53 protein-coding genes and 1 tRNA gene (2 of these 54 cut by a window edge) are annotated in these 57,671 nt (G+C 40.4%); 21 read left to right on the top strand and 33 right to left on the bottom strand.

Annotation, left to right across the window (positions count from 1 at the left end; all coding sequences use genetic code 11):
- Positions 1 to 1,610, bottom strand: partial view of an extracellular solute-binding protein gene (locus EHQ62_RS01420; protein WP_208720596.1) — the 5' portion only. It extends 238 nt beyond the left edge of the window; 1,610 of the gene's 1,848 nt are visible here — the first part of the coding sequence; the start codon lies at positions 1,608 to 1,610; its stop codon lies off the left edge, out of view.
- Here EHQ62_RS01420 and EHQ62_RS01425 point away from each other — a divergent pair.
- Positions 1,602 to 2,993: an alpha-amylase family protein gene (locus EHQ62_RS01425; protein WP_135640476.1), complete on the top strand. Its 1,392-nt coding sequence runs from the start codon at positions 1,602 to 1,604 to the stop codon at positions 2,991 to 2,993. The genes EHQ62_RS01420 and EHQ62_RS01425 overlap by 9 nt on opposite strands.
- Here EHQ62_RS01425 and EHQ62_RS01430 read toward each other — a convergent pair.
- The 7 genes from EHQ62_RS01430 to EHQ62_RS01460 form a co-directional block, all read right to left on the bottom strand.
- On the bottom strand, positions 2,983 to 5,037 hold the full coding sequence (locus EHQ62_RS01430) for a RelA/SpoT family protein (RefSeq protein ID WP_135640477.1): 2,055 nt from the start codon (positions 5,035 to 5,037) through the stop codon (positions 2,983 to 2,985). The genes EHQ62_RS01425 and EHQ62_RS01430 overlap by 11 nt on opposite strands.
- Entirely contained in the window at positions 5,037 to 5,900 is an 864-nt protein-coding gene (gene nadC / locus EHQ62_RS01435; protein WP_135640478.1) for a carboxylating nicotinate-nucleotide diphosphorylase, read from the bottom strand. The genes EHQ62_RS01430 and nadC overlap by 1 nt, the downstream gene beginning before the upstream one ends.
- Before the next feature lie 71 nt (positions 5,901 to 5,971).
- On the bottom strand, positions 5,972 to 7,375 hold the full coding sequence (locus EHQ62_RS01440) for a lipoprotein LipL71 (protein WP_135640479.1): 1,404 nt from the start codon (positions 7,373 to 7,375) through the stop codon (positions 5,972 to 5,974).
- 63 nt (positions 7,376 to 7,438) lie between these two features.
- The gene (locus EHQ62_RS01445) at positions 7,439 to 7,774 is read right to left on the bottom strand and encodes an STAS domain-containing protein (protein ID WP_002975418.1); all 336 of its coding nucleotides are present in this window, start codon (positions 7,772 to 7,774) and stop codon (positions 7,439 to 7,441) included.
- Positions 7,775 to 7,867: 93 nt separating this feature from the next.
- Positions 7,868 to 8,983 (bottom strand): tRNA guanosine(34) transglycosylase Tgt, encoded by a 1,116-nt coding sequence (tgt, locus tag EHQ62_RS01450; protein WP_135640480.1) that lies wholly within the window; start codon positions 8,981 to 8,983, stop codon positions 7,868 to 7,870.
- A complete protein-coding gene (locus EHQ62_RS01455) occupies positions 8,983 to 9,420 on the bottom strand; it encodes a Fur family transcriptional regulator (RefSeq protein ID WP_244241600.1) in 438 nt (145 codons plus the stop codon). The genes tgt and EHQ62_RS01455 overlap by 1 nt, the downstream gene beginning before the upstream one ends.
- Before the next feature lie 64 nt (positions 9,421 to 9,484).
- A complete protein-coding gene (locus tag EHQ62_RS01460; protein ID WP_135640482.1) occupies positions 9,485 to 10,036 on the bottom strand; it encodes an LPS assembly lipoprotein LptE in 552 nt (183 codons plus the stop codon).
- Between the two features lie 124 nt (positions 10,037 to 10,160).
- Here EHQ62_RS01460 and EHQ62_RS01465 point away from each other — a divergent pair, with 124 nt between their 5' ends.
- Entirely contained in the window at positions 10,161 to 11,975 is a 1,815-nt protein-coding gene (locus EHQ62_RS01465) for a M23 family metallopeptidase (RefSeq protein ID WP_135640483.1), read from the top strand.
- Here the strand turns inward: EHQ62_RS01465 and greA are convergent.
- The 5 genes from greA to EHQ62_RS01490 all read right to left on the bottom strand — a co-directional run bounded on the left by greA (position 11,948) and on the right by EHQ62_RS01490 (position 17,510).
- Positions 11,948 to 14,713, bottom strand: coding sequence for a transcription elongation factor GreA (greA, locus tag EHQ62_RS01470; protein ID WP_135640484.1), 2,766 nt, complete (start codon positions 14,711 to 14,713; stop codon positions 11,948 to 11,950). The two genes, EHQ62_RS01465 and greA, sit on opposite strands and share 28 nt — an antisense overlap.
- Before the next feature lie 204 nt (positions 14,714 to 14,917).
- The gene (gene flaA1 / locus EHQ62_RS01475; protein WP_135640485.1) at positions 14,918 to 15,904 is read right to left on the bottom strand and encodes a flagellar filament outer layer protein FlaA1; all 987 of its coding nucleotides are present in this window, start codon (positions 15,902 to 15,904) and stop codon (positions 14,918 to 14,920) included.
- Positions 15,905 to 15,920: 16 nt separating this feature from the next.
- Positions 15,921 to 16,637, bottom strand: coding sequence for a flagellar filament outer layer protein FlaA2 (gene flaA2 / locus EHQ62_RS01480; protein ID WP_015678734.1), 717 nt, complete (start codon positions 16,635 to 16,637; stop codon positions 15,921 to 15,923).
- Between the two features lie 11 nt (positions 16,638 to 16,648).
- A complete protein-coding gene (locus tag EHQ62_RS01485) occupies positions 16,649 to 16,885 on the bottom strand; it encodes a PurA ssDNA and RNA-binding domain protein (protein ID WP_015678642.1) in 237 nt (78 codons plus the stop codon).
- Between the two features lie 154 nt (positions 16,886 to 17,039).
- Complete coding sequence (locus EHQ62_RS01490; RefSeq protein ID WP_135640486.1) at positions 17,040 to 17,510, bottom strand: cyclic nucleotide-binding domain-containing protein; 471 nt, start codon at positions 17,508 to 17,510, stop codon at positions 17,040 to 17,042.
- A 190-nt stretch (positions 17,511 to 17,700) separates the two neighbouring features.
- Here EHQ62_RS01490 and EHQ62_RS01495 point away from each other — a divergent pair, with 190 nt between their 5' ends.
- Entirely contained in the window at positions 17,701 to 18,321 is a 621-nt protein-coding gene (locus tag EHQ62_RS01495) for a response regulator transcription factor (RefSeq protein ID WP_135640487.1), read from the top strand.
- Between the two features lie 3 nt (positions 18,322 to 18,324).
- On the opposite strand, the gene EHQ62_RS01500 is transcribed toward EHQ62_RS01495, so the two are convergent.
- A complete protein-coding gene (locus EHQ62_RS01500; RefSeq protein ID WP_135640488.1) occupies positions 18,325 to 20,730 on the bottom strand; it encodes a hybrid sensor histidine kinase/response regulator in 2,406 nt (801 codons plus the stop codon).
- Between the two features lie 180 nt (positions 20,731 to 20,910).
- Here EHQ62_RS01500 and EHQ62_RS01505 point away from each other — a divergent pair, with 180 nt between their 5' ends.
- From EHQ62_RS01505 to groL, 3 genes are all read left to right on the top strand, one after another.
- Positions 20,911 to 22,494 carry a helicase HerA-like domain-containing protein gene (locus EHQ62_RS01505; protein ID WP_135640489.1) on the top strand — a complete coding sequence of 528 codons (1,584 nt, stop codon included), beginning with the start codon at positions 20,911 to 20,913 and terminating at the stop codon, positions 22,492 to 22,494.
- Between the two features lie 137 nt (positions 22,495 to 22,631).
- Positions 22,632 to 22,922 (top strand): co-chaperone GroES, encoded by a 291-nt coding sequence (groES, locus tag EHQ62_RS01510; protein WP_015678658.1) that lies wholly within the window; start codon positions 22,632 to 22,634, stop codon positions 22,920 to 22,922.
- 18 nt (positions 22,923 to 22,940) lie between these two features.
- Positions 22,941 to 24,590: a chaperonin GroEL gene (groL, locus tag EHQ62_RS01515; protein ID WP_135640490.1), complete on the top strand. Its 1,650-nt coding sequence runs from the start codon at positions 22,941 to 22,943 to the stop codon at positions 24,588 to 24,590.
- A gap of 90 nt (positions 24,591 to 24,680) precedes the next feature.
- Here the strand turns inward: groL and EHQ62_RS01520 are convergent, their stop codons facing one another.
- From EHQ62_RS01520 to EHQ62_RS01540, 5 genes are all read right to left on the bottom strand, one after another.
- Positions 24,681 to 25,043 (bottom strand): peptide chain release factor family protein, encoded by a 363-nt coding sequence (locus tag EHQ62_RS01520; RefSeq protein WP_135640491.1) that lies wholly within the window; start codon positions 25,041 to 25,043, stop codon positions 24,681 to 24,683.
- A gap of 135 nt (positions 25,044 to 25,178) precedes the next feature.
- Entirely contained in the window at positions 25,179 to 25,874 is a 696-nt protein-coding gene (locus EHQ62_RS01525) for a hypothetical protein (RefSeq protein WP_135640492.1), read from the bottom strand.
- A gap of 47 nt (positions 25,875 to 25,921) precedes the next feature.
- Positions 25,922 to 26,974: an Mrp/NBP35 family ATP-binding protein gene (locus EHQ62_RS01530; protein WP_135640493.1), complete on the bottom strand. Its 1,053-nt coding sequence runs from the start codon at positions 26,972 to 26,974 to the stop codon at positions 25,922 to 25,924.
- A gap of 10 nt (positions 26,975 to 26,984) precedes the next feature.
- Positions 26,985 to 27,848 (bottom strand): metallophosphoesterase family protein, encoded by an 864-nt coding sequence (locus EHQ62_RS01535; RefSeq protein WP_135640494.1) that lies wholly within the window; start codon positions 27,846 to 27,848, stop codon positions 26,985 to 26,987.
- Positions 27,845 to 28,087 carry a biotin/lipoyl-containing protein gene (locus EHQ62_RS01540; protein ID WP_135640495.1) on the bottom strand — a complete coding sequence of 81 codons (243 nt, stop codon included), beginning with the start codon at positions 28,085 to 28,087 and terminating at the stop codon, positions 27,845 to 27,847. Before EHQ62_RS01540 ends, EHQ62_RS01535 begins: the two co-directional genes overlap by 4 nt.
- A gap of 89 nt (positions 28,088 to 28,176) precedes the next feature.
- Between EHQ62_RS01540 and EHQ62_RS01545 the strand changes: the two genes are divergently transcribed.
- On the top strand, positions 28,177 to 29,013 hold the full coding sequence (locus tag EHQ62_RS01545; protein WP_135640496.1) for a hypothetical protein: 837 nt from the start codon (positions 28,177 to 28,179) through the stop codon (positions 29,011 to 29,013).
- The gene (locus EHQ62_RS01550) at positions 29,010 to 30,875 is read left to right on the top strand and encodes a bifunctional chorismate-binding protein/class IV aminotransferase (RefSeq protein ID WP_135640497.1); all 1,866 of its coding nucleotides are present in this window, start codon (positions 29,010 to 29,012) and stop codon (positions 30,873 to 30,875) included. The genes EHQ62_RS01545 and EHQ62_RS01550 overlap by 4 nt, the downstream gene beginning before the upstream one ends.
- Here the strand turns inward: EHQ62_RS01550 and hslU are convergent.
- From hslU to xerD, 4 genes are read right to left on the bottom strand one after another with little or no spacing between them, the layout of a single operon-like run.
- On the bottom strand, positions 30,865 to 32,277 hold the full coding sequence (hslU, locus tag EHQ62_RS01555; RefSeq protein WP_425269513.1) for an ATP-dependent protease ATPase subunit HslU: 1,413 nt from the start codon (positions 32,275 to 32,277) through the stop codon (positions 30,865 to 30,867). The two genes, EHQ62_RS01550 and hslU, sit on opposite strands and share 11 nt — an antisense overlap.
- Positions 32,278 to 32,284: 7 nt before the next feature.
- On the bottom strand, positions 32,285 to 32,818 hold the full coding sequence (hslV, locus tag EHQ62_RS01560) for an ATP-dependent protease subunit HslV (RefSeq protein WP_015678681.1): 534 nt from the start codon (positions 32,816 to 32,818) through the stop codon (positions 32,285 to 32,287).
- Between the two features lie 46 nt (positions 32,819 to 32,864).
- Positions 32,865 to 33,296 (bottom strand): ATP-binding protein, encoded by a 432-nt coding sequence (locus tag EHQ62_RS01565; RefSeq protein WP_135640499.1) that lies wholly within the window; start codon positions 33,294 to 33,296, stop codon positions 32,865 to 32,867.
- The gene (gene xerD / locus EHQ62_RS01570; protein WP_135634934.1) at positions 33,296 to 34,204 is read right to left on the bottom strand and encodes a site-specific tyrosine recombinase XerD; all 909 of its coding nucleotides are present in this window, start codon (positions 34,202 to 34,204) and stop codon (positions 33,296 to 33,298) included. The genes EHQ62_RS01565 and xerD overlap by 1 nt, the downstream gene beginning before the upstream one ends.
- A 97-nt stretch (positions 34,205 to 34,301) precedes the next feature.
- On the opposite strand from xerD, the gene EHQ62_RS01575 reads away from it, so the two are divergent.
- Both EHQ62_RS01575 and trxB read left to right on the top strand, forming a co-directional pair.
- The gene (locus EHQ62_RS01575) at positions 34,302 to 34,823 is read left to right on the top strand and encodes a tetratricopeptide repeat protein (RefSeq protein ID WP_135640500.1); all 522 of its coding nucleotides are present in this window, start codon (positions 34,302 to 34,304) and stop codon (positions 34,821 to 34,823) included.
- Between the two features lie 60 nt (positions 34,824 to 34,883).
- Positions 34,884 to 35,825 (top strand): thioredoxin-disulfide reductase, encoded by a 942-nt coding sequence (gene trxB / locus EHQ62_RS01580; RefSeq protein WP_135640501.1) that lies wholly within the window; start codon positions 34,884 to 34,886, stop codon positions 35,823 to 35,825.
- 71 nt (positions 35,826 to 35,896) lie between these two features.
- Here the strand turns inward: trxB and EHQ62_RS01585 are convergent, their stop codons facing one another.
- From EHQ62_RS01585 to ilvB, 3 genes are all read right to left on the bottom strand, one after another.
- The gene (locus tag EHQ62_RS01585) at positions 35,897 to 37,633 is read right to left on the bottom strand and encodes a peptidase MA family protein (RefSeq protein ID WP_208720597.1); all 1,737 of its coding nucleotides are present in this window, start codon (positions 37,631 to 37,633) and stop codon (positions 35,897 to 35,899) included.
- A 62-nt stretch (positions 37,634 to 37,695) separates the two neighbouring features.
- Positions 37,696 to 38,184: an acetolactate synthase small subunit gene (ilvN, locus tag EHQ62_RS01590; protein WP_135640503.1), complete on the bottom strand. Its 489-nt coding sequence runs from the start codon at positions 38,182 to 38,184 to the stop codon at positions 37,696 to 37,698.
- Entirely contained in the window at positions 38,181 to 39,887 is a 1,707-nt protein-coding gene (gene ilvB, locus EHQ62_RS01595) for a biosynthetic-type acetolactate synthase large subunit (RefSeq protein ID WP_135640504.1), read from the bottom strand. The genes ilvN and ilvB overlap by 4 nt, the downstream gene beginning before the upstream one ends.
- Positions 39,888 to 39,999: 112 nt before the next feature.
- Here ilvB and EHQ62_RS01600 point away from each other — a divergent pair, with 112 nt between their 5' ends.
- Positions 40,000 to 41,106 carry a tetratricopeptide repeat protein gene (locus EHQ62_RS01600; protein ID WP_135640644.1) on the top strand — a complete coding sequence of 369 codons (1,107 nt, stop codon included), beginning with the start codon at positions 40,000 to 40,002 and terminating at the stop codon, positions 41,104 to 41,106.
- A gap of 154 nt (positions 41,107 to 41,260) precedes the next feature.
- Here the strand turns inward: EHQ62_RS01600 and EHQ62_RS01605 are convergent, their stop codons facing one another.
- Positions 41,261 to 42,940, bottom strand: a complete 1,680-nt coding sequence (locus EHQ62_RS01605; protein ID WP_135640505.1) for a P83/100 family protein — start codon at positions 42,938 to 42,940, stop codon at positions 41,261 to 41,263.
- Between the two features lie 123 nt (positions 42,941 to 43,063).
- Here EHQ62_RS01605 and serC point away from each other — a divergent pair, with 123 nt between their 5' ends.
- The 4 genes from serC to EHQ62_RS01625 are packed head-to-tail and all read left to right on the top strand — an operon-like array spanning position 43,064 to position 46,896.
- The gene (gene serC / locus EHQ62_RS01610) at positions 43,064 to 44,161 is read left to right on the top strand and encodes a 3-phosphoserine/phosphohydroxythreonine transaminase (protein WP_135640506.1); all 1,098 of its coding nucleotides are present in this window, start codon (positions 43,064 to 43,066) and stop codon (positions 44,159 to 44,161) included.
- A complete protein-coding gene (locus EHQ62_RS01615; protein ID WP_135640507.1) occupies positions 44,154 to 44,792 on the top strand; it encodes a hypothetical protein in 639 nt (212 codons plus the stop codon). Before serC ends, EHQ62_RS01615 begins: the two co-directional genes overlap by 8 nt.
- A complete protein-coding gene (gene rpiB / locus EHQ62_RS01620; protein WP_135640508.1) occupies positions 44,789 to 45,226 on the top strand; it encodes a ribose 5-phosphate isomerase B in 438 nt (145 codons plus the stop codon). Before EHQ62_RS01615 ends, rpiB begins: the two co-directional genes overlap by 4 nt.
- On the top strand, positions 45,157 to 46,896 hold the full coding sequence (locus EHQ62_RS01625; protein ID WP_244241585.1) for a concanavalin A-like lectin/glucanase: 1,740 nt from the start codon (positions 45,157 to 45,159) through the stop codon (positions 46,894 to 46,896). Before rpiB ends, EHQ62_RS01625 begins: the two co-directional genes overlap by 70 nt.
- Here the strand turns inward: EHQ62_RS01625 and EHQ62_RS01630 are convergent.
- Genes EHQ62_RS01630 through EHQ62_RS01645 form a run of 4 tightly spaced genes read right to left on the bottom strand, consistent with a single transcriptional unit; the run spans position 46,858 to position 50,786 of the window.
- The gene (locus EHQ62_RS01630) at positions 46,858 to 47,247 is read right to left on the bottom strand and encodes a hypothetical protein (RefSeq protein WP_135640509.1); all 390 of its coding nucleotides are present in this window, start codon (positions 47,245 to 47,247) and stop codon (positions 46,858 to 46,860) included. The genes EHQ62_RS01625 and EHQ62_RS01630 overlap by 39 nt on opposite strands.
- Positions 47,244 to 47,435, bottom strand: a complete 192-nt coding sequence (locus tag EHQ62_RS01635) for a CopG family transcriptional regulator (RefSeq protein WP_135640510.1) — start codon at positions 47,433 to 47,435, stop codon at positions 47,244 to 47,246. Before EHQ62_RS01635 ends, EHQ62_RS01630 begins: the two co-directional genes overlap by 4 nt.
- Complete coding sequence (locus tag EHQ62_RS01640) at positions 47,435 to 48,043, bottom strand: tetratricopeptide repeat protein (RefSeq protein WP_244241586.1); 609 nt, start codon at positions 48,041 to 48,043, stop codon at positions 47,435 to 47,437. The genes EHQ62_RS01635 and EHQ62_RS01640 overlap by 1 nt, the downstream gene beginning before the upstream one ends.
- On the bottom strand, positions 48,015 to 50,786 hold the full coding sequence (locus EHQ62_RS01645; RefSeq protein ID WP_135640511.1) for a hypothetical protein: 2,772 nt from the start codon (positions 50,784 to 50,786) through the stop codon (positions 48,015 to 48,017). Before EHQ62_RS01645 ends, EHQ62_RS01640 begins: the two co-directional genes overlap by 29 nt.
- Positions 50,787 to 50,837: 51 nt before the next feature.
- Here EHQ62_RS01645 and EHQ62_RS01650 point away from each other — a divergent pair, with 51 nt between their 5' ends.
- Positions 50,838 to 51,812: an alkaline phosphatase family protein gene (locus tag EHQ62_RS01650; protein WP_135640512.1), complete on the top strand. Its 975-nt coding sequence runs from the start codon at positions 50,838 to 50,840 to the stop codon at positions 51,810 to 51,812.
- On the opposite strand, the gene EHQ62_RS01655 is transcribed toward EHQ62_RS01650, so the two are convergent.
- Together EHQ62_RS01655 and EHQ62_RS01660 are read right to left on the bottom strand one after the other, a co-directional pair.
- Positions 51,809 to 52,978 (bottom strand): tetratricopeptide repeat protein, encoded by a 1,170-nt coding sequence (locus tag EHQ62_RS01655; protein ID WP_135640513.1) that lies wholly within the window; start codon positions 52,976 to 52,978, stop codon positions 51,809 to 51,811. The genes EHQ62_RS01650 and EHQ62_RS01655 overlap by 4 nt on opposite strands.
- Entirely contained in the window at positions 52,975 to 54,660 is a 1,686-nt protein-coding gene (locus EHQ62_RS01660) for a tetratricopeptide repeat protein (protein WP_135640514.1), read from the bottom strand. Before EHQ62_RS01660 ends, EHQ62_RS01655 begins: the two co-directional genes overlap by 4 nt.
- Before the next feature lie 80 nt (positions 54,661 to 54,740).
- Here EHQ62_RS01660 and EHQ62_RS01665 point away from each other — a divergent pair, with 80 nt between their 5' ends.
- The 5 genes from EHQ62_RS01665 to EHQ62_RS01685 form a co-directional block, all read left to right on the top strand.
- On the top strand, positions 54,741 to 55,400 hold the full coding sequence (locus EHQ62_RS01665) for a class I SAM-dependent methyltransferase (RefSeq protein WP_135640515.1): 660 nt from the start codon (positions 54,741 to 54,743) through the stop codon (positions 55,398 to 55,400).
- A 79-nt stretch (positions 55,401 to 55,479) separates the two neighbouring features.
- Entirely contained in the window at positions 55,480 to 56,763 is a 1,284-nt protein-coding gene (locus EHQ62_RS01670; protein WP_135640516.1) for a UvrD-helicase domain-containing protein, read from the top strand.
- Between the two features lie 14 nt (positions 56,764 to 56,777).
- Positions 56,778 to 56,851 (top strand) — tRNA-Val (locus EHQ62_RS01675).
- A gap of 118 nt (positions 56,852 to 56,969) precedes the next feature.
- The gene (locus EHQ62_RS01680) at positions 56,970 to 57,650 is read left to right on the top strand and encodes a DUF6989 domain-containing protein (RefSeq protein WP_135640517.1); all 681 of its coding nucleotides are present in this window, start codon (positions 56,970 to 56,972) and stop codon (positions 57,648 to 57,650) included.
- On the top strand, positions 57,634 to 57,671 hold the start of the coding sequence (locus EHQ62_RS01685) for an LA_2486 family SGNH/GDSL-type esterase (protein ID WP_208720598.1). 910 nt of this gene lie beyond the right edge of the window; 38 of the gene's 948 nt are visible here — the first part of the coding sequence; its start codon is at positions 57,634 to 57,636; the stop codon falls past the right edge of the window. The genes EHQ62_RS01680 and EHQ62_RS01685 overlap by 17 nt, the downstream gene beginning before the upstream one ends.

Consider the following 57,671-nt stretch of genomic DNA (forward strand, 5'->3'; position numbering starts at 1 on the left):
TGTTTTAAAATCTCGTTTCGTTTGCTGACTGAGAATTCTGTTTTTTGTTTTTCAATCAGTTTGTCAACTTCTGGAATTTTGAGTCCAGGTAAATTGGGTTGGCCGGCTTCGTCCGCATACTTTGATAACCACTGTGACTCGGGATCTTTAAAGATCCCAGAACCCCAAGCAGCCCATGTCATATCAAAGTCATATTTATCAACACGTTCACTCCATGCTGCCAAATCAAGAGTATCAATTGATGCGCGAATCCCAACTTCTTTTGCTTTTTCGAGAAAAACGGTAAAATATTTTTCCGTTTTTTTATCACGGTCTAAAATTGAAAATTGGAACGGCTTTCCATCTTTTTCTAAAATTCCTTCTGCATTTGGTTTCCAACCAGCTTCAGCCAATAATTTTCTAGCTCTTTCAATATCAAATTTGGTAGGAACATTTGGATTTGTTTCTCCTCCCAAATAAAAATCCGGATAATAACTGTTTGTTGGATCATATTCACCATATGCGAGTTTGTCGATCATAAGCTTCCGATCTACAAGTAAGTTCATCGCTTCTCTCACTCTTTTGTCGGAAAAAATAGGTCTTCTTGAGTTCATTGCCCAACCTTGGAATCCGATTGGTTTTAAATTGAATATCCTTTGTTTGGCGATCCAATTTTTATCAAAAGCTTCTCCTTTTGCTTCTTCCACCCAAACAAACGCGGAATACACTGGGTAAATATCGATATCACCTTTTTTGAATGCTTGTAAGGCTACTGCTTCTTCATTATAAACTTTATAAACGATTTGATCAAAATTGTTCCTTCCTTCATTGAAAGGATAAGCCCTTTGCCACCAATCACCACGGCGCTCTAATTTGATGTAACGATTCTTTTTGACTTCTGTGATTTTATACGGCCCAGATACAATTGGGAACTCCATATTCTCTTTGTTAAAGTCTTTGCCCTCAAAATGGTGTTTGGGCAAAATAAAAATGGAAGATGCAATGTCATTGAAGTTATTCCAATGCACTTCTTTTGCTTCGAATACCACTGTAAGGTCATCCACCTTGACTGGTTTTAAAAAACGAGATAACGAAATCCGAAAAACTGCTGTCGCATTTTTAGGATTCATAATGGTATCATATGTAAAAATCACATCGTCTGCTGTGACTTGTTTCCCATCCGACCAGCGGGCATTCGGATCCAAATAAAAAGTGAACTTTTTTTTGTCCGAAGAAATTTGCCATGCCTTGGCCAAGTGAGGGATGGTTTCCAATGTGAGTGGGTGGTAAGCCGTGAGAGGCTCATATAAACTTGTGAATATCCTTGCGGTTGTTGTGAACTGGTCCAGGTAATAATTAAGAGACTTGGGAAATTGGTGGGAATAGATACGTATCCTCCCACCTTTTTTGGCCTTAGGGTCAGCCACTGGGTTTTTCATCTGTAAAGCCTTGGGAATGGAATTCACGTCACCTTCCCAGTTTACATCGACCACTCGATTTAGGGTATCCTTCGTATCTTCTTCAGAACAATTTTGGAAAAGGAAAATCGGTAAAAGACAGGTGATTCCTACCAAAACAAACTTGATTCCTTGAAAACGAACCATATCGTACTTAACAAATTTATGAAACATCCCTTCCATCAAATCCATTTGTACGAGATTGGCTCAAGGCTTTTTTGTGGAAAAAAAGGGAAACCGCTACCTCTGCTCTTAAATGAAATACAAGAAAAAATTCCCTTTGGTTGGGCCGATGAAATTTGGCTTATGGGAATTTGGAAAAATAGTCCTAGTTCTAGAAAAATTGCAGAAACCATGCCTGCCTTACGACCAGGTTATGAAGCAGTAAAGTCAAAAATTGAACCCGGGGATGTGTATGGCTCACCCTATGCCATTTACGAATACAAACCAGATCCCATCATCACAGACAAAGATGACCTAACAGAAATATACGAGTGGTTCCAATCCAAAAACAAAAAACTCATACTAGACTTCGTACCAAATCATATGGCAATTGATTCTCCTTTGGTTTCGAATCACCCAAAATCATTTCTTTTGGCAAACGAATCTAAAGATTTCAAAGATACCTTCTTTCATCCCAATGGAAATCGTTATTTTTATGGAAAAGATCCTTATTTCGATGGATGGACTGATACCGTCCAATGGGATTTTTCCAATCCAGAAGTGGAAGGATTACACATTCAAATTTTACGAGAAATCGCCAAACAATGTGATGGTGTGCGTTGCGATATGGCAATGTTGCCTTTACACGATGTTTTTGAAAAAACCCATGGAAAACGATCGGTGTACCGTTGGGAAACTGTCATTCGAACCATCAAACAAGAATTCCCTCATTTCAAATTTTACGCTGAAGTGTATTGGGGATTGGAGTCCAAACTTCTATCCCTTGGATTTGATGCCACTTACGAGAAACGGTTATATGATCTTTTCCTGAATCAAAATCTACAAGCGGCCAAAGAAAAATTATGTAGTGAGTCAAATTTAAACCAAATCCGATTTTTAGAAAACCACGATGAAGAGAGAGCCAAACATTGTTTTGGTGAAAATGGAAAAACATATTTCAGTTTACTTTCGGCAAACCAAGGTACGATTTTATTCTACGACGGACAAGAACTGGGACTTTCCAAAAAAATTCCCGTACAAATGATCCGAACGGACGAAGAATCCACTGATTTGGAGGCATTTGCATTTTATGAACGAGCACTTGCTGCCATCCAAAAGAGAGAGAAAAGTATTTTTTATCGGGACCCATCGTACTCAGAATTCAATGGTTTATCCATTTTTTGTCGATTGATCCTTTCCGAAAACCAAAGAGAACTCATCATTTGGAATCCCAATGATATTAGTTGTTCCGGATGGATTCCTTTCCAAGACGAAATCATTTACCAAAAAGAATTAAAAGATATTGTCACTGGCAATGTGTTTCCCCAAGAAAAAAAAGAAGAGGGATTGTATTTTCTTTTAAAACCAAACGAATTGCAGTGGTTTACTTTTTGACCCTTTCTGCAAAAACAACACCTTGGATCATACGTAAATTTTCCAAAATTTCTTTTAATTGGTCTAAATGATCTACTTCTAACATAAATTTGGCGGTGAGTGTACCATTCGGATGTGAAGATGCACCTGCTTCCAAAATATTGGTTTCTGTACTAGAAATTGACTCCACCATGGAAAGGTAGATCCCTTGGACATCTTTGGCACGGACTTCAATTTGAATGGGGATTGGTTCTCCAGGTCCTTCCCAACGCACTGGAATGGTTTTCATCCACTCCAATTGTTTTGTCGCGGTGGTGCAGTCTTTTTTGTGAACACTAACCCCTCTTCCTCTTGTGATAAAACCAATGATTTCATCCCCAGGGATCGGGGTACAACAGGAAGCGACTCGAACAGGCACATCATTCCAACCAGCAACTGAAATTCCAAATTCCTTTGTTTCTTCTTGGTTCGGGTTTGGTTTGGTTGGTTTTTTAATTTTAACTTTTTTGATTTCTTTGATGGTATTTTCATCAAAGGTTGGATTGGATGCTTCCAAAACAGATCCAATTGTTTCTTTTTGCGAATCTTCTTGCAGTTTACGAAAATAAGCACGTAACTTCTGTCTGGCGCCAGATGTTTTGACAATCCTTAACCAAATTGGAGATGGTTTTGAATTTTTTTCAGTAATGATTTCAACTTGGTCACCAGATTTTAATTCTGTACGGAGTGTCACCATACGACCATTAACTTTTCCACCGCGAGCATGAAGGCCCACATCTGTATGGATTCGAAACGCGTAGTCCAAAACAGTGGCACCTTTTGGCATTTCAATGATTTCGCCTTTAGGAGTGAATACAAATACCTCATCTTCATGGAGGTCATATTGTAACTCTTCCATAAATTCTTTTGAGTCGAGGCTTGGGTCCTGCCAAGATTTAAGAATCTCAAGCCATTTCATACGGAAGGCATTTTCAACCCCGTTTTGCAAAATGACAGAGGACTTCGTTAAGTTGGTGGACTCTTTATAAGCCCAATGAGCAGCCACTCCATTTTCCGCAATGGCATTCATTTCTTTTGTACGAATTTGAACTTCCATGGGTCGGCCATCAGGTCCAAACACAGTGGTGTGGAGTGATTGGTATAAATTGGTCTTTGGAGTGGCAATGTAGTCTTTAAATCGCCCTGGAATTGGTGTCCAAAGTGTATGCACAATTCCAAGTACTCCATAACAATCTTTAATTTCATTGGCGATGATTCGCACAGCTCTTAAATCAAAAATTTCCGAAAATGATTTTTCCTTTGTCACCATTTTACGGTAAATCGAATAAAAATGTTTTGCCCTTCCATCAATTCTTGCATCGATATTAATTTCAGCTAACCGTTGTTTTAGGATGATTTTAATTTTTTCAATGTATTCATCTCGTTCTGATTTTTTAGCAGAAACTCTTTTTTTAATTTCCTGGTATTCTTCAGGGTGGAGAGATTGGAATGCCAAATCTTCCAATTCAAATTTTACCTTATATACACCGAGTCGACCAGCGATCGGAGCATATAGGGATAATACTTCTTTCGCGATCCGTTTTTGTTTTTCTTCCGGTTGGAATTTTAATGTCCTAACATTATGGGTTTTGTCAGCAAGTTTGATGAGCATCACTCGCACATCTTTGATCGTGGCAAGTAACATCTTACGAATGTTTTCTGCGGCTTCTGTTTCTTTCGATTGGGATTTGATTTCCGAAATTTTGGTCACACCTTCCACAAGTGCCGCGATGTCTTCCCCAAACTCACGTGCCATATCTTCTTTCGAATAACTAGTATCCTCTACTACATCGTGTAACAAACCGGCAGCTATGGCACGTTCATCGAGCCCTAAATCATCCAACACAGAAGCAACATTCATCGGATGGATGATGTAGGGTTCACCAGAAAGCCGTTTTTGGCCTTCATGCATTTTGTCAGCGATGTGATAGGCTTTTTCGACTAGTTGTGCTTTTTCTGGACCCAGTCTTTTTTGGACTGCATCAAATAACTCCTGTTTGTCTTTGATGTCTTGGTAAAGTCCCATTATTTGATATCCAAACTAATGTCCAAAAATTTCACTGTGTGAGTCAGATAACCCATACTCACTCCAATTCCATCAAACTTTGACAAAAAATTTAATTTATCAGGAGTGATCCCACCTGAACATTCAATCCGAATCTTCGGGGCTTTTTCTTTTAATATCTGGATTGCTTTTTCGGTATCGGAATCGGAAAAATTATCGAGTAAAATGATATCGGGACTTGCTGCAATCGCATCGCTCAATTGGGAGATGCCATCGATTTCCAATTCAATTTGTTTCCCTGGATTTTTTTCACGTACCATTTGTACGGCTGATTGAATGGATCCGGCTTTTGCGACATGGTTATCCTTTAACATCGCCATCTCCGATAGGTTCAATCTATGGTTGGCTCCCCCACCTGTATACACTGCATACTTGGCAAGTTTTCGATACCCAGGCAAAGTTTTTCTCGTATCAAGGATGAGTAAGTTTGGATACTGTTTTGCCACTCGGTTGGCATTTGTCGCAATGCCTGAAAGGTATTGGATGAAATTGAGTAAAATTCGTTCCATCTTCAGAAGGCTAACCAAAGATCCTTGGAATTCCCCAATCACTGTACCTTTGGAAAGGACGGCGCCATCCTCCAAAGCATTTTTCCAAGTAAGGGATGCTTTGGTTTTCCCGATAAGGCAAGGGATAACAGAAAGTCCACAAAGGATGCCATCTTCTTTTGCGAGTAATACCGCAGTACAAGATTCTTCCTTTGCAAACAAAGTATCGGTTGTGATATCACCGGCAGGCAAATCTTCATCCAATGCCAATTGGACCAAGGATTCAAAGTCATTTTCTGTAATTTTTGTAACGGGAGTTGTGTATCCTCGGTTCATATAGGTCCTATGGTTTAGACAAAAAAAAAGCTGTCTTTACGACAGCTTTTTTCGATTCACCTAAGTCTTGTTTACTCCTTAGGTGCTTTTCCGATTTTCCCGGTTTTTGGTGGGATGTTCAGTTTTTGTTTTGGATAAATTAAATTTTTGTTTCGAATCGTTTTACGGTTCGCTTCAAAAATACGTGGCCAAAGTTTTGCATCACTATAGATGTCTTCTCGGTCAGCAATTCTCCAAAGGCAATCAGCTGGATTTGATTTTTCAACAGTGTAACGTTTCCAACCACCGGACAACTCCTCCACTTGGGATGAAGATGTTTGGTTTGAGTCTTTTGTATCTGTTGTTTTATCAGAATCTGTTTCTACTGCAGTACGATCTTTTTTAGCAACATTCGTTTTACCTTTGAGAGTTTCAATTTGGTCGATTGAAATTTCAGCCAATCGGATTGCTTCTTCGGATTGGGCAATTGAATCTTCGAATTTATCTTGTTCTAAAAGGTTTCCAGAAGCTTGTAAAGATTCGTTGGATGCACCTAAGTTCTCTTGTGTACTTGCATACGATTCTTTTGCATTTGACTTAAGATAGGTTTCAGCGTTTAATTCGCCAAAACGAAGATTTGCATCTTCAACCACTTCTTTTGCTTGGGCATTACGATTTTTTGCATGGTCTTTGATGGAATCTTGTAAAAGAGAAGCAGAAGCCAATCGGGCTGCTTTGATTTTTTCATCAGCCGTTTTTAATTTTCCTGCTTGGATGTCTTCTCTTGCAGAAGCGACCCTAGCTTTTTCTTCATCAATCGCAGGGTTACCTGCTTTTGAGTATGATGCTGCTTTATCCAGTAATGCATCCACTTCATCAGCAGATTTCAATAGGGCACCACCAGATTTTTCAAGTGCTACTTTTTTTGCTTCTGAGCTGATTTTAGATGCTTCTTGGAATTGGTTATGGGCATCTTCGTATTCTTGTAAGGCAACAGTGCGTTTTACTTCTTTTGCCGTTTCATCTTTGTCTTCACGGAGATAAGACGCAAGGCTTGCATCCGCTTGGGCCAATTTTGTTTCCCCAGCATCTCTTGCAGCAACAGCTTTTTTGTATTCTTCAGGAGTGTATTCTGATGCGTATGCTTCATCTGCGGCATCAATTGCTGCCACTGCTTCTTCGCGAGATTTTGCAGCTAACTTTGGCAATGTTTTCTCTAACGCATCATATGCTTTTGAAATCGCATAGTCCGCACTCTTTTTTGAGTCGGATGCTTTTTCTTCCGCCGCAAACTCGTTAGCAGATACTAAACTTTTTTTGGCTTCACTGAATTCTTCAGGGGCATATTCTTCCGCAGAAAGTCTTTCGGCTCGTTCCACTTGGGATTTCGCAAGTGCGAGTTCTTTGAGTGGTAGTTCTTGTGCGCAGTTAACAAATCCTGCAGAGAACAATACCAAAGCGGAGAGAAAGACAGATGTCTTTTTCTTTTTTAACATAACAAACTCCTTAATGTTTGGTAGGGGGGATTGTAAGAGAGAAGCGCAAATACGCTTCCCCTATTATTTAAAAGCAGTAACTGCTTCGTCTTCGCTGTCGAAAATTTCAAAAAATGAAGTCAGCTTAGTGAGTTCAAATACCTTTCGAACAGAACCTGCTACGTTGATGATTTTTAATCCACCTTGGTATTTTTTCAGGTTGGACAAACTTGAAATTAAAGCTCCAATTCCGGAAGAGTCGATGTAAGATACCTTCTCGAGATTGATGACGATGCAATACTTTTGTTCTTCGATCAATTTGGCGATTACATCCTTGATCTCAGGCGCGTTATAAAGGTCGATTTCCCCGTTAATATCGAGTACTACGATTTTATCTTTTTCCCTTCTGGTGATTTCCATGTGTGTCTAGAGACTCCTCAATGAAGCTACAATCAATGTAGAAATGACGGTACTATCACATTCAAAAAAAATGGGTACGTCAACCTAATAATTTTAGCTACCAAACAAATTTTTCCAATGCTCATAAAATGCCCGAAAATTGCCTATTTCTATGGACTTTCGCATCTTTTCCATGAAGCTCTGCATAAAAAATAAGTTATGGTAGGTTGATAAGGAAAAGGCAGTTAACTCCTTCACCTTATGTAAGTGCCGAATGTAACCAAGACTATACGTTTGGCAAACCTTACAAGAGCATTCCGAGTCAATGGGTGATTCACTGAGTCTATGGCTCTCGTTTCGTAAGTTGATTTTGCCTTTTGACGTGAAGACTTGCCCATTCCGAGCGTTCCGAGTCGGAAGCACACAATCAAACATATCAATGCCGTTTTTCACGCCTTCGAGGATGTCCACAACGGTTCCCACTCCCATCAGATACCTTGGTCTCGCTTTGTCCAAATGAGGGGCCATACATTCCAAAATCCGAATGTATTCTGGCCTAGGTTCCCCTACACTTAAGCCCCCGATGGCAATGCCTGGAAAATCAATCTTTTGTAAGGTCTCAAGACTCTTAAGCCTCAGTGCCTCGTTCACCCCACCTTGCACGATGGGAAATACATTTTGGCCGTTCGGATTTTCCATCCAATACTCATAGGATTCTTTGGCCCACCGATGGGTCCTGTCCAAGGCGAGTTCCAATCGTTTGGTATCACTCCCATAAGGAGCACAGTCATCTAAAACCATCATGATGTCAGAGCCAATGGACCTTTGCATATCGATCACAGAGGATGGTGTGAATTTATGATAACTCCCATCAATATGGGATTGGAAGCGCACTCCATCATCCTCAAATTTGAATAAACTTGCTAAACTAAATACCTGGAACCCACCCGAATCTGTGAGCAGGGCTTTTTTGTACGACATGAAATTTTTTAAGCCATGGAAATGGTCGAATACTTCTTTGCCTGGTTTCAAGTAAAGGTGGTAGGTATTGGCAAGGATTAAATTGTAACCAAGCTCATTGATATCTTCCGACGTAAGCGACTTAATGCTACCACGAGTCCCCACGGGCATAAAAATCGGAGTTTCGATTTGAATGCCATTCAGTGAAAGTGTTCCCGTTCTCGCATAGGAACCCGAATCGTATGTTCCTTCTTTAAATATCGAAGGCACTATTTTTTGTTTTTATGTTCGCAATTTGCAAAGTTTGAACAATTACCAAATATATTCAAACTATGACCTGTGATGGTAAATCCATTTTCTCTTGCCGCTTTGTTTTGGAGTTCTTCAATGCGTTCATCAATGAATTCAACAATCCGACCGCATTGCATACAAATGATATGATCGTGGTGTTCGTGGCCGATGATATGTTCGTAGTATTTGTAATCCTTTCCGAAATCATGTTCTTCGAGTAACCCCGCCTCAACCATGATTGCTAATATCCGATAGATGGTTGCTTTGGAAATGCGGTCTTTGTTGTCTTTGAGTTCGTCAAGTAGACCTTCCGCTGTAAAATGATTATGACTTGAAAAAATCTTTTGAGCAACTAACAAACGTTGGTTTGTTATTTTTAAACCATTTTCTTTTAGATACTCTTCAAATGCGAGCATCTCTTTTTTTGTGTCTTCTTGGGAAATAGGATCGTTTTGCAAGGGTTATCTCCTAAATACTATCTTAATTCAATACACCAGAAAGTGAATAATACCAAGCTCTTTCTGCTTCTTCCGCAATTCGCAGTGCCATCACACGTAACAAACGATTTTGTGCTTCGAGTTCCGATTCTCGAAATCCGATCTGAGTGGAAAAATGTACCCTTCCCGGGATTTCACTTCGTTCCATGGGGATTTTGACTCCCGTATCTGCCTCAATGATTTCCACACGAGTGACAACAAATAATTCCGATGTAATTTGTTGGTCAGCCAAGTCCATCAAATCCCCCACTTGTTGGTAGTGGACAATCTCTGCATACAAACGGTATTTCGCGAGAGTTTTTTCTCGAGTGGTGATGAACCTTCCCCTGCGATCAATTTCTTCCATGATCATTTGGGTGAGGCGTGTGTGCATCCCCGGGGAATACGTATTGTTTCTTACATTCTGAATGTAGAGTAACCTCTTCGAATCCGGGACAGGAACCCCATCAATCTTAGGAGGCCGCCCTGGTTCTTTTGAAAAAAAAGCACATCCAGAGCAAAAAAGGAATAAAAGAAAAACAATACCTAGTCTCATTTGAATTTGTTCCCTGTCATACTAGGTCCCAAGTCTAGATTGTCAAGGGAATCGGGAATTCAGGATTTTCTCCTGCCCTCAAGGAAAGGCATGACAAAGCAAGTGGTTGGATTCTACTTTTCCCATGCAGTTGGCAAAGTTCTTTTTTCCCCTCCTTTCCCTACTCTTCTGCGTGAGCCATCTTTCTGCGGATTCCAAAATTCCTGAAATCCCACACAGTGATGTGGGTTTTCCTTTGCCTTATTTTTCACCGGTTTCAGGAACATTTGCCGAAATCAGAAACCATAATCTACATTTAGGATCTGACTTCAAATCATACGGGTTAAATGGCCACAACATCCTTGCTACCTTTGATGGATTTGTAGAAGAGATCAGTTATTCGAAAACTGGTTATGGTTTATCTCTTAATTTATACAATCCCAAATACAAAATCAAATCCAAATATGCCCACTTACATTCCTTTGGTGGAACACTTGTTGAATTAGAACTATTAAGAAGAGCCCTTTTACTGATGGGAGATCCTACAGGTTTCCAACTGAAACTCCCTCCTGGTATGTTTTCTACAAAAAAGGGAAATGCCATCGGAAAAACAGGGGAAACTGGATCTGGTCCTCCCCACTTACATTTAGAATTCCGTTCGGAAAAAGGAACCATCAATCCACTTTACTTTTCTGAAATCCATCAAAAGGACATCACTCCTCCAACCATCCTTTCTCTTTTTTTAGAGGGAGATGATTTAGAAAAACCACTTTTACTTTCTGCAAAAGAAATTGGGAAAGGGAAATTTGAACTTTATTCCGAATCCGGTGATTTATTTACATCTATCCAACTAACAGGGAAATTACGAATACGCTTGAGTGGTTATGACAAAATTCGTTCTCGTAACAAAAACAATGTGTATGGAATGGATTTGGAAGTGAATGGGAAAACTGTTTTTACAAGGAATTTTGATTTTTTATCCTTTGAAGAGAAATCACAAAAACACCAATTTTACGACATCAATCGATCTTCTTTATCTCCCCCTGTGTATTTTTATCATATGTATGAACAATCCAAACTCTTCAAAGAAGAAGGATACTCACTCAATTTAAACCAATTTCCTAAAAAAGAAAAAATCCAAATCCAAGCATCCTTACGAGATGCCACTGGGAACAAATCATCAGTGAACTTTACCATCCTCAATGAAAATTCACCTAAAAATCCTAATGAAAAGTCCATCGCTAATAAAACGGGAAACAAATACAAATCATCGGATGGGGTTGTTACCATTGATTTAACAAAAGCGGAAGTCTCAGGGGATGGTAATTTTTTCATTACGGAGATTTCTGAAAAAGAAATTCCGTTTAAAATTCCAAAAGGCCTACCACTCAAAGGTAAAATTTACCAAGTGGAAACCAAACGAATGAGTTGGAAAGGAGAAGGACTTGGTGAAATGAATTTTGGATCCACACCTTCAATCAAAGATTCTTTGTATTTTTACGATGTTTCCATTGGAAAATTCCAGGGTGTCCAACCCAAACGGAAACCAAATGGATTTAGTTTTAAACTCACAAAATTAGGTTACCTCATGGTTTTGTCAGACGAAACTCCACCCACTGTGTTTCCTATGACATCCATTGCAAGATTCATCGAACTTCCCGATGTCAAAAACCATTGTTTGGAAGAAAAGTATTATACCCTTTCTGATACAGGCAGTGGATTTCGGACAAACGTTGAGCTTTTGTTAGATGGACAAAGTTTTCCTTATGAATATGACCCAGACCGAAGTGCGATCAAAGTTCTCATTCCGAAAAGCCTACAAAAAGAAAGGCCTTATCTTCTTTTAGAAGTTAAGGCCTCTGATTTTGCTGGAAATACTTCCGAGCCGTTTGTCGATTTAATTTCTACGAATGGATGGAAGGAAGACCTTCTTCAGGCTTCCTGTCCCGTCATCGAGTAACGAGCGATATCCAATACTTCATAAACCGTTTCTGTGGAACCGAAGACAAGTGTTGCTTCGTTTCCAGTGTGTTTTCCAAGTAATGACTTCGCAAGTGGTGATTGGTAAGAGATGATATTTTTTTCAGTATCAGCATCCCAAGCACCTAAGATTGAGTAAGTGACCACTTCACCAGACTGTTTATTTTTCAAACGAACAGTGGTTCCGATCCCTACTTTTTCTGTTTTCACATCACTTAAATCTAAGATACGAGCACTTTTGAGTTCTGCTTCCAAACGTTTGATGGCCGCTTGCAACTGAGCTTGTTTTTCCATTGCTGCTTTGTATTCTGCGTTTTCTCGTAAGTCCCCTTTTTCTTGGGCCTCTCCGATATCACGTGAGTTTTCAGCCATTTCCACATTCACAAGGTGTTCAAACTCGAGTTTTTTCGCGTTGAAAGCCCTTCTTGTGACAAGCACCACATCGTGAGGTAAATTGGCTAATGGATCATCGTCTGCATCTTCTTCTGAGTCATACTCATCCCAAACAATGTTTGGTTTGAGTTCATTGATGAGAGCATACAATTGGTCTTTCTCCAAATCTGTGACATATGGCACTTCTTTGAAGAGGGCGAATAGTTTTCGCACATACTCATCGTCTGCGTTGGTTAAAATGTCACGGAGAAGGCTATTGTCTTTTCCGAACAAAATGTCCATCGCTTGGTTTTTGAGTTTGGTACCCTTGTCTTCAATTTTGGCAAGTGGTTTTAAGATACGGAACACTCGAAGGACCAAGTCTTCCTCACTCACTTTTAACCAATCAAATTTCCAAGTATGAGAAAGGATCGATTTTGCTACCCAAAGGAAAACCTCAGGATTTTCTTTGGATTTGTTGCAAACGGTTTCAATGAACAAATTGAGTTCTGCGTATTTTTCGTCCGCAACCAAGTTTTGGAAAACCGAACGGTTTACCTTCACCGGAACTTCGAATAGGAGCCCAATGAGGATATTGATCGCTTCCGGATGGTGGGCACGAATGAGATCCTTAAACCCTTTTTTGATGTCTGTATTTTCCAATGCTTTGGAAATTTTTAGAGCATCTTCTTTGGTTAGGGTTTGGATGAGGGTTTTGAGTTCAGGTTCGCGAATTTTATGAGAAAATTCTTCGGTTGGCCATGCCTTTCCTGCTTCATCCAAGTAAAGGTAGGCAGAAATTTTACGAATGATATCACGAGCTGATTCTTCTTCCACATAATGAGAGATAAAAAACTCACCTGCTTCCGCAGCTTCATCTGCATCTCTCACTGCTTCCATCGCGATTTCCAATTTTTTATTCACATCTGTTGTCGCTTGGAATTTTTGTGTAAGGGTTTCGGAATGTGTGATTGGTTTTTCGTGGTAAACCACTTCATCCTTTTTCTTCGGATTCATTCCGATGTTCGCTTCTTTTTTCAGAACCGATTTTACTTTTGCCCACCACTTGGACCACTCATCCGCTTTTAAGAATGTACCAATGAGTTCATTCTTCATGTCGGAGATTAACATTTTGTTTTCGTAAGACTTGAGGAGTTGTTTTAAAAACTCTGCCAAGTTCTCTTGGAACATAGTTGTGATGGCGTTTCGATCTTCGAAGTGTTGAACCCAGATGTGATCTTTCTTCAGTGGTTTTAGGGAAGTGATCGCCATTTGGATCGAAAGTTTGTGGTCTTTCTTTTCTTCAAAATCAACAAAGATGGAATCACCAGTTTGTGAGATAGAAGTGATTTTACCCACTCCCCAATTTCTATGCATCACATAGTTGCCAGTATCAAATACGATGTTTCGTTCAAAGTTTGTGATACAAAGTTTGACCGGCTTACGGTTGTTACCTAGTTCACTCATTTTGAGGAAATCTTCGAGTAAGGAATGGGCAGCGTATTTTTGTTTGTAAGAGCGAATGAGTTCGTTTCTTGCTTTTTGTGACGCCGGTTCGTGTTCTAAAATTTTCTTGAGAAAGTAAATGACATGGTCCCAATCTTCCATTGCCTTAAATGGTTCAACGATTGGATAAAGAAGTCCTACTAAACGAGTTTTTTCTCTTTGGCCGAGTAAAATCCGTTCAATTTTATCAAAGAAAGAAACGTCTTCATAATTGTTTTGTACGATGGTTGGCCAAATTTCTTCCATCGGAACGTATTCTTTGTTTTTAGCATACATCTCAACGGCAAGTTTGAGATACGACATCGCTTTTGGTTTGTCTTCTTCCATAATGGAGAATCCATACTTCTTAGCGATCTCTGGGTTTTTGCGGTCTTGTTTGGCTAGTTTTTCAAGTACTGTTTTTAGTTCTTTGTTTTTCTTGAGTTTATCTAGGGCTTCAGCTTTGACTCGGAGTGCAAGCCTGTGGTCCCCAAAACGTAAAATTGAATCAGTGATGTATTCGATGATGGTCCATTTTGCATGTGCTTTAAAAGAATCCAAAATGTTCTTCACCAAATTTGCATCACCCATGGAATCTTCCATGAAAGAGATGATCATTAACATGTATTTGGCGGAGATAGACTCAGGGTGTTCTTTGAAATGGTCTTCAATTTTTTGTTTAGCTTCTGCTAAACGATTCTCTGCCTTGTATGCATCAATGACATCGTCAAAGATTTTGAATTTAGAAACGGGAACCGTTCCTGCATCAGCACGAACATAAATTTCCTCGTTGAATAGAGGTGTTAGTTTGTCGTTCTCGGCAATTTTGTTTGATTTGTCTTCGGTAATAGTCTCAGGCATGAAAAGAATCTCCCTCTTCGTATTTCCAATAAAGGGTGTTCATAGTTCCTATAAAGTTGTTACGGTAAATTTAGCGATGAATCCGCGAAAAGAACAGTCCTAGGGTTCATTCTCCAGGTCCGTTCGATTCTGTAAAGCCAAAAAACCCAGCCGATTGGCTGGGTTTTCCTGGTCCAAGTAGATTCCCTTGGAGTGAAAAGGGAACTATTTGTTTTGCGAAGATCCGTTACTTCCACCACAATCGCGCACTTTTGCACCTGTGGAGATGGCTCCGGATTTTTGGAGCATTTGCTCAAGCTTCACTTTATTTTTACAATCTTCTTCATCAAAGTCAAGGTTTGCACCATCAAAATGAACTTCGAATGTATCCGCAAGAACGCGGAGTTCGTCAAAAAAGAGGTAAACCGTTTCAGGTCCTGTGTTTTTACGAGATCGGATTTTGAACTGTTTGAAGATCAAGTTCCTTGTCGCAGGGAAAGCATTCGCTTCTTGTGGAATCCCTGGAGGGATGATGATATGGAGAGGTCTCCAACCCACAAAGTCAAGGGAACCAAAAGGGAAAATATGGCTATTGCCATTAAAGTCTTCTAACCAACCTTCCAAATCGTATTCGTTTCCACGACCGAGAACCCAAACAGAAATGGCTTTTACGTTTCCTGGAGCTTCAATTCCATACACTTTTTCCAATTTCTTTTTGTTGTCTGCATCAATGTACGGACGAGCCCTTGTGATTTCATATTCAGGAGCACGTGGTGGGCGGATGGTGACTACGTTGTTTCCAGGGAATGTGAATTGGAATTTCACAGCCAAAACTTTTGCGTTCCCAGCATCCACGTTTTTCACGTCGCCAGGTTTTCCTGGAACCAGTTTCACTTCTCTCATCACAAGAGGGGATTTTGCTGGGTCATTGAGTACTGGTGAGTACTTATTGTTTTCATCAAACTTCATATCACCAGATCCATCTTTGTTCACACCGTCTTTGTCAGTGAATACTTCCCAACCATATGGTGCAGAAGAAACTGGATTGTCCCAAGATTCGATCGTAATGGCTTTTAGTTCAAGAGCACCAATATCGTTTCCAACTGGTGTTGCCACTCCATTGGAAACTTTGTATTGTGCTTGTGCGAAACCGATGAGTGCAACCGAGCTTAGCGCTAATAAAGTTAGGATTTTTGTTTTTTTGTTTTCCATTGTTCCTTTCTCCCGCTTACCAATTGTCCTTAATTTCAGAACCAGGGTATTTTGCTTCGGATCTGTCTGTTCTCACTTGTAAATCGTCTACATAAAAGTAGAAGTCCCCTGCTACTTCGTGAACATCAGATGTCACAAATAGGGAAACAAAGTGAAGGTTTTTATCCAATAGTGCAAATCGTGAGCTTTGTGGGATGAAACCAGGAACCGTTGCGGTTAACTTTCTCCATCCAAAAAAATCCAATCGACCCAAACGGATATTATGTGTTACGTCTTTATAATCTCTGAATTTTGCAAATAAGGTATGTCTGTACTTTCTTCCAAGAACCCATACAGAAATTTGTCTTACTTTTCCTTTGATGATGTATTCATGCGGAGGGTAAAGTTCCACACGGTCAAGTCCCTTAGCAGCAAAATGTGTTTTGACTCCTAAAATATGGTTCTTTTCGATTTTGTCCCCACCATCTTCTGGTACGGTTTTTTCATCGAATACATCTTTGATAAGGCCACGTTGTACAAGTTTTAAAGTCCTTGTTTCTCCGAGTGGAGTGGTTGCTTTGACTCTCCAATCCTCAGCCTCTTCAAAATCATCTAAAACGATTTTTCTAAGAGGGCTATCCTCATCATTTGCAGTGTTAGCTGTATTTTGTCCGCCAGTATCTGCCTGTGCGTACAACATTCCTATTGAAAGGAAGAGGCCTAACAACAGTTTGGTCATTCCTAATTTCCCCATGAAACTCACTCCTAAAAGGCTCCTAACTCCGGGTCTTTCGTATTCTCATTATCGGCTATCCGGCTTTTAAATTGATGCAAGATTTCGATCATTCGATCGATTCCTTCCGCCGGAAGAAAGATCGAGGATTTTTTGCTATTCGACCATTCCGATACTTTCAGGTAAAATCCAGCCTGGTTTTTCTTCAAATCCACCAAGAAAGTCTTATTTTGTGTTACGATCTTCTCGGTTAGGATTTCGGGGTCCACCATGCATTCCTTCTCCCTGCCTACGGTAATAGTATCGGATTCCGAAACCCATTCCTTAGCTGTAATAGGAAGAAACTGAGGAATGGAAAAGGTTTTTTCGGATCTCTACGATAAAAAATCCTAATTTGGTTCGATTTTGTCTCTAAAACTTGGTTTAGGCGAAACGCTTTCTCAGTTCGCGAGCATACGCTAAATCATGGGTTAGTTTTCGAAGCCTTCTGATGTAGTAATGGGTCACTTCTTTATAGAATTTGAGTTCCATTTCTTTGTTTTTAGAAAACATCTCATGCAGGTCCGCATAACGGAGTTCGTAAAGTTCGGAATTTTCTTTGGCCTCAACCTTGGCAGATCGTTTTTCATCATCAAAAAAAGGCAATTCCCCAAAATGATCCCCTTCTCCGAGGGTGATGAGGTTCACGTCGTCGCCATGGCTTGTGGAAGTGGAGATTTGTAAGGTTCCATACTTCACAATGAACATGGATTCCGCATCTTCGCCCATGTCGTACAAAACATTTCTAGGAGGTAGGTGGACTTCCCGAATCTTTTCAGCTATATGTAATAGTTCATCTTGGTTTAACTTTTGGAAGAGATATATTTTTTTGAGACTCTCTACTTTAGTATTCATTCATTCTCCTAGGATCTTTCTGAACATGGGGGAAATTTATGATTTTGCAAGAGAAAATTAAGTAGAAAGACCCATGAATTTTTCTGGACAAATGAAACGGAATAGTACTAATATTTGCAGTTCTCCTCGTCTACTAGGGGGAAACGCTAGGAAGAAATTAGGATTCTAGCTCCGAAACAAAGGGAAATTTATGACACCGAAAAAAAAGGTATTACTCGTTGAAGACCATGCAGTGACCCGGGTCGGCGTAAAACATGTCGTGAATGCTTCGAATGATTTTGAAGTTGTGGGCGAAGCGGAACATTCCTCTCAGATTTCAAACCTACTCCTCGAAACAAAACCTGATTTTGTCCTGCTCGACCTGCGCATCCCAGGGGAAAACGTCCTCAATATGGTAAAGGATTGGAAAAAAGACCAACCACAACTGAAAGTCGTGACCCTTACCATGCTTGACGAACAACCCATAGTGCATTCTGCCATCGAAGCTGGAGTGGATGGGTATCTTTTGAAAAGTGATGATTTGAGTAGCCTTACCAAAAACCTGAATGAAATTGCTGCTGGGAAAACGGTGTATTCCAAAAACCTAAAACTCAGTTTCAATCGCAAACCCCAAGACGGAAAAGTAGCCAACAAAAAAGAAAAACAAATCCTCACCCTACTTGGCCATGGAAAAACCTACCAAGAGATTGGAACGGAAATTGGACTTTCAAAACGTACGGTAGAATACCATGTGGGACGCCTAAAGGACCGGTTCAATGCGAAAACGGTTGCCGAACTCATTGGACGCGCCAAAGAACAAATGTTAATCTAACACTCAGAGATCGAGGAGTCGTTTGACAACCTCAACCATCTTTTCATCGGGAGATGTTTTGGTTAAAAAAGCATCTCCCCCAAGTTCCATCACTTCTGTTTCTAATTTATAACCGGTATTTGGATCGGTATGGGAACTCGATACGAGTAACGAACGAATTTCTTCCATTTCCGAATTGGCATACAGATCACGTAAAAAATCAAGCCCAGTCTTTTCTGGCATCGAAAAGTCTACGATGATCAGGTCTGGTTTCAAACGTGCGACGGAATACAAGGCATGGTCAGGGTATTCCTCTTCCCAAACAATACAAGGAAGGTCTTTTAATACCTTCCGGACTTGTTTGCGGTAGCCAGGGTTGTCATCTAAGACGAGGACAATTTTTTCGAAATTGGGTAGGAGTAGTTCTACAGAAGTTCCTTTGTTTTCTTCTGATTCTACCACCAAACTGGCACCATGGCGGTCTGCCACTTCATGGCAAAAGGCAAGGCCAACACCTGCTCCCATTTCATCGGCAGTCCCTTTACGAACAAAAAGGAAACCTTCTTCTAACACATGTTCGGCCCAGTAACTTGGCATCCCAATCCCTGTGTCTTTTACTTTTAAACTCCAGAACTTACCGGCTTCCGTTAAGGATACTTCTACTGTGCCAGATTCTTTTGTGAATTTAACGGCATTGGTGAGAAGGTTCCAAACCAAATGTTCAATGAGATTGGGGTCTCCTATCCCAATCGAAGATTCGTCGATATGGGTGAGAACCGTGATGTTTTTGGGTTTTGCCATCTCTTGGATCCGGTCCATCAGTTGGTCTGTGATTTGGCGGAAATCAAAAAGTTGGTAATCAGGGAAAACGGAAGCATTTTGGAACCTAGAGTATTTGATGAGTTCTTCTACCATACTCAAAATGTTTTTGAGTCCAGTGGAGGCTTCACCTAGTACCTGCTTGGCTCTCTCTGGCGAAAGTGAAGGTGGTGATTCCGTAAGTAAATTGACAACAGAAGAAATCCCAAATAGTGGGGAACGGATATCATGCGAAACAATGGAGATAAATTTATCTTTTAATTCCCCTGTTTTTTCCGCTTTTTCTTTTTCTTTTTTGAGTTCTAAGGTTTTCCATTCCACTTCTTTTCGTAAATTGAGACTTAGGTATTCGGCGGTTTCCCAAGTATGTGCATTTTGTTTGGAAATCACGATGGCAAGGCACATACAAAAGATTGCAAACCCAAGGTCTGTCACGAGAGGTAAATCCCATCGTTTGAAAAACACAACTGAATCGTAAATCGTGGCAGAAAGAATCACCAATGTTCCTACCGCGATATAAATTCCAATGTACCGGGTTTCCCTTTGGAACGTAGAACGAAATGCCGCAACCAATGCAAAAATCAAAATAAGGGTCATGTACACTTGGCTAAACACAAGGAGTTTTGTGTACACAGCATAGGGTGTCGTTAAGATGATGAGGATCTCGATGGCGATGGGAAAAAGTAGGAATTTTTTCAGTTTCAAAGGGGCAAGATGGGGTTGGATGTAAAAGAAAAATAATAAACTGAAAAGTTGGATCCCACAAAAGGCTAAATACTCCAAACGGATTTGCAACATCTCAAGGAAGTCAGTTCCCACAAACCAGTCTCTGGAAACTCTTTCAAAAAGTAAGATACGGATTAACCAAGAAAAACACAATAAGGCAAACCACAAAGTGGATTTGTCTTTTCGACGGTGGATGTACAAAAACAGATGGGATACCGTTAAAACTAAAAAAACACCAAAGAAAAATGATTTTTTACGTTCTTTGAACCTTAAGTAGAGGATCATTTTTCCCACCTCACCAAGGATAGGTGAATAATACGGACCACCTCGTGAGTAAAGATAATTGGAAATCTGTAAATACAAAACAGTGGATGGTGTGGCCCGAAAGGACCTTCCTGTTTCTAAATAATAACCAATAGAACCTTCTTTAGTTTTGGAAACTTTTCCTGCCGAACCGAGAAGGACGAGGCCACGTTCCTTGTTATGGTAGTACAATTTGTACGCAGATGATGCCTCCCGCAAATACAACATCAAATTCATTGGTTCGGTTACCTTCAATTGCAAACGGTAAGTAACAAACCCATGGGCCGGTAGGTTTTGGTTCACCCAATAGGCGGGGACTGCGAGTGGAACTGCTTGTTTTTCACTCAGTGCGACGAACTCAGGCTCCGTTTCGGGAAGTTCGCCAGGGAAGGCATCCCATTCCCCAGCCAGAGGGAAAGGTTCTAAGGTATGTAAATCTTCTTTGGTAAGGTCTAAAACTCCCTTTTGGATGGATTTGGCAGGTCCCAGTGTGGGGATCCCCCGGTTGCAATGGGCAAAGAAAAAGGAAAAAACGAGAAGGGTAAAAATGACTTTCGAGGTGCGAATCCGTTCCACATCCAAATCTTAAAAAGTTTTTGGAAAAACTCAAATCTTATTAGGAGTTCTACGAGAAATTCCGAGAAAAAGCTCTGGAATTTCTGTACGAACGGGAACACACCCCGAAGTCTTCGCATTCACATTCTTAGAAAACATTGACTTGGAACCGAAACAAAATGAACTTGTGGAGTTTCGAGGGAACCAATGGCCAAACAATCCGATGCATTTACAAAAAAAATTGAAGAAGGATACCCAAGTGACGGCTCCTTATTCCTTGGATGTGGAAAATTTGATGGGGATACCTTCCCAGAGGCCAAAGTACAAATCCCACTCTCTACCCTAAACCGGCACGGTCTCATCGCGGGCGCCACGGGAACTGGGAAAACAAAAACCTTACAACTCCTCACGGAAGCACTTTCCGAAGCAGGGGTTCCTGTTGTCCTTATGGACATCAAAGGGGACCTTTCGGGCCTTGCGGCAGAAGGGGAAGAAAACGAGAAAGTAAAGGAACGAAACAATATCCTAGGTGGGAAATGGTCACCAACCGCCTACCCTGTTGAATTTTTATCCATCTCCAAAGAACCTGGGGTCAAACTCCGGGCGACGGTTGCCGAATTTGGGCCCATTTTACTCTCTCGGATTTTAGAACTCAATGAAACCCAAAGCAGTGTGGTTTCCCTTGTCTTTAAGTACTGCGATGATTTGGGTCTCCCCGTACTCGATCTTAAGGATTTTAAAAAAGCACTCCAATACATCAATGATGAAGGCAAAGAAGAACTGGAAAAAGAATACGGAACTGTATCCTCGCAAAGTGTTTCCATCATCTTACGGAAGTTAATGGATCTTGAGAGCCAAGGGGGTGAGGATTTTTTTGGTGAACCTTCCTTTGATGTGAATGACCTCCTCCAGATCGAATCCAAAAAAGGAAAAATTTCCATTGTCAGGCTCACTGACATCCAAACCAAACCACGTCTTTTTTCTACGTTTATGTTATCACTCCTCACGGAAATATATGCGAATTTTCCAGAAGAAGGTGATTTGGAAAAACCAAAACTAGTCCTCTTTATTGATGAAGCCCATTTGGTCTTTGACGAGGCTTCTAGTGATTTATTAAAACAGATGGAAACGATGGTGCGCCTCATCCGTTCGAAAGGTGTGGGCATTATTTTTTGTACCCAATCTCCCACCGATTTACCAAAGGAAATTCTTGGCCAACTGGGTCTCAAGGTGCAACATGCCCTCCGCGCCTTCACAGCAAACGACCGCAAGGCGATTAAAACCGCCGCAGAGAACTACCCAGAAACCGATTTTTATGATACCAAGGAAGTGATCACAGAACTTGGGATTGGGGAAGCCTTCATCACTGCCCTGAGTACAAAGGGATCCCCCACTCCCCTTGTCCACACCCTTCTCGCACCACCTAAATCAAGGATGGGAACTCTCACAGACAAGGAACTGCAAACTTCGATTGGAAGCTCAGACCTAGTGAAAAAGTATGAAACCACCCTTGACCGGGAAAGTGCACACGAAATGCTTTCCAAAAAAATGGAAACCATTGCCGAGGAAACGGAATCAGCAGAAGAGGAATCGGGATCGAAAAAACCCAAATCCAAACGTGCCAAGGAAAAGGAAGACCCTAGTTTTGTCGAAACCCTCTCCAAAAATCCCCTTGCTCGTGAAGTGGGAAGGACGGTCGCCAAGGAAGTCACTCGCGGTCTCCTGGGGATGCTCGGGGTGACACCGAAACGAGGGTCCAAACGGAAAAAAACGGGGTTATTTGGGTTCTAATTCTTTTTTAGCACTCTTCACCTGAAAGTGCTTGACCTCTTTCTCCTACAAACATTCTATGGTAACTGAGTTTAGCACTCTTTTTGAAATGTTGCTAAATTCGGAATCACCATTAGATTGCATACAAGGAGATACTCATGGCATCAATCAAACCTTTAGGCGACCGAGTAGTCGTAGAGCCAAAGAATGAGTCAGAAGAAAAAATCGGATCCATCATCGTACCAGACACTGCCAAAGAAAAACCACAAGAAGGCAAAGTGATCGCTGTGGGACAAGGCCGTTATGAAGACGGTAAACTCGTGCCTTTAGAAGTAAAGGTAGGAGACACAGTTCTTTACGGAAAGTATTCCGGAACAGAAATCAAACAAGGCGGAAAAGAATTACTCATCATCCGTGAAAGCGACATCCTCGGTGTTGTGACAAACTAAATCTAAAAGGAAAGAATCATGGCTAAAACAATAGAATTTGATGAATCAGCTCGTAGAAAACTACTTAGCGGAGTAAACAAACTCGCTAACGCAGTAAAGGTGACTCTTGGACCAAAAGGTCGTAACGTAGTCATCGACAAAAAATTTGGATCTCCTACCATCACAAAAGACGGTGTTACAGTTGCAAAAGAAATCGAATTAGAAGATGCAATTGAAAACATGGGCGCTCAAATGGTGAAGGAAGTTTCTACCAAAACGAACGACATCGCTGGTGACGGAACAACCACAGCAACCATCCTTGCCCAAGCCATCATCAATGAAGGTTTGAAAAACGTGACTGCGGGCGCAAACCCAATGGCACTCAAACACGGGATTGATAAAGCAGTTCTTGCTGCTGTAGAAGAAATCAAAAAACACGCTATCAAAATCAATAGCAAAGCAGAATACGCAAACGTTGCGACCATCTCTGCAAACAATGATCCAGAAATCGGTAACCTCATAGCACAAGCATTTGACAAAGTAGGTAAAGAAGGTGTGATCACTGTTGATGAAGCAAAATCAATTGAAACCACTCTTGATATCGTAGAAGGGATGCAATTTGATCGTGGATACGTATCTCCTTATATGGTAACGGATCCAGAAGCAATGATCGCAACTTTTAACGATCCATTCATCTTAATTTACGACAAAAAAATTGCTTCGATGAAAGACCTTCTCCCTGTGCTTGAAAAAATCGCACAAGCGGGAAGACCACTTGTCATCATCGCAGAAGAAGTGGAAGGCGAAGCTCTTGCGACTATCGTTGTGAACACTCTTCGTAAAACCATCCAATGTGTGGCTGTAAAAGCTCCTGGGTTTGGTGATAGAAGAAAAGCAATGCTTGAAGACATCGCTATCCTCACTGGTGGACAAGTGATTTCTGAAGACCTCGGAATGAAACTCGAAAACGCTGATGTGAAGATGCTTGGTCGTGCAAAAAAAGTGGTAGTGGACAAAGAAAACACAACCATCATCGAAGGTGCTGGTGCTTCTAAGGACATCCAAGGCCGCGTGAACCAAATCAAAAAACAAATCGAAGACACTACATCTGATTACGATCGTGAAAAACTCCAAGAACGCCTTGCAAAACTTGCTGGTGGTGTGGCTGTGATCCATGTGGGTGCTGCAACAGAAGTCGAAATGAAAGAGAAAAAAGCTCGTGTAGAAGATGCTCTTTCTGCAACTCGCGCTGCTGTGGAAGAAGGAATTGTTCCAGGTGGTGGACTCACACTGCTTCGTGCACAAGACGCAGTGAAAGGATTAAAACTTTCCGGCGACGAACAAACTGGTGCAAACATCATCTTACGTGCATTAGAAGAGCCAATCCGCATGATCACTTCCAACGCTGGTCTTGAAGGATCTGTCATTGTAGAACAAGCTCGTGCCCGCAAAGGAAACGAAGGATTCAACGCACTCACTATGGTTTGGGAAGACCTGATCAAAGCTGGTGTGGTTGACCCTGCGAAAGTGGTTCGTTCTGCCCTTCAAAATGCAGCTTCGATTGGTGCGATGATCCTCACCACTGAAGTGACCATCACAGACAAACCTGAGCCGAAAGATGCTGCTGGTGCTGGAATGGGCGGCATGGGAGGAATGGGTGGTATGGGAGGAATGGGCGGCATGATGTAAATCATCCCCTCATTTCACCTTTGGTCTGTTTGGTTCTTCCCAACAGGCCAACACCAAAAAGGTCTCGAGAGTCACATCCGAGACCTTTTTTTATGGGTCTTCTTTATATTTCTCCACTGCCCGTTTTTTTTGTTTCGATTTTTGTTTGCGGATGGCATCAAGTTTCGCTCGGAATGTTTCTGGTCTCTCTTTTTTCTCCAATTCCAAACAAAGTAAATCGCGTGCCTTATAACGATTGAGCCCTTGGGTGCGATGGATGGAACACTTCACTTGTATTCCAGATGGGGTATGGAGTAAGACCACTGCGGTTGCCACCTTATTGACGTTTTGCCCCCCTTTTCCACTGGCCTTCACAAATTGTTCTTTGAAATCAGATTCGCGGATCCCAAGTGCCTCCATTCGTTTTTTGAGGGAGGCATTTTTTTCTGGGGAAACGGGGAAGTTAAGTGCCATGATTTTGAATTTGTTGGATCGGAAACGGTAATGTTAAAAAGGATTTTGGTTTTAGGAACGGTAGTTTAAGAAATAAACCCTTCTTTCGAGGAAGGGTTTGGATCCTTTCGGTTGAATCGGAACCTAACGACTGTCTTACGTAGCGGTAGATTCTTCGATCTCTAAAATGCGCCTTCGCAAATCAGAAGCCGTTTCATAATTTTCGATTTGGATGGCATTGAACTTTTGGATGTACAGGCCAACCAGTTCGTCCCCCACTTTGCCTGGAACGGATAATGCTTTTTTAAAGTTATCAATATCAAGTGTGGGGTGGTTGTTATGGAAGTAGTCTACAATTCGTTCCATCTTAAGCCTTGTGGCTTCTCTTGCAATCCCTGATGTGTTACGGAATTCCATGGATAGGTTTGCCAAGGTTTCGAGTGGTTCGCTCACTTGTTCGAGTTGGTCACTTAGAGTTTGGTTTTGTGTTTTCTTTTCTTTTGCCTTACAGAATTCCACATAACGCATCACCATCGAATTGAATTGTTCCATTCGTTCTTGGATGTATTGGTTCGCCTGTTCTTTGTTTTCAGGCATTTGGAAGTCAGGGAGTTGCACCACATCATACAAATGGATGTTATCCGCAAGGATCTTCATCAGTTCCTCTTTGGATGGGAGTGCCACAGGGGGAAAGGTCACCACAGGGTAGTTGTCTCCGATTTTTAAGAAACTCACCACCACATTGGAGGCTATGATTTTACCACCTGGTGCAATCGGATTCTCTCCGAAGACATGGCAGTATGCGATTAAATTCCCTGTTGGATTTGGTTTGGAACCGCGTTCAAAATTCATAGTGTATCCTTTAGACTAAGAAAAGCCAGAGAAGAAACAAGTGATTTTTACTCTTCCCAATTCGCAATTTGTTCTTCTAAATTCTTTGCAATCTGAAAATATGCCTCTTTCAAAGGAGAGTCTTTTGCGTCAAGTAAGGCAGGTTTCCCTGATTCACCAGAACTCATCACATCGAGTGTGAGAGGGACAGCGCCAAGCTCTGGAACTCCCACTTGTTTGGAGAGTTTCTCTCCTCCCCCTTTGGAAAAAACATCCGTGACATGGCCACATTTCGGACAGGCAAATCCACTCATGTTTTCGACAATCCCAAGGATTGGTACTTTCACTTGTTTGAACATAGCGGCAGCACGACCGGCATCAAGCACAGCCACTTCTTGGGGAGTGGTGACAATCACAGCACCGTCTAGGTCAATGAGTTGGGCAAGGGAAAGTTGGACATCTCCCGTACCAGGTGGTAAATCGATAAACAAATAATCGAGTTCCCCCCAAACGACATCGTATAAGAACTGTTCAATGGCCTTTCCAAGCATGGGACCACGCCAAACCACAGGTTGGTCTTCTGTCACAAGAAACGAAAAGGAAATCAGTTTGATTCCATGTTTTTCGATCGGATAAATTTTATCTTCTTCGGACTTTAGGGCAACACGGCCATTGATCCCAAACATCTTTCCTAGAGATGGTCCATAGATGTCTGCATCCATAATCCCCACCTTCTTGCCATTACGTGCGAGTGTACTTGCCAAATTGGCAGTCACAGTGGACTTACCAACCCCACCCTTTCCCGAACCAACAGCGATGACTTTTTTCACACCAAAGATTCTGTTTCCATCTTCCATCTTTAAGTTTTGGTCGACTTCAAATTTAATCTTAACTTTGCCAGCACCTTCAATTTTTGAGATAAGCTGTCTTGTTTGTGCTTCGAGACCAATTTGCAAACGGCGGTCTGCATTCGGAGTTTTGATAAGGATTTCGATTCCCTCCTCAGTTGGTATGACCTTAGCCACCATACCGAGACTCACAATGTCTTTTTTGAGTTCCGGGTGTTTCACTTGCATGAGTTGCCGTTGGATGGTTGTTAAATCAATTTTATCATTTGCCATGGTATGTCCTTTAGACAACTCCCTCTGTTTCTTCGTAAAGAATGGGATTTGTCTCTGTAAATTTGTTTTCTGAATAAATAAAACGACGGTAGTGAGTTTGTTTGCCTAGTTCAATCAAATGGAAACCACACTCATGTTTGAAATCGGATAACCGAGTACTCGATGCTGAATTGACAATGGTGAAGGGAGTTTCTTTGCCAGGGAGTTTCACCCAATTGGTATGGGTATGGCCATGTAAGTACAATTCAGGAGGGTTGGATTGTAAACCTTCCACCACTTCTTTTCGGTTGGACATTCGGTGGGAGGCCGATTCTACTTCTGTATTGGGATTCCACAAAGGGTGGTGGCCGACAAGAACGTAAGGATCTTTTGCAATCCCTACTGTTTTTTCTACGATTTCTTTTGCGACATACCCATTGGCAGTGATCCTTGGGATGGCAAGATTGGAATCCCAACCGACAAAAAGTTTGCCTGCTATGCGTTTCGTTCGCAGGTAAAAATTTGGATGAGTCGGTTCTCCCATCCATTCTTCAAATGCCTTTTCGAACAAAGGATTTGGTCCCATGGCACGTTTTTGGTACCGGTCATGGTTTCCTGGAATGAGGAACGTTTTGTCCGTAAGGATTGGTTTTAAGATGTCTTTTGCGTTTTGGAATTCACTAGGGTGTGAAACGTTTGTTAGGTCCCCTGAAATCACCAGTGCATCATATTCTAAATTTTGAATGGTGTCCACCATCGCAGCAATGAGCACCACAGGGTGTTTTGATTTTCTCCTCACATGGTAATTGAGGTATCCGACAATTGCTTTTCCTCGAAGCGAAAATAGTGAGAGTTTCTTCGGGAAATGTAAATCGGAGATATGAAGGATTTTCATTCGTTAATGTCCATGATTCCGAGGATATCTCCTTTTTTCACTACCGATCCTTGTTCTTTTAGGATTTTTTTTAAGGTGCCAGAATAGGGAGATTCCACTGGAAAAGCAGCTTTGTCCGTGACAAGTTCGATCACTTCGTCCCCTTCTTTTACTTCTTGGCCTTCTTTGCAAAGCCAACGGACAAGTTCGATTTTTTCTGTATCACCTAAATCAGGAGTTTTTAGAAGGAATTCTTTCATAAACAAACAAACCTGCTCACTCGGTCGGAAAACTGGTTTACAAAACCTTGTTTTCCCGTTTTTTTAACATAAAAGTTTAGCGAACCTCAATGGCAAACGAGAAAATCAAATACAAAGGCACAGAAATCCTTCAAAACTTAGACCAACTCATTGAAAAGGATTATTTCCATTTTGAACTCAAAGGTCTGACAAAATCAACCCGTGACATAGTAAACGAAGTGGTACAAGGGATACTGAACCGAGTGGGTGCAAACCCTCTCACATCCTTCCATCTTTTTAGTGGCCTTATGGAGGCACTCCTCAATGCAGTCAAAGCCAACACACGATTTGTCATTTTCCAAGATGAACTCTTAAACAAACTCAAAGCACAAGGGCAAACCCCTGAAGAAGAAGCGGAAGAGTTACTCGATATCATCCTAGAAACAGAACCACTCCGGGATGCCATGCAACGTTACATTGTGCCCGATAAAATCAAAAAAGTGGTTCAAAAAATCCTCACACTTTCTGACAAAAAACGAACCAAAAAACACAATCTTTCAGAAGATGAAAAAGACTTCCTAACGATTGTTAAAGAAAAAGTAAAAAAGTATGATCTTAAGATTTCGATGAAAATTGAAATCCGTCCCACATCGGTTTACATTCGGATTCGGAACGATTCTCCTATTATGGGAATGGACTTAAACAGGATTCGCAAAAGTAGAGAGCGCCATGCCGAACTTGCCAAACAAGGGAACAGTGCTGAGTTTTTCCGCCCAGACTTTTTAGATGAAAAGGAAAGTGCAGGGTTTGGGATTGCGATGATTGATGAAGGGTTTTATAATTTAGGCCTTGATCCATTGGAATGTTTTGACATCCAAACCAGTAAAAAAACCACCACAGTGTATTTGAATTACCCTCTCGATGCACTACAAAAAATGGAGTTTTGATTCTTATCGAATCGAACCCATTCTCATCCTTTGAAGAGAGCTACCGAAAGTTCGGTGGCCTTCTCTTCGAGGATACTCTCTCGAAACCAGGTTTTACCATTTCGGATCATTATTATGATCCAAAAGAAACCATCAAACTAAGTTATGAGAAAAACCAAACCCTAACCCATCAAATCACATCCATTTTTGACAGACTTGATTTCGAACGAAAGAATGGTCTGTACCCTTGTGGGATCCTCTACTATGAGTTAGGTTATCATTTAATCGAAGGTTTGGAGCTTACAGAATCGAACCTAGAAGAAGGAACTCCACTCCTCCACATCACAGTGTTCCAAAAAAAAAAGAGGGTGGTATACAAAAATCCAGATCCAAACGAGATTTCAAATCACTCCATCTCGGAAATCAATCCTACATGGTCCAAAGCCGAGTATGAAGGAAAATGGAAACAAACCAATGAGTTTTTAAAACTCGGGGAAAGTTATGAATTGAATTTATGTTTTCCAGTGCATATGGAGATCCAAGGTGATTTATTTTCCACCTACCAAAGTTTAAAATCAAAACAAAAAACCAAGTATTCTGTGTACTATCCGATGCAGGAAGATGGAAAGACCATCATCTCACTTTCCCCCGAACTTTTTTTTGAGGTAAAAGGTGAGGAAATTTACACAGAACCAATGAAGGGAACCATTGTCAGAGGCAATACTGCGAGCGAAGACCAAAAGAATTTTAACTACTTACAAACTTCCGAAAAAGAAAAAGCCGAAAATGTGATGATTACTGATTTGTACAGAAACGATTTGGGACGAATCGCCAAACAAGGAACAGTCGAAGTAGAGGAACTGTTTTCCATCCAAGGGCTAAATACCGTATGGCAAATGGTTTCAAAACTGCGTGCCAAATTAAACCAACCATTTTCATGGAACACAGTGCTTTCCGCATTGTTTCCATCGGGGTCCGTGATTGGTGCCCCAAAACAAAGGTCATTTTCGCTACTACGTTCCCTGGAAGGAAGGAACCGTGGCAGTTATACGGGAGCTTTTTTCACATCAGAAGAAGAAAATTCGATTCCTTGGATCCGAACCAGTGTAACCATTCGTACATTAGAAATCAAGAGCAATGGGAAGGATCACAAGGCAGTGTACGGAATTGGAAGTGGAGTGACAGTGCTTTCGAATCCGAATGGAGAATACGAAGAATGTTTATCCAAATTAAAAGTTCTCACAAATCCCATCCCTCCTCCTTTTGAAATCCTAGAAACGTTACGAGTAAGCAAAGGAAGGATCTTTTTAAAGGACCTCCATACCAAACGGATGGAAGGAACCGCAAAACGATTCGGTTTTCCGTTTTCAAAGGAAAAACTAAATGAAACCTTAGAAGATCTAAAATCCAAATTTTCCATTCCATCCAGGGTAAGATTTTTACTCAAAGAAACAGGGGAATTCCACTTCGAATCCACAGCCTTACCCAAACGAACCAAACGTCCCAGAATCAAACTCTGTTTTTCGAATGTTCCCATTGATTCCCAAAATATCTTTTTTTACCACAAAACAACGAATCGAAGTGAATACGACAAACGAATCGAAGTTTGTAAAGAAATGAAAGTGGATGATTCTATCCTCTTTGACAAAGAAGGAAGGGTTCTTGAGACAAACATTCGCAATTTGTTTTACAAACAAAATGGAACCTGGTACACTCCGACTTTGGATACCGGTGGCCTTCCGGGAGTCTTTCGAGAGTATTTACTCCGTAAACATTGGGTCACTGAAAAAATCACTTTCCAGGATGACCTGATGCATGCATCGGCCATCCTGACTGCCAATTCCGTTCGAGGTTTCGAACGGGTAACCCTTGTTACAGAATGAATCGACTTAGGTCTTTGTCTTCGATGATCCCTTTCAACTGGCTGGAAACATAAGTTTCATTGATCACCACATGTTTTTTGTCATCGGGAAGGTCTGGTGCATCAAAGCTAGTATCTTCCAATAATTTTTCCATGATGGTGTTGAGCCTTCTTGCCCCAATGTTTTCATTTTTTTCATTCATTTGAAAGGCAAGTTTTGCAATTTCAGCAATCCCATCTTCCGTGTATTCAATCTTCACACCTTCTGTGGCAAGAAGAGCTTCGTATTGTTTGGTGAGAGAAGATTTGGGAGTGGTTAAAATTTTAATAAAATCACTTTCGGTTAGAGTTTCCAATTCCACTCGGATGGGAAACCTTCCTTGTAATTCAGGAATCAAATCGGAAGGTTTTGTCATATGGAAGGCACCTGCCGCAATGAATAGGATGTGATCGGTTTTGATTGGACCGAGTTTTGTGTTCACGGTGGACCCTTCTACAATGGGAAGTAAATCACGTTGGACACCTTCTCTGGAAACATCTGCTCCCTGGCGCCCTTCCCTTCCCGCAATTTTATCAATCTCGTCGAGAAAAATAATCCCCATCTCTTCCACTCGGCGCACGGCTTCCGATTGGATTTTATCCGAATCGATGAGTTTTTCTGCTTCTGATTCAAGTAAAATCTTTTGTGCATCCAAAACTTTTACCTTTCGTTTGCCGGATTTTTTTGGCATGAGATCCCCAAGAAGGTTTTGGATTTGGTTGTCCATCTCTTCCATATTCCCAGCACCAAACACTTGCAACATGGGCATTCCCGATTGAGCGGTTGGTTTAGGAATGTCGATTTCAATTTCTTGTTCGTTTAAAATCCCTTTTTTCAGTTTTTCTCTGAACTTTTCTCTGGATTCTTTGTAACTTTGGAATCTTTCTTTTTCTTCTGGATTCAAATCTTCTTCTTTTTTGTGGAAGATCGGAGGGAGGATGGTATCGAGAATGATTTCCTCCGCTCTTTCTTCTGCTTTGTCTCTCACTCTGTCCCGAAATTCCGATTTGACCATATTGAGAGCCCCCATTGCCAAATCACGCACCATCGATTCGACATCACGACCAACGTAGCCAACCTCAGTGTATTTGGTTGCTTCCACCTTGATAAAGGGCGCGCCACATAACTTTGACAAACGACGGGCAATTTCTGTTTTCCCTACTCCTGTTGGCCCAATCATGATAATGTTTTTAGGGTAAATTTCTTCTTTTAAGGAATCGTCTAGTTTCCTTCGTCTCGAACGATTGCGAAGTGCAACTGCCACTGCTCGTTTTGCTTTGGTTTGTCCAATGATATGTTCGTCCAATCGTTCCACAATTTGGCGTGGAGTGAGTTCTTCGTTTGTATTCCCTACACTTGCAATTTCTGCGAGTATTGTTTTCATTGTCATATTATAATTCCTCGATCACCAAATTATGGTTTGTATAGATACAAATCTCAGCGGTAATCTTCATTGCCTTTGTGATAATTTCTTTTGGTTCTAAATCAGTATTTTCAACAAGTGCTCTTGCGGCACTGAGTGCAAAATTTCCACCGGATCCAATTGCAAGTACTCCATCATCCGGTGAGATCACATCTCCCGTTCCCGAAATGAGAAAGGATTCATTCGCATCACAAACAATGAGGAGAGCTTCGAGCCTACGTAACATACGGTCCATCCTCCATTCGCGTGCAAGTTCCACTGCCGCACGAGAAACAGAACCACCATGTTCGATTAATTTTTTTTCAAAGAGTTCAAAGAGTGTGAAGGCATCTGCTGCACTTCCTGCAAAACCAGCAATCACCTTACCATTGTAAAGGCGGCGTACTTTTTTGGCAGTATGTTTCATAACGGTATTTCCCATTGAAACTTGGCCATCCCCTCCAACTGCGATTTTTCCGTTTTTACGAACAGAAAGGATGGTGGTTGCGTGAATTGTTTCCATAAGGATAAATTTCCAGAAGGGAAACCGTTGTCGAGAAAAATGGAGTTTACTTTCGTTTGATGAGGACCATCTGGTTTCCAATCTCAAAGGATTGGTCTAAAAAATAATAATCGGTGAGTTCGCGGATCATAAACAGTCCAATCCCGTGTTCTCTGTAATCACTGACATCAAAACTACGGAGGTCTTTTGGTTCTACTTTGATTCCGTAATCTCGCAGTTTGATTTCCACTCGGTCTCGATCAAATTGGATTTCGATAAAAATAGGTTTGTTTGTGTTTCCTGAATAGGCATGGCGGATGATGTTGGTGATCGCTTCCCCTATCACCAATTTTAAATCCATGGAATCAAATAGAGAAAATCCATGTTCTAAACATAAATTAAAAAAGTAATTACGAGTGTGGGAAACGAAGCGAGGGTTGGAGGGAATTTGAATGCGGACTACTTTACCATAGTCCGCTTGTTTTGATGGGTTCGACATTATCCTCTCGGATGGAATTTCTTATGAACTTCCTTCAGAGTTTTATTTGCCATATGTGTATATATCTGTGTGGTAGAAATATCGATATGACCAAGTAGCTCTTGTACTGATTTGAGATCTGCATGGTTTTCGAGCAGGTGAGTTGCAAACGAGTGGCGGAGCGTATGTGGTGTTACTTTTTTCTTAATTTTCGTACGTTTGATGTAATGGTTCAAAAGTCTCCAAACCGACTTACGGTTGATATACGATCCTTTTTTGGAAACAAATACAAAGTCACAGGTCCTTTTTTTCAGGATTTCTGTTCGGCTTTCTGTGAGGTAACGTTTTAAAATTTCCAAAGACTTTTCACCAAAAGGAACAAGGCGTTGCCTTCCACCTTTTCCTTCCACAGTGATGGTCATGTTTTCCATATCAATATCAGACATTTTTAAATTACATGCTTCCGAGATCCGAAGTCCAGAAGAGTAAAGGAGTTCAAAGATACATTTGTCTCGAAGTTCATACAAATTATCTTCTTTGATATTACGAAATAATTCTTCTATTTCTGTTTGTGTGAGGTAATCAGGGATTGTCCTTGCAACTTCAGGTGTTTCAATTTTTTCCGTTGGATTGGAATCGAGTCGTTTTTCGTCTCTTAGGTATTTGTAAAACTGACGGATTGCCACAACTTCTCTTGCGAGGGTTTTTGCAGAGATTTTACGTTCTCTTTCTTCTTCCAGAAAACGCATGATGTCGTTTGCTTTTACTTCTAAGAAGTTGATGTGTTCTTTTTCCAAGAAGATGGCGAACTTGTTCAGATCGTATCCGTAGGAATATATTGAATTATCGCTCAGTCCTTTTTCTACGGACAGGTATTCTTGGAATGTTTGTAAAAGCTGATTTTGAGAAACTGGCAATTTGGAACCCATCTTTACTCTCTTATGTTACTTAAAGAGTCGGACAAAAAGCTTAAAGAGACTTATTATTTTTTTTGCCACAAATGGCTATGTCAGGAAAAAAGGAGATGTGTCTCATCGAATCACTCCCTTTTTTTTACTCATCCTTTCTCTTCTGTTAGTCGTTAATTGCGGCCGAAAAGAACGAACTCTTTTCGAAGAAGGGAAAAAATGGGAAATGGTAGGAGAAAAAACAAAAGCCCTATACTATTACGAACTTTCGCTCCGTGAAAATCCTGAATACGACCCCGTCCTCAAACGGATGGGACTCCTACTTGCGGACAGTGTGGAATCCATTGCCACCGCCATCTTTTATTTGGAAAAGTACCACAAACAAAAAAAAGATGACACGGAAGTACAAAGAGAACTCTTCCGCCTCTATCTTACCACAGGGTATGAAAAAGAAGCATTGGAAATTTTAGAAGAAATTCGTTTCCAGGGAAAAAAAGAAACCTTGGAATTTTTCGAAGCCAGTTATCTCTGTCTTACGAGAGGGGGGAAACAAAAAGAATACCTCCAAAGTTTAGAAAAAAGCCCACTTTCCGGGGACCCCTATTACGCCCCTTGGGTTCGGGCATGTGAAACAAAATAGACAAGACTGCTTTAGACTGAGTCTAAGAAATAACGAACGAGAACCAAAATAGGAGAACGTATGAACCACAAAGTTGTCATCATTGGATCAGGGCCTGCGGGTCACACAGCCGCCATTTACGCGGCAAGAGCCAATTTAAACCCAGTGATGTATGAAGGATTTATGGCAGGTGGAGTTGCCGCAGGTGGACAACTCACAACCACAACAGAAGTGGAAAATTTCCCTGGTTTCCCAGAAGGGATTGATGGAACGAAACTCACCCAACTCTTCCGAGAACAATCGGCAAAGTATGGAACCACCATCCACACCCAAACCATTACCAAAGTGGATTTATCAAAGCGACCGTTTACCATTTGGTCAGATGACGAAGAAATCAAAGCAGAATCCATCATCATTGCGACAGGTGCTACCGCCAAACGTATGTTTGTTAAGGGAGAAGATGTGTTTTGGCAACGTGGGATTTCTGCTTGTGCTGTTTGTGATGGAGCCCTCCCCATTTACCGAAACAAAGCCCTTGCGGTTGTGGGTGGTGGTGACTCGGCTGTGGAAGAAGCAAACCACCTCACCAAATTTGCCTCCAAAGTGTATCTTGTGGTAAGGCGTGACCAACTCCGTGCTTCCCAAATCATGCAAAAACGTGCGATGGAACACCCAAAAATTGAAATCCTATGGAACCAAACTGTGGTCGAAGCCAAAGGGGGCGCTGGTGGTCTTACATCCATTGTCTTAGAAAACACAAAAGACAAATCTCAGAAAGATTTAGAAGTGGGTGGACTCTTTTATGCGATTGGTCATGTTCCGAATACGGAAATCTTCAAAGGCCAATTGGATTTAGATGAAACCGGTTACATCATCACAAAACCAGGAACCACACAAACCAATGTGGAAGGTGTGTTTGCGGCTGGTGATGTCCAGGACAAAGTGTACAGACAAGCCATCACGGCGGCAGGCAGTGGGTGTATGGCAGCACTCGAAGCAGAACGTTGGCTCGAAGGCCATTAGAAAATAATTAGATATTTCAATTTTATTCAGAAACTGATTTGGAGGAGCACCACCAAATCGGTTTTTGTCTTTCAATCTGAATACTGAACCGTTTCGCGGTTTTGGAAGATCACAGAATCACCGTTTGGTGCCACGTATTGTTTTTTGCCATTTTCCCATTCCACAATGGTAAAATTGGAACCCCTATAAACAATTTGATTCCCTGGGAAAACATTCGCCTCCCAACCTTCGCCATACCAACGGTAATTTCCCTTTTTCCAAAGGTAAAAATAAGAACGGCCTGGACCTAAAAAATCCCCTTCCCGTTTCCCCGAAAAATCCTCTACGTTTGCCGTGAAGATTTGCGATAAGTTTGGAATCTCATCATAGGATTTGACTTCCTTTGCGGACTCTTTCAAAGAAAATCCCTTTTCCAAGAAGAGTTTGAAATCATTTGGAAATTTTGGTTCCATTTCCGTTATCCCCATAAGGGAGAGTGGTTTGGCATATTTTAAGAGTCCAATTTCATCTGTTTCAAATTTTTTGATGCTGTCCTTTAAAAGGACATCTGGATTTTTCCCAGTTACTTTTTGTAAGGCGAGAATGGAACCAAGTCCCAAACAAGTTTCCTTTTGGTAAGAGATAATTGATTCTTTCCCATATGCATCATGCAAATGTTTGACAAGTATGGCTCCAATCACATAAGGCAGATTGTCTTTGTATTTGGCATCTAAAAGTGATTTAAAACTTTTGGGAACTTTGTTTTCTCTGATTAATTTTTCCGTTTCAGAATAAATCCAAATTTTTTTGCGATCACTAAACTTAGATTCCATATAAGAAGCAAATCCCTCTTCAAACCATGGGTCGATGATTTCTTCTGTGGGAGATTTTCCTGTTTCCGCAATGGTCTTCAAACAAGAAACTTGTTCGATGTTCCTTGTGAGTTTTTGGACCACCATACTAAAGTTAACCCGACGAAGTGAATCAGCATCAAATTTTGCATTCCCTGTTTTTTCTGGCATCTGATCGCCACAACATAAAATAAGAGCATCTTTTCCACCGAACCCCATTTCCCCTTCGTAAGCACCTGGCAAGTCGAAACCAAGATACTCTTTTGCGGATGAGTAGTCATCAAAAAGAAGCACAGGAACTTTTCCTCGGTTGGTGAAACCAAATTCAGATTGCAAGTATGTGATTAGTAAATTTGTTTTTCCTTCGGCGCCAAACACTCGTAAAAACTCATTCCATTTATCAGATCCATAAAAAACGAGATTTTCAAATTCCAATTTTGGTTTTCCAAATTTGGTCTCATTGACGAGAAGGTAATTTTGAAAATCGAGTGGTTTTTGAAAGGTGGTATCGTATTCTTTTCGATTGGCGATCCAATACTTTGTGATTTTGGTATTGTCTGGGTAGTTCCAAACATGAGTCGGTGAACACCCGTTACAGTTAGGTGGTGCCGGTGCATACACAAAACCAATTCCTGTAGGGAAATCCAATTTAAAAATCCCAGTGGGCCATTCCGTAAATACACTTCCATCGGCACGTTTCCATTGGTAATGGTTTTTGGCCCATTGGTATACTTCTCCCCCATCAGGACCTGTATAATACCCGGGGGCAGCATCTAAAAAACCTAACTTTAGATCTTCTATTTTTGGTTCTTGGAGTTTTTCCGCTTGGAAAAATGAAGTGGGCGCTGTATCACCAAAATCAAAATACAAAACTTCAGCGCTACTCCCTCGTTTTAAAGGAACAAGTTTCCTTTCGGCATCAGAGTAAAGTAAGGTGGTCAGTAATAAGAATGATATGAGAACAAAGGAACGTTTCATGGGAACCAAACAGTGTTTTGTCCCCAAGTATCGTTTGTTTTTAGACCTCTGTCAAGAGGATTCTATACTACGTTTTGGTTGCGATAGGCGATGGCAATTTGACCAGTGCGAGAGATCTCACGAATCCCAAATGGTTTCAAAACCGCGATGATATTTGTCACCTGACGGGAATTGCCTGAAAATTCAATGAGAAGGGAATCTTCCGTCATCTCTAAAATTTTCACATCAAATCCATTACAAATCGTGAGTGCTTCACTCCGATTGCTTTCTGATATGGAAAAAGAAACTAACACAAGTTCCCTTTGGACAGAACTTGCATAGGCCATATCTTGCACTCGGAGGACATCTGGCAGTTTGAGGAGTTGGTTTTTTACTTGTCCGACAACAAAATCATCCCCGTTAAGTACAATTGTCATGGAAGACACTTCCGGGTTGTCTGTGACACCCACGGCAATCGAATCAATGTTATAACCACGTCTTGTAAAGAGTCCTGAAACATGGCTCATGACACCTGGATGGTTATTGACTAAAATACTCAGTGTATGTTTCATTTTTTCAATTTCCCCAAGTCTTTGAATTCGATGAGGTCTTGTTGGGATTTTCCAGCAGGGATCATAGGGAAAACTTTTTCTTCTGCAGGGATCATCACTTCAATGAGACAAGACCCACTATCTTTTAAGAAAAATTCGACACCTTTTTCGATCTCAGACTTTTTTTCAATCCGCATCGCTGGGATGTCATAAGACTCAGCTAGTTTCACAAAGTTTGGATTGTAAGTCCATTGTGACTCACTAAACCTTTCTTCATAAAAGAGTTCCTGCCACTGGCGGACCATTCCTAGAAAGTTATTATTAAAAAGTAATATCTTCACACCTAACTTTGATTGCGCGATCGTTGCAAGTTCTTGGATACACATCTGGAAAGATCCGTCACCTGTCACACAAATCACAGTTTTATCTGGGTTTCCAAATTTTGCACCAATTGCTGCAGGGAGTCCATACCCCATCGTACCAAGTCCACCAGAAGTGAGCCAAGTGTTTGGTTTATCAAAAAGATAATACTGTGCCGCCCACATTTGGTGTTGGCCTACGTCAGTTGAAACAATGGCTTCCCCTTTGGTTTTCGTATATACCTTTTGTAAAAAGTCTTGGGGTTTGATTGTTTCACCACTGTTATCAAAATCAAGCGGGTGGTTTTTTTTGAGTGATTGGATATTTTGGATCCACTCGGCTCGGTCTCCCCCTTTCACAAAAGGAAGGATTTCCCGAATGGCATCTTTCAAATCCCCATGTAAGATATGATCCACATTGATTCGTTTGTTAAATTCTGCTGCATCAATATCAATATGGGCACGAACCGCATTGGGAGCAAAGTCTTGGTATTTAGCGACACGGTCATCAAACCTTGCACCTAAATTAAGGATATAATCACATTCTAACACGGCTTTGTTGGCATACGCTGTTCCATGCATTCCAAGCATTCCCACCGATAAGGAATGGGTTCCTGGGAATGCACCAAGGCCCATTAACGTAGTGGTGACAGGAGCATTTGCTTTTTCGGCAAGTGCCTTAATTTCTGCTGAGGCAAAAGAGTTGATGGCACCACCACCCACGTAGAGTAACGGGCGTTTGGCTTGGTTTAAAGCTTCTGCAAACTCTTGTGGGTCCCCTTTCACCTTTGGTCTTTCATAATGGTGAGGGGCAATCTTTAAGGAAGATGCTTTCCTAACCGTTGTTTTACCCAACTGGACATCCTTTGGAAAATCTAACAGAACCGGGCCAGGTCGACCACCCATGGCGATTTTGATGGCTTCTTCAAAGTGACGGGCGAGGTCGTCGGCTTTTTTGATGAGGGCATTGTATTTGGTAATGGGGATTGTGATCCCAAAGATATCGGCTTCCTGGAAGGCATCCGTGCCAATGGCATCGGTTGCCACTTGTCCTGTGATCGCAAGGATGGGAACCGAATCCATTTTGGCATCGGTAAGGCCCGTGATGAGGTTTGTGGCACCAGGACCAGAGGTGGCAATGCAAACACCTAACTTCCCTGTGGAACGAGCATACCCTTCTGCCATATGGATGGCCCCTTGTTCGTGGCGGACAAGGATGTGTTTGATTTTTTTGCTATGATAGAGTTCGTCGTAGAATGGGAGAATGGCACCACCTGGGTATCCAAAGACAATTTCCACACCCGCTTCTTCCAATAATTCGACCATAAGCCGGCCGCCTGTAATCGCTTCGGTTGTAGATGTCATTCCTTTCCCCCCTCATTGTCATTTCTGCAAAAAAGAGCCTGTTGTCAATGTTCTCACGTTTTTGAGTCGATTTTTACTGTCTAAAAAGGAATGCTGAAAAATGGAACCTAATATGGAAAACGCCGAGATTGAAAAAACACAAGAAGATGAAAAATTCACAAAAATAAAAGCTCTTGCAAAAGAAGCCTATCGTTTTCTCGATCAAGGTCGCTTCAAAGAAGCAAAAGAAAGATTAGACATATTACTTGATGAAGACCCTTCCAACACATATGGGCTTGTTGGCCTTGGAGATTATTATGCCAAAACCAAACAACCAGAACAAGCCATCCAATACTATCGAAAATGTTTGAGTGGGGATTCCACAAATAAGTTTTCCCTGATGGGACTGATGAATGCATACCGCGACCTGAATAGTTTAAAACGCATCATAGAAGTAGCAGAAGAGTTCCATCACATAACCATTACAGACGCAAGTATCCTATCACGTGTGGCCGATGCACATAGAAAGTTAAAAAACTTCAAAGAATCTGAAGTGTATTATATGGAAGCACTTCAAATCAATCCCAATGACCAATATGTGATTGTTGGACTTGGCCATTTATACTTTGCATGCCAACGGTATGCAGATGCAATTCTTTGGTGGGAAAAGTTACTTGGAAGCCAACCGAATAATATCAAAATCCTTACAGAGATTGGGAACAGCTACCGAAAAATCAAAGACTTCGACAAAGCAGTGCTCTATTATGAAAGGGCTAAGGAACTCGACCCGAAAAACTTCTTTGCACTTTACGGACTTGCAGAATCCTACCGCGGGAAAAAGGATTTTAAAACTGCCATTACCTATTGGGAAAAGATCCTCGAATCTGATCCAGAGAACAAACTCATTATCAACCGTTATGCGGATTCACTCAGAGGACTTGGAAATTATGATAAAGCACTTGAATGTTTTAACAAAATTTTGGCAAGCGGCGATGATTACTTCGCACTACTTGGAAAGGCAGCCGCATTACGCCTGATTGGTGACCTAGAAAAAGCGGAAGAAATCTATTTGGGACTTCTGAATAAATCTCCAAATGATCCAAGGCCAGCCCTTGAACTTTCGGACCTTTGGGACATTATGGGAAAAAAACCACAAGCCATCAAACTTCTCGAAGATTTAGCAAAGAAAAATCCATCCAATGAAGCGATTCGCGAAAGGATCGAATATTTAAAAGATTAAGGATTGATTCGATCCTTGATTGGAACGAATCTTAGATAAATCCATACCAAAAGAGCAAACACCCCTGTCACAAAAAATGTGGCAGCTGCTCCAAAGGTATACCAGATCCAACCAGCAATCAAACTTGCCAAAAAACAAGCAAAACCAAAGCCCCTTACGGAGCGATGGTTTTGAGTAAACTTAAGTCTTCTTTTTTGAAAACTTTGATGGTAGTTTTGTCCCCTTCTTTTGGTTTCCCTGTAACGTAAATTTTATCACCAAAGAATGTAAGCTCTGAATTTTCTTCCACAGGTTCTTCGGTTCTTTTTTCAAAGGTTAGGTCTGATTTAAAACGAGACACATGGTATTTATCTTTTACCTTTTCAATCACGTAAATTTTATCTTCGCGGTTGATCATCGGTGTTCGCCAGAAAATATCAGCGGACTCACTTGTTTTTTTCACACCCAATTTATCTGGGTCAAGCAACACAAGTTTGTGTTTACGTGTTTCCACTTTTTCACCGTCATAACCGAGCACTAACACTCCTTGGTTTGCGATTTCCTTGAACTCTTTAGAACAAATATTATTGTAAGGGCTTTTGAAGAGGGCATCGTCTTTTGCTGGATCAATTGCCCAAAGTTCATTCGAATAATGACCATCTGTATCATATTTGATGAACTTCATAAAAAGAATTTTGTTGTTCACAACGTTATCACTTTGTTCTTCTTTTTTCTTTAGTTCTTCTTTCGTTTGAGCAAGTTCTGTTTTTAATTCTTCAACTTTTGCTTCCACCTTTTGGACAGCGTCTTCTTTTTTCCCACTGTCTCCCGTAGTGGTAGTCCCTGTTCTTGCCTCTTCTTTTTTGGCAATCTGTTCTTCTTTTTTACTTAACTCTTCTTTTTTGGCTTCAACAGCTTGGGTCTTTTGATCTGTATCTTTTTTTTCTTGTTCGATCTTTTTGATTTCTTCCGTTTTTTTCTCGATCTCAGTTTTGTTTTTTACCGGATCTTTTTTTAATTCATTCAGGCTTGCCACTGCTTCTGCTTCTTGTTTTTTAAGAGCATCTTTTTTGTCTTGGAGTTCTTTTCCTTCTTTGGACACTTCATCTTTTTTGTCTTGCAATACCTTTTTTTCTTCTTTCAGTTTATCGGTTTGCAACTTGTCCATTTTTTTGGCTTCGTCTTCCATTTTCTGTTTGGTAGCAGGATCTTTTTCTTTGTCCTTCACCGTTTTGTTTACATCTTTTTCCAACTCATCTGTGGTCACATCTTTCCCACTGTCTTTTAAGATGTTCCCTTCGATGGGAATGATGATTTGTGTTTTGCCAGGCCAATTTTTATAAACAGTATCAATTCCCAATTTATCAGGGGAAGTTGCAGCAGTTACACCCGCAGTGTATTTTTTGGAAAAGAATTTTGCATCTTTACGGTGTGTTGCGTTATAGTACAGAATGTACTGTGCAAGAGTTTCTGCATTACTTGCTTTGTATTGGAAAGATTTTTCGATGTAGGATGCAAGGATCCGAGCAATGGAATTTACGTGATCAAAACTTTGGGTTTCAGAGATGGATAGGATGTCTGCGCCCAATTTCCCATCAGGTCCTGGTAAGATCCTTTGGATTTTTACGCCATCTACACTGGCAGTATCTTCTTTTGACAAAGTTTCAGCGAGTTTTTTCCCCGTTTCTGTATTTTCTTGGATGATGTCATCAGAGGCCTTTCGTAAGGAACGATTGATGAATTCAATTTTTTTGGAACCCTTGATTTCGGATTCACCGAGTGGGGCTTTGGATTGGGCTGTCAGAGAAAAACCGACAACAATTAGGCATAAAATGATGGAACGAGAGATTCTCATTGTTTCCTCACGAAATTAGGTTTCAGATGCCCACAAGATTAACAACCTTTCCGATTCTGCAAAGCAAGTTTTAGAATAAAAATCTATTTACCAGGGGGGTGGAATTCAAAATTCTGTGGGAGAATGCCTACTTTTACTCATAGAATCTACAATTTTAATGCTGGTCCCGCCATGCTGCCCACGGAAGTTATGGAAGAAGCCCAGGCCGATTTCCTCAATTACAAAGGAAGTGGAATGTCGGTTATGGAAATGAGCCATAGAGAGAAACATTTCCAAACCATACTCGACGAATCGATTGCCGATTTACGTGAACTTTTGCATTTACCTTCTCGTTATGCGGTCGTTTACTTTCCCGGTGGAGCAACTTTACAATTTTCAGCCATTCCCTTCAATTATTTAGTATCTGGGGATTCTGCCGATTTTGCTTTAACTGGTGTTTGGGCGAAGAAAGCCTTTGAAGAAGCAAAAAAATTCTATCCCAATGTTAAGTCCATCTTCGATGGAGCTCCTTCCAAATACATGGAACTTCCTACCATCACCGATGAATCTGTAAATGATGGTGCCAAATACGTTTACATTACTTCCAATAATACAATTTATGGAACTCGTTACAAAACGTTTCCTAAATTAAAAAAAGCCCCCCTCATCGCGGATATGACAAGTGAACTCCTTAGCCGGAAGTTGAACATTGAAGATTTTTCCGTTCTCTTTGCGGGTGCACAAAAAAACATTGGTCCTTCTGGACTTACTCTAGTCATTTATGATAAAGAACGACTGCCTGAGGTTCCCCATCCCATTCCAAACTTAATGAATTTTTCACTGATGGAAAAAAATGGATCTTTGTACAACACTCCTCCCACTTATTCCATTTATATCGCAGGTTTGGTCTTTAAGTATTTAAAACGAAAAGGTGGCCTTTCTGTGATGGAAGAAACCAATGAAAGGAAAGCAAAGAAGTTATATGATGCGATCGATGCTTCTTCTCTTTTTTATGCTCCAGTGCCAGAAGCTTTCCGCTCTGCCATGAATGTGGTTTTCCGTAGCCATAACGATGGTTTGGATTCCAAATTTTTAAAACTTGCCGAAGAACAAGGGTTTGCTGGTTTAAAAGGTTACCGTGATGTTGGAGGATTTCGAGCCAGTATCTACAATGCGATGCCAGAAGAAGGTGTCGACGCCCTTGTCTCGTTTATCAAAGAATTTGAAAGGACCAATGGTTAGGAACACAATCCTATTATTTTCCCTCACTCTCGCCTGTGAGGTGTATGCCCATTCTATTTGGATTCCCGAAGGCAATTTTGGTTATGAAGTGGCACGAGACTGTTACAAACCACTGCGTAGTGAAACTCTTATAAAAGCCATCAGTCCCAACCTTCTGAATTTGGACAGGGGCAAGATGGCCATCTATGCAAAAGAGTCCGCTGAATTGCGATTGGACTCATTGGATTGCCTCCTAACAAACATAAAACAAACGGAATCGGAAAGGCCAATCGGCGAATTGTTAACCCCGTCCGTCCAATCTGGATTCCAACTGGAAGAACTTTTTTTCCAAACGGAATGGAGGATCTTACTCTCCGAAAATAGACCCTATCCCTTAACTCCGAGTGAGTTGTCATTAGCCAAACAGTGGTTAGAATCTCATATTGAGATCAAACGCGAAATTTTGAATCTCACCATCGAATACCTCACCGAAAAAAATCCAAACTCGAGAAGGGACCGGTATTTGGATTTATTCACAGGGTATTATGGAAGTTTGTTACGAGAAAGGGATAAATTTTTACTCTCCCTTTCTGTTGAAAGTTATTCATCTTACACCGAAGCCCTAAAACAAAGAAAGGAAACATCCGAATGAAAGAAAAAATTGGAATCGCCTCTGATCATGGAGGATTTGCTCTCAAAGAATTCCTCAGGAAAAGTCTCGAGGAAACCTATGAAATGGTCGATTACGGTACTAAGAGCGAAGAGTCCGTTGACTACCCAACCATCATTGGAGACGCCTGCCGAAAGGTACTTTCCAATGAAGTCCCAAGACTCATCGCCCTTTGTGGTACGGGCATTGGAGCATCCATTGCAGCCAACCGTCTGAAAGGCATTCGAGCGGCCCTTTGCCATGATGAGTTTACGGCGGAAATGTCCAAACGCCATAACAATGCCAATGTACTCGTTTTAGGGGGAAGGGTTCTCGGGACAGATTTAGCTCTGAGGATTGTGAAAAAATGGATCGAAACAGAATTCGAAGGTGGAAGGCACCAAAAACGTTTGGGGCTTATCGAAGAGCAGTCTTAATCACGCTAACCTTCCTTTTTGGTGGAACCTCCCTTTTTTCCTGGGAAGTCCCCAAAAAGGAAACCGTAAACCTAAGCCTTTGGAAAAAGATTGGTGTTGTTGAACACAAAGAACCTGGCAAAAAAAATACCTTAAAACCCAAAGAGAACATCCCTCGTTACGGAGAATTGTTTTTTGATTTTGAGGGGGAACCAAACGAACCTTCTCTCACCGAATCAGGTTATTTGTTTCCATCCAAATCCATTTCGGTCACCGCATCTTCCTACCTCGAAGACAAAAATACCCATTTTTTTGGAAGGAAGTCAGCGTATTTTTCAGGTAGACGAAACCAAATCCATCTTTCTGTTTCAGGTAACCCGCTTTTTGGAACCCACCCCGATCCATTTAGCATCTCCATCCCAGTCCGAATTGGTGAACAAGGCACAGGGTCAGTGATACTCGACCGCACAGTGTACGTAAAAGGGAAAAAATATGGCATCTCACTTGAGTTAAACGAAGGCCGTCCTACTTTATACGTAAACAACCTATTACAAAAAACAGAATCTAAAACGATCAGTTTTGTTTTAGAATCTTCTCAAAAAATAAAACGCCAAACTTGGGAAGTGATTTCCATTTACTTTGATACGCTAAACCACCGTTATGTTTTGTATCAAAATGGAATCGAAACTGCTGAATATGAAAACAAAGCAAGTGACACCATTGGATTTGGATTTCCTGAGAATGACTCAACGCCATTAATTTTAGGAAAATCATTTTACGGAAATTTAGATGGGTTTCATATCCACAAAGGGGAACCAGAAGTTAGTTATACGAAATTTGAATCAGTTCGTTTTGATGATGATACAAAATTAGCATCCATGGAAGGTAACTACGCGGTCTCTCCCGTTTTAGAAACCAAATATAGTAATTCCAGCTTACAACAAATCCATTGGAACATTGACAAACCCAAAGATACGATGCTTGAATTGTACTTTCGAGGTTCCAATCAAAAATTTAACGAAACAAGTTCTTTAGAATGGACAAGGATTCAGTCTCCTACTTCGGAATTGCCCAAACAAAAGTTCAAATACTACCAATGGAAAATTTGGTTTCGACCAGATCCTATGGGAAAAACAGTACCAAATGTCCGATCACTTAGCTTCGATTATTTGGAGCAGTCTCCACCGGATGTCCCCACCCTCTTTCGTTTGGATCCCAATCCTTCCAATGGGCAAAAGAGATCCGTTTGTTTTTTATGGAATTCCAATCATGAAAAGGAAGTTCAAAATGGTGGAGGTTACATCATCCACTTTGGTCTCCTTCCTAGTCGGATGATTGGTTCTGTTTATGTGAAAAAAGACAAAGGGAATGCACTGTCAAAAATCGATGGACAGGAAGAGAATTCTGGGTTTCGCAACAAACGTTTTTGTATCGATGAAGAAACCTTGATTGCCAATATCTATATTCCAGAGGGCGAGCTTACATCTGAAGAATTTAGGCACTTGAGTGACCAAGTTGATTTTTCCAGAAAGGAAAAACGTGGGCATTTGTTCCAACCTGGACTCACTTACTATTTTAGAATCTCAGCATACAACCGTTATCTGAACGAATGGGATTCCAAAGACCAAAGGAGTGCTCTTTCGGCCCCAATTTCATTCAGTTTCCCCAAAGAAGTTTCTCACTTGAAGTAAAGGATGAGACGGTTTTTCCTTTTTTGAACATTCATAAAACACATCCATTCCTTGGCTAAGGGCAATCACTTGTTCTAAGCCAAGTCCTTCCGCAAGCAGTAATTCCGATCGAATTTCATCCATAGAAACCGAAAAAATCCCATCAGTAAGATCTTCGATGTTACGGAGGATCATTCGTTTTTGTTCCAAAGTGATGTTTCCTAAACTTAATAAGAGTAAATGAATGGAATGAGCAGAGGTAAAAAAACGGGAAAAAGAATCCATTTCCCCCAAAAGAATTTGCATTAGGTGGTTTTTTCTTTCAGAGCGAATGAGGGCTTCTAAAAAAGATGCATCGAGAAAGAGTTTCAAGAAAGGATCTCCGTCAAATTTTGGATCGCTTTCCTACGAAGGAGTTCTGACTTCTGGATGATTTCATTTTTTAAGGCCAACCGAATGAGTTCACCTTGCGAAATTCCCCTTCTCGTCGCTTCATTTTTTAATAAAATTTGTTCCTCTTCGGAAAGTAAAATTTGAAATCGTTTGTCAATTTTTGCCATTAATCTTCTTCTTCCAATTCCTTTTCGGCTTTTTCATACTTTCGCCAATACAAACTCGCATCCTTCCATTGACCGAGTGATTCATATAAAGACGCAACATTATAGTATGCTTCTGTGAGTCGATAATCAAGTTTCACAGCCTTCAAAAAAAGTTTTATCGATTTTTCCTTATTATCAGAAAACCATTCACTAAATGCCCAAAGGTAGTACCATCGACCTAAATTGGGATCTCTTGGCCTTACCTTTTCCAAATGTAAAACATTTTCTTGGAAAATCTTTGAGGCTAAATTATAATTTTTTTGAATGATTTTGGCTTTGTTGATTCGATCTTCGGCAGGTTCTTCAGGTTTTGGAACAACCATATCATTTCGATACAAAAGTGCCTTCGCATACAATAATTTAAAATACAATTCATTTTGACTTAGTTCCAAGTACCTTTCAAGATAAGGAATGGAAGTGGTTTCATCGTCAACTTTATGTAATCCATAAATTTGTTTTTTTAGTGCAGTGGTTTCTTCTTTTTTTTTACTCCCACCAGCAAACACTGGCAAAGCGATCAATGCAAAAATGCAAAAGAATCTAAAAATACAAATAATAATTTTGTCCATCTTCTGGAAACTTCATGGATTTAAGTTCGTGAGAAAAAGGCAATTCTTGCAGTTTTTGAACCACATTAAGATACAAATCTTTTGCCGAGACCACCATCAAAGAATTTGGTGAGGTTTCGATGAGTCGGTCTTTACTTTCTAAATAGGTTTGGATGGAATCTAAAAAGTGTTTTTTACTTCGTTCCCACTCTGGTGAAGGGTGGTATTCTGGCCAATGGATTCGCAAAACCGAGGCAGAACGTTTTCCACCAAATGTGGCTTGCATAAAGGAACGGATCATCCAAGACAAACTATCTTTTAAAAATTCTGGTTTTCGTTCTTCTTTTTCAACCAACACATGTAATGCTGGGATCACTTGTTTTAATTTTTCCTGGATCATCCTTTTATGGGATTCTAAAAATTTACTCCTCTCTTCTTTAGTCAAAAGTACGAGGAAAATTCCTGGAAAACCAAGTGTTTCCATATGAAATGCAATGATTGTTTCAGTTTGTAATAAGATTTCCCAAGAAAATTTTTTGGCAATGAATCTGTCCAAACGAACGGATTCATCTACTTCCAAAGAAGCAAATCCATGTTCATCAAATTGTAAATAGGGATCGTGGTGTAAAAAAATGAGATTGGAACGAGTATTGTAATCAAGTCCAGAAGAGATTTGGTTATGGAAAGAACCTAGTGAATCATTAAGAAATAAATAAGAAAAACGAGGAGAACCCAATCTAGAAATGAAATTTTTTGTGTAACCAACGATACCATCATACGATATTTCATTTTCTCTGTAAATTTTATCGAGCAAACTGTATTCAAATCGTTTCTCTTCTGGGATTGAAGTGAAAATATTTTCTGGCACCGCTTGTTTGTTAGCCGGCTTCTCTCCATCCCTTTTGGTAACAGTGGAAACTAATTTTTCTAATTCAGGATTAAAAATGGTTTCTCGTTTCTTTTGGACTGCATCCAAAATGGCGACTCGTTTCCAAGTGGCGGGAGGTAAAATTTTAAAACTCGTTTTTTTCACAGGAATTTGATTCTTTATAAGGGGTTCTATTTTAGTTTCAATTCCTTCTTTGGGCAACTCTAAATTTTTTAATACAACTTCTGGTTCGTGTTTCTCCCAAGGAACCAAAGGGGATTCCCCTAACATACTGGTAGGCACCCATTTCCGTTTGAGTTGGACCCAAAACACAAAGAAGACCCAAGGTAAGATAAAACATAATCCAAAACTTAAAAGATAAGGAGGAAATGCCGAATAACGATAAACAGTTAAACCAGCAAGTTTTCCTGGTTTCCCTTTTTCTTTTTCCAACGAATAAGAATGAAACTTGTGGTGTAAAAATCCTACAGACTCTTTATTCGCATCCGTATGCCGTAATTTTGTTAGATGGGCTTCATTCCAGTGCCTCGGATTAAACAACACTTGTTCTTTACTTTTATTGTCCGAAAGTTTTGTTGCTACATATGGAAAATAAAATTCATCCTTATCCTTTTCTTTTTTCGCATATAATAAATTTGGATTGATGACGGTGAGTAAAATGGTATCAAACTCTAAATTTGAATTTTGGATCGGAATGAGATAGACCAAATCCAATTCGGATTCAATCAAAACAGATTTTGGATTTTCTTTCATTTTCTCTAAGATATTGAATATCTCAGTTCCAAATCGATTTTGAAGAGTTTGATTGGACAATCCACTTTTCCATTCGTAAATTTCTGTTACCAATGCTTCATCGAGTGTAAGTCCATTGTCGTTTTTATCGTAAGTAGCCTTCAGATTCTTTTCCAAACCATTTAAATTCTCTTCGATTTGGTTCAATCTATGGTTTGTCCAAGGTTGGTAATAACGATAATCAGGGAAGAGTTCCCATGATTTTTGGTAAAAGAAAAGTAAAAGTACATAAACAATGATAGGAAATACAATCCTTCGTTTGAAATGGAATCCATCATGGTGAAAGATCATCCAAACAAATCGAATGTAAAAAAGTCCCGTGAATGTAAAAAGAAAGAGTAAAAAACAACCAAATCGAATTTCTTCTATTTCTGAATCCGTTTGTTGTAAAAGGTAAATGGAAAATCGGTCTTTGGTTTCCAATTGTAATTTGGAAAACTCGCCATCCAATTGCCAAGTCAGTTCACTCCCTTCTTTACCTTGAAAGAACTGAAGTAACTCACTACTTTCACGGTCACCCGATAAAATGGAATCATCATTGGTATAAATGATTTTTTGTAAATTCGGTTGGAAGACCCAGTACAGATACCCATATTCCAAATTAGGATTTAGTATCGAACTTCTAGTGTGATCATATTTGGGAAATATCACAAAAAACTTTCCCGTGAGATCTCTGTAGACAAAATCTCCATTTGCCAATGCCTTCACTTTACCTGCAAGAAGTCCAGAAGGGTCTTGTCTCAGTTCTTCGTGAAACACTTCCGCTTTTTCACTTGTACTATGGATGAGCCTGAGGGAATCATCATATAATTTTACAAAATCCAAATGGAGTGTCTTTTGGATTTGGTTTGCGACTTGGTCAGCACGGAAAGGTAAAGCAGAATTCCGTAAAAAAAATTCGATTGTATTCAAATACTCTTTTGTTCTGTTTTCATCGTATCGTTCTAATGCGGTGATGAGGTTGGCTTTTCGTTTTTGTGGCCGAATCCATTTGAAGTAACTGAACAAAACAAAGGTGACAAGTAACGAAACGGAAATGAGACCAAAAAGAATAGACAGGTTTCCGAAATTTCGTTTCATCATTCTTATTATCGGGTTGGCATAAGGCAAAAACCAATCGGTCTAAGGAAAGGAATGATTTTTTATGTATTTTTGGACGGGGTTGGGATCACAAATTATGACCCAAACACCAATCCCTTTAGCCGGTTTGCGAAAGGATTTTTAGCACCCCTTGGAGGGATTTCTAAAAATGATTTGGACCTACCCATTCCTGCCACAAACATCCATTACCTAAAAACGGATGCTCATATGGGGGTTCCTGGACTCCCCCAATCCGCCACTGGACAAACAGCACTTTGGACTGGAATCCCTGGACCAAAAGTTCTCGGACGTCATGTCAGTGGATTTCCCACCATTACCTTACGAAAGATCATCGCCAAGTATTCGATGATCAAAGTATTAAATGAAAATGGGATTCTAAGTGATTTTTTAAACTGTTTTTCCCCACCTTACTTAAAACATGTGGAAGAAAAACCAAAACTGGTTTCCGCCTCCACCCTAGTGCAATTGGCAAGTGGTAGGCCTCTCAAAAATTTTGAAGACCTACGTTCGGAACGAGGTCTGTATATGGACCTAACCCATGAAATCATGGGAACTCTAGGGATTGACATGTTAAAGGATGGGGATCCATTACTTGAAAAAAGAGATCCATATCTCCTCGGCACCAAGTGTTTTCAAAGATTTTCCCATTACCAACTCACTTTGTATGAATACTTTTTAACTGATAAAGTAGGTCATGCCATGGATTGGGAGAAAGCAGAAAAAGTAATTCATAACTTAGAGTTATTTTTTAAAGGGCTTTTAACAACTATGGATCCTAAAAAGGATTTACTCATTGTTTCCAGTGATCATGGGAATATGGAAGACCTAAGCCAAAAGAATCATACAGAAAACCCGGCGGCCACCATCCTGTATGGAAAGGATGCTGACCGCTTCGCAGAAAATATACACTCGTTAGCTGATATTGTACCGGAAGTTTATAAAACTTTTGGGTTAGAACAAGCTCTACACAATACCCACACGAATGAGTTTCTAGTGGAAACCAACTAAAATTCTAAATCACTTCCCGAATCTGGTTTTTGTGAAAACGAATTCGGTTTGTTAGGATTAGAATCCGACGATACATCAGAATCCTCTAAATCATTGTGGTCAGTGAACTGATCTAGAGATTCTTTTTTCCATGCAATCGCCTTGTCGGTAATCTGGTTTTTAGGGTATTTATCTACAATTGTCTGGAATATACCTGCTGCTTTTTCAAATTTACCTTGTCTGAAATAAATGGTGCCTTTTTTATAAAGTGATGCTTGGTCAAGCGTATAATCGCTGTTATTCAAAACTTTATTTATGTAAGTAAGTGACTCTGTTTGTTTTCCTAATGCATCATATGCAAGCGCAATGTAATACAATGCTTCTTCTTCTTTTTTAGGAGAAGGATTTACCGATAAAGATTTTTGAAATAGTTCAATGGACTTAAAGTATTGTTTTTTTGTATAACTTTCTTTTGCGTCTTTGAATACAGAGTCCTTGTATTCTCCCACTACTTTTTCATCAGCTCCCGCGAGTCCATCTTGCGTTTCAATGTACTCATCAAAGACATCAAAGGATGCCCAGTCCTTACCTAGTTTTCGTAACGACCTACCCCATCCAATCCTAGATTCTGTATGGTTTGGATCTTCTTGTAAGGCCAATACATAATTTTTACGTGCAGTTTCATACTGACCAATTTTATAATAATGATCCCCTAAAGCCATAAAAGACTTCGATCTGAGTTTGTTATCCGAACTTGATTGTAAAACCGTCTCTAAATGTGCCTTACCTTCTGCTTCGTTTCCGATTTTTAAAAGTAAGTTACCTAGAGAATAACTGAGTTTGTCTTTTTCTTCCGGTTTCCAGTTAGAATTTTTCTTTAGGTCTTTGTAAATATCGAGTGCAGGATAAAAATCGGAGTTTTTTTCAAGTGCTCTTGCTTGGTTGTATTTAATTTGGAACTCGTATTTTTCCAAACCACGTTTCCCAGCCAATTCAGAAAAGATGGCAATCGCTTTTTCTTTGCTATGTGGATTGGTTTGTTTTAAATACTCTTCCCCTTCTGCAATTTTTTCAAGTACCAATTGGGACTGGTCTTCTTTTGCAGAAATATTGGTTTGGTAATAAGCAGTGGAGAGGCCTGCAACAATGAATAACAAACCTGCTAAGGAAACGATCACTCGACTCATATAGTACCTCTACCCACTTGATTTAGGGTTTGATTCGTCCAAAATTCAACTCTTGATGGAGAATAGGATTTGGTTTCCTTTTTCAAAAAACATTTTAAGGCTTTTTTTGTGTCACCAGTTTTTAAGGCACTGACACCTAAGAAAAACATAGCCTTACCTCTTAAGTATGAATTAGATTCATATTTCAAATATTCTTCTAATCGATAAACTGCTGTTTCGAATTTTTTTTGGATCACCGTTTCTTTGATGATACGGTTGAGTTCCGTTTGCCCCAAATCATAGGTCACTGTGGCCGAATGTTCTTCTTTGAAATCGTTCGTTGGTTCTATGTTTTCTTTTGGAGGGGCAATTTCTGTTGGAGTCACCACATGTTCATTTTTATAAATTTCTGGTTTCTCTGGTTCTTTTTGTGGTTTTGATTCCGCTACAATATTTGTTTCTTCTTTGGGAAGATTATCTTTTGTAAAATCATATTTAAAATAAGAAACATTTTCCTTTAGATTATAATCTTCTGGCACTGAGCTCGATTTAGCAGTCACACCAAAATAGAGTTCATCAATTTCTTTAAGTTCTTTTATAAAAAAATTTGTTTTAGGATGCACAACCGTTGCAACCTTGACCACTGTACCTTGGTTAAATGAAGAAGCCCCTTGGTTTAAAGGTTTGATGGATGCATATAATGAATATATTGTTGTTTCATCGGCATCTTCAGGACTTAACCAACTGATCACAGCACCTTTCCCAACCCTTTCGTAACCTAATCCACGAACATGTAAGGCACCTGACAAACTTGTGGTGGGTTCATTCGATGCAACTTCTGGATTTTGTTTTTTCGGAGTTTCTTCTACTATGACTTCTGCATTGGCTTTGTCAGACTGTTTGATATAAAAGACTCGTAATGTCGATTTTTTGTCTTCTAAGGGCAGGGTCTCTTCCCCACCCAATTGTTTTACAGAAACACCATAATACAAGGTTTGGGATTTACTTAAGTCTTGGTCTAAAAAAGTGACCGTAGGATGAGTGAGTTCCGACAACTTTTCTGCCTTTTGCATGAGTGGCAAACTGGTCAATGGTGAATTGGACCTGTACACTGTGTAAATGGTCCTACCAGCAGTGGCGCCCGCTGGAGGTGTCCAATTCAATCGGATGAATCGCTTTTCAATGTTCGCTGTGATGCCTGAGACCCCACCCACCATGGATTGGATACTTGTATCTTCCGGGAAGGCAGGGAAATCTGGATTTTGTCCTACCACAGGTGTTCCATTTTCTTCTGCGATGGTCACAGGAATGATTGTGTAGTTTTGGTTCGCAAACATTTTCACTTCGCGCCTACGAACATCTGTTACCATGACAATCGCATAATAATACGTACCTGGTTTTAAATTATAATCAAAGTAAACACGGGTGGCATTTGGACCAGAAGCTTTGTAACGACCAAGGGAATCTGCAATGTAAAGTTTGTCTGGGCTATCAATCATCACATTGGATCTGGCAACAATGATTTCGCCATCTTGTTTTGGAGGGTCCCAATCAATGCGAATGGATTTTTTATCAGGCAGAATGCTCGCATGAATCGCTTTTGCAATCGTAGGATACCGACTTTCCTCAAATCCGGAGTCTGCCCATACCGGGAATTGAGAGAATAGCAGTACAACCGTCCAGAGGTGAATCGAGAACTTCATACTTAGATTTTCGGTGGAACTCTAGCTCGAATTGAATTTTTCGTTTGTACTTTCCCCTCTTTTCTGGAAGAATTGTCATTATGTCCGAAACGGAATACTACCGTTCCCAAACCTACCAAGAATACCTGCTTTCGAGCCACCGCAGAGATGTATGCCCTCCTGAGGATGTGTATGCATTTTTCAACTGGAAGGGACTCACGAATTTAGTCGATTTTGGAAGTGGACTCGGATTTTATTTCCAAGAGTTTCGGAAGTGGTTCCCCCATGTTTGGGTATGGGCCGCGGAATGCCAACAAGACATCATCGATAAAATCTTACGCCGTAAGCTCATGGAGGGAATTGAACAACTCACTCCTTTTTATATGGACCAATCCGACCACCCACTCCTTCCGGAATGGGTTCCCGTTCCAGAAATCATTTTTGCATCGCTTTCACTTTCCACCTTTCCAAACCCAGGCCTTGCGATGGATGGACTCATCCGTTCGATGAAAGCTGGGGGGAGACTCTTTATCATTGATTGGTCGAAAACAGAATCTGGTTTTGGTCCGAAAATCAATGAAAAGATTTCTATGGATAAAATGAAATTCCTTGCCGAAGAATACAAACTCGAAGTCACAAAATCCGGACGGATTTCGGAACATTTTTATGGTTTGGAAGTAAGAGCCAGTTCCAATTTCATTTATGGGTATTATGATTTAAAAGAAGAAGAAGACGAAGACTCAGCAGTCTTCAAATTATAATTTCTTCTATTTGATAACCTAAATTACACTATCACTCGTTTTTTTAGAACCAAACAGTAGTTCCATCACCTCCTTTGTTATGTGGAGTGAGGAACAATCCAAAATCATTTTTAGCAATGATCCCATCATCCAAGTGATTGCAGGAGCAGGCTCAGGAAAAACTGCGACAATGGTTGGACTTCTAGAAGAACGAGAAAAAAGAAAATCCATACCGCCGAACCGTACTTTGGTTGTTACATTTACAAAAAAAGCAACCAATGAATTTAAGGAACGATGCCATAAAAAAGGACTTTCCAAAGACTATCATATATCCACCTTTCATTCTTTTTGTTATGATTCTCTCAAACGATACGACTCATCAAAAAACTGGTTTCGTTATAAACTTTTAAGTGAATTCAAAAAATGGGAAATTACCAAAACCATTTTGTATCCCTATCGATTTGAGATCGGTGGAATTCCATTTCCCATTTTAACCAAACAAAATGGACAACTACTTCGTTCGATTTCAGAAGCAATATACAGTGAATACTTCCAAAGTTTTCGCAACTGGAAAGAAAATCATCATTACTTTGAATATGACGACCTAGTCAGTTTTTTTTTGGAGTTTTTAAAATCAGATGATTCGTGTGTTGCTAAGGAAAAATGGAAGTCTCTTATCATCGATGAATTCCAGGATACAGATGAAGTGCAACTTAAGGTCATCAAAGCAATGGACTTTGAATCCATAACGGTTGTAGGAGATGATTGGCAAGCCATCTATGGGTTTCGCGGAGCCACTCCCGAACCATTTTTAAACTTTCCAAAACATTTCCCTTCCACCATTTCCTATTTTCTATCAACTAACTACCGCTCAACCAAGATTCTCATCCAAAAAAGTTTACTCCCCATCAAACAAAACAAAAATCAAATCTCAAAACAAACAAAGTTTTATCGCAAAAATAAAGGATCCTTCCAAGTCATTCGGATTCAAAAAAATGAAATGGAATTAGAATTGGTTTGGAAAAAAATCCAATCACTGGGCCCAGAACTTACCCTTCTCACAAGGAGTAATTTCAGAAAAAACGAATGGATCCAAGTTGGGGTTCCAAAATGGCAAGTGATGACCATCCATAGTGCCAAAGGATTGGAATTCCCTACCGTGGTTGTTGACTTATGCCAAGGTTGGAGTGAAGACATAAATTCCATCGATTGGGAAGAAGAACGAAGGATCCTTTACGTTGCCTTATCTCGGGCCAAAGACAATTTGATTGTTCTCATCAATGCGGAATCAAAGCCGAAAAGCCTATGTGACAGGTTCAGTGAAGATTTTTCCCTTTGGAACAAGATTAGAAATCGTACTTTACGGTGGACTAGACTCTGGTGAAGTGGTTTTACCTTGGGGGATTAGCTCAGTTGGTTAGAGCGCTACCTTGACATGGTAGAGGTCACTGGTTCGAACCCAGTATCTCCCAAGTGAATTCTTTTTTGTTTTGTTCTCTTCCTCAATCTTCATTTTTATTTCCTATTTTTCTCCCACCAAACAAAGTTTCGGCTTGCCTTTCCCATTCCATTCATTCTAATTCGAAAGCGATGAAACCGAAGGTCCTATCCGAAGAATTTTTACTCGCGATTTACTTTTTTGTATTTAGCATCCTATCAGGAATTGTTCTTTTTCATTCGCCGTATGAAGCAGGAGTGAAAATCGCTGGACTCACAGCCTTTTTCCATATTAGCTTTGTTGCTCTCTCTTTACTCCTGCATTGGCATACACCGTATCGCATTTGGAAATTTTTAGTTCCCCTTTCTATTTTTATGGTGTTTCCAGATTGGTTTTTATCTGCCGTCTTACAGATCTTAGTGTTTCCAGAAGATGGATTTGCCAAAATTGGGACTGTGTCTGGTTATATGGCAGGCCTTTGGGTCATCCCACTTTTTATCTCCGTTTATACTGGCATCAAATTGGAAGAGAGGTCAGTTTCCATCGTAGGCACTGTGATTTGGGTGGGAATCGTGAGTTTGGTAATCTTTGGAACATCGGAAGCTACCATGTGGATTTTTGGTTCCTGGTATGCACAAAATGTAAAGATGTGGGGCCATGTTGCCTTTTATGTTTTACTACCAGAAATGATCTTAGGAATCACAGCATACCTTGCTTACCAAGGTTTTTCCTATTCTTTTTATCCATTACAAGTTGCGATGGGTTTCTTAGTGATGGTCCTCTATATCGGCAATTTATCTTTCTTTTACTTACTCATTGAAAAAATCCTTTAAATTTAAAATATGTTTCGGAAT

The sequence above is a fragment of the Leptospira jelokensis genome (genome assembly GCF_004769635.1).
GTDB lineage: Bacteria > Spirochaetota > Leptospiria > Leptospirales > Leptospiraceae > Leptospira_A > Leptospira_A jelokensis.

Excerpts from the sequence above, each read along its gene's own strand:
- EHQ62_RS01425 (WP_135640476.1), top strand. The coding sequence starts at position 1,602 with ATGAAACATCCCTTCCATCAAATCCATTTGTACGAGATTGGCTCAAGG.
- EHQ62_RS01430 (WP_135640477.1), bottom strand. The coding sequence starts at position 5,037 with ATGGGACTTTACCAAGACATCAAAGACAAACAGGAGTTATTTGATGCA.
- nadC (WP_135640478.1), bottom strand. The coding sequence starts at position 5,900 with ATGAACCGAGGATACACAACTCCCGTTACAAAAATTACAGAAAATGAC.
- EHQ62_RS01440 (WP_135640479.1), bottom strand. The coding sequence starts at position 7,375 with ATGTTAAAAAAGAAAAAGACATCTGTCTTTCTCTCCGCTTTGGTATTG.
- EHQ62_RS01445 (WP_002975418.1), bottom strand. The coding sequence starts at position 7,774 with ATGGAAATCACCAGAAGGGAAAAAGATAAAATCGTAGTACTCGATATT.
- EHQ62_RS01455 (WP_244241600.1), bottom strand. The coding sequence starts at position 9,420 with ATGCTCGCATTTGAAGAGTATCTAAAAGAAAATGGTTTAAAAATAACA.
- EHQ62_RS01460 (WP_135640482.1), bottom strand. The coding sequence starts at position 10,036 with ATGAGACTAGGTATTGTTTTTCTTTTATTCCTTTTTTGCTCTGGATGT.
- EHQ62_RS01465 (WP_135640483.1), top strand. The coding sequence starts at position 10,161 with ATGCAGTTGGCAAAGTTCTTTTTTCCCCTCCTTTCCCTACTCTTCTGC.
- greA (WP_135640484.1), bottom strand. The coding sequence starts at position 14,713 with ATGCCTGAGACTATTACCGAAGACAAATCAAACAAAATTGCCGAGAAC.
- flaA1 (WP_135640485.1), bottom strand. The coding sequence starts at position 15,904 with ATGGAAAACAAAAAAACAAAAATCCTAACTTTATTAGCGCTAAGCTCG.
- flaA2 (WP_015678734.1), bottom strand. The coding sequence starts at position 16,637 with ATGGGGAAATTAGGAATGACCAAACTGTTGTTAGGCCTCTTCCTTTCA.
- EHQ62_RS01490 (WP_135640486.1), bottom strand. The coding sequence starts at position 17,510 with ATGAATACTAAAGTAGAGAGTCTCAAAAAAATATATCTCTTCCAAAAG.
- EHQ62_RS01495 (WP_135640487.1), top strand. The coding sequence starts at position 17,701 with ATGACACCGAAAAAAAAGGTATTACTCGTTGAAGACCATGCAGTGACC.
- EHQ62_RS01505 (WP_135640489.1), top strand. The coding sequence starts at position 20,911 with ATGGCCAAACAATCCGATGCATTTACAAAAAAAATTGAAGAAGGATAC.
- groES (WP_015678658.1), top strand. The coding sequence starts at position 22,632 with ATGGCATCAATCAAACCTTTAGGCGACCGAGTAGTCGTAGAGCCAAAG.
- groL (WP_135640490.1), top strand. The coding sequence starts at position 22,941 with ATGGCTAAAACAATAGAATTTGATGAATCAGCTCGTAGAAAACTACTT.
- EHQ62_RS01520 (WP_135640491.1), bottom strand. The coding sequence starts at position 25,043 with ATGGCACTTAACTTCCCCGTTTCCCCAGAAAAAAATGCCTCCCTCAAA.
- EHQ62_RS01525 (WP_135640492.1), bottom strand. The coding sequence starts at position 25,874 with ATGAATTTTGAACGCGGTTCCAAACCAAATCCAACAGGGAATTTAATC.
- EHQ62_RS01530 (WP_135640493.1), bottom strand. The coding sequence starts at position 26,974 with ATGGCAAATGATAAAATTGATTTAACAACCATCCAACGGCAACTCATG.
- EHQ62_RS01535 (WP_135640494.1), bottom strand. The coding sequence starts at position 27,848 with ATGAAAATCCTTCATATCTCCGATTTACATTTCCCGAAGAAACTCTCA.
- EHQ62_RS01540 (WP_135640495.1), bottom strand. The coding sequence starts at position 28,087 with ATGAAAGAATTCCTTCTAAAAACTCCTGATTTAGGTGATACAGAAAAA.
- EHQ62_RS01545 (WP_135640496.1), top strand. The coding sequence starts at position 28,177 with ATGGCAAACGAGAAAATCAAATACAAAGGCACAGAAATCCTTCAAAAC.
- hslU (WP_425269513.1), bottom strand. The coding sequence starts at position 32,277 with ATGAAAACAATACTCGCAGAAATTGCAAGTGTAGGGAATACAAACGAA.
- hslV (WP_015678681.1), bottom strand. The coding sequence starts at position 32,818 with ATGGAAACAATTCACGCAACCACCATCCTTTCTGTTCGTAAAAACGGA.
- EHQ62_RS01565 (WP_135640499.1), bottom strand. The coding sequence starts at position 33,296 with ATGTCGAACCCATCAAAACAAGCGGACTATGGTAAAGTAGTCCGCATT.
- xerD (WP_135634934.1), bottom strand. The coding sequence starts at position 34,204 with ATGGGTTCCAAATTGCCAGTTTCTCAAAATCAGCTTTTACAAACATTC.
- trxB (WP_135640501.1), top strand. The coding sequence starts at position 34,884 with ATGAACCACAAAGTTGTCATCATTGGATCAGGGCCTGCGGGTCACACA.
- EHQ62_RS01585 (WP_208720597.1), bottom strand. The coding sequence starts at position 37,633 with ATGAAACGTTCCTTTGTTCTCATATCATTCTTATTACTGACCACCTTA.
- ilvN (WP_135640503.1), bottom strand. The coding sequence starts at position 38,184 with ATGAAACATACACTGAGTATTTTAGTCAATAACCATCCAGGTGTCATG.
- ilvB (WP_135640504.1), bottom strand. The coding sequence starts at position 39,887 with ATGACATCTACAACCGAAGCGATTACAGGCGGCCGGCTTATGGTCGAA.
- EHQ62_RS01600 (WP_135640644.1), top strand. The coding sequence starts at position 40,000 with ATGGAAAACGCCGAGATTGAAAAAACACAAGAAGATGAAAAATTCACA.
- EHQ62_RS01605 (WP_135640505.1), bottom strand. The coding sequence starts at position 42,940 with ATGAGAATCTCTCGTTCCATCATTTTATGCCTAATTGTTGTCGGTTTT.
- serC (WP_135640506.1), top strand. The coding sequence starts at position 43,064 with ATGCCTACTTTTACTCATAGAATCTACAATTTTAATGCTGGTCCCGCC.
- EHQ62_RS01615 (WP_135640507.1), top strand. The coding sequence starts at position 44,154 with ATGGTTAGGAACACAATCCTATTATTTTCCCTCACTCTCGCCTGTGAG.
- rpiB (WP_135640508.1), top strand. The coding sequence starts at position 44,789 with ATGAAAGAAAAAATTGGAATCGCCTCTGATCATGGAGGATTTGCTCTC.
- EHQ62_RS01625 (WP_244241585.1), top strand. The coding sequence starts at position 45,157 with ATGGATCGAAACAGAATTCGAAGGTGGAAGGCACCAAAAACGTTTGGG.
- EHQ62_RS01635 (WP_135640510.1), bottom strand. The coding sequence starts at position 47,435 with ATGGCAAAAATTGACAAACGATTTCAAATTTTACTTTCCGAAGAGGAA.
- EHQ62_RS01640 (WP_244241586.1), bottom strand. The coding sequence starts at position 48,043 with ATGGACAAAATTATTATTTGTATTTTTAGATTCTTTTGCATTTTTGCA.
- EHQ62_RS01645 (WP_135640511.1), bottom strand. The coding sequence starts at position 50,786 with ATGATGAAACGAAATTTCGGAAACCTGTCTATTCTTTTTGGTCTCATT.
- EHQ62_RS01650 (WP_135640512.1), top strand. The coding sequence starts at position 50,838 with ATGATTTTTTATGTATTTTTGGACGGGGTTGGGATCACAAATTATGAC.
- EHQ62_RS01655 (WP_135640513.1), bottom strand. The coding sequence starts at position 52,978 with ATGAGTCGAGTGATCGTTTCCTTAGCAGGTTTGTTATTCATTGTTGCA.
- EHQ62_RS01660 (WP_135640514.1), bottom strand. The coding sequence starts at position 54,660 with ATGAAGTTCTCGATTCACCTCTGGACGGTTGTACTGCTATTCTCTCAA.
- EHQ62_RS01665 (WP_135640515.1), top strand. The coding sequence starts at position 54,741 with ATGTCCGAAACGGAATACTACCGTTCCCAAACCTACCAAGAATACCTG.
- EHQ62_RS01670 (WP_135640516.1), top strand. The coding sequence starts at position 55,480 with ATGTGGAGTGAGGAACAATCCAAAATCATTTTTAGCAATGATCCCATC.
- EHQ62_RS01680 (WP_135640517.1), top strand. The coding sequence starts at position 56,970 with ATGAAACCGAAGGTCCTATCCGAAGAATTTTTACTCGCGATTTACTTT.